Origin of the sequence: Nocardioides sp. PD653-B2 (assembly GCF_002117935.1) — a bacterium.
Classification (GTDB): Bacteria; Actinomycetota; Actinomycetes; order Propionibacteriales; family Nocardioidaceae; genus Nocardioides.
Genome location: NZ_BDJE01000025.1, coordinates 112,814 through 167,055, shown reverse-complemented (window position 1 = coordinate 167,055; position 54,242 = coordinate 112,814). Strand labels below are relative to the sequence as shown.

General features: G+C 71.5%; 49 protein-coding genes and 1 tRNA gene (1 of these 50 cut by a window edge). 25 read left to right on the top strand and 25 right to left on the bottom strand.

All coding sequences use genetic code 11. The features are described from left to right. Positions 1–53 precede the first annotated feature (53 nt). Positions 54–590, bottom strand: coding sequence for a CGNR zinc finger domain-containing protein (locus tag PD653B2_RS11470; RefSeq protein ID WP_085872509.1), 537 nt, complete (start codon positions 588–590; stop codon positions 54–56). Between the two features lie 39 nt (positions 591–629). On the opposite strand from PD653B2_RS11470, the gene PD653B2_RS11465 reads away from it, so the two are divergent. Together PD653B2_RS11465 and PD653B2_RS11460 are read left to right on the top strand one after the other, a co-directional pair. After that, positions 630–1,601 carry an EamA family transporter gene (locus PD653B2_RS11465; protein WP_085872508.1) on the top strand — a complete coding sequence of 324 codons (972 nt, stop codon included), beginning with the start codon at positions 630–632 and terminating at the stop codon, positions 1,599–1,601. 54 nt (positions 1,602–1,655) lie between these two features. Further along, a complete protein-coding gene (locus PD653B2_RS11460; RefSeq protein WP_242665248.1) occupies positions 1,656–2,063 on the top strand; it encodes a sigma factor in 408 nt (135 codons plus the stop codon). Positions 2,064–2,069: 6 nt separating this feature from the next. On the opposite strand, the gene PD653B2_RS11455 is transcribed toward PD653B2_RS11460, so the two are convergent. The 4 genes from PD653B2_RS11455 to mce all read right to left on the bottom strand — a co-directional run bounded on the left by PD653B2_RS11455 (position 2,070) and on the right by mce (position 6,483). Beyond that, entirely contained in the window at positions 2,070–3,194 is a 1,125-nt protein-coding gene (locus PD653B2_RS11455) for an AI-2E family transporter (protein WP_085872506.1), read from the bottom strand. Next, positions 3,191–4,468 (bottom strand): hypothetical protein, encoded by a 1,278-nt coding sequence (locus PD653B2_RS11450; protein WP_207559427.1) that lies wholly within the window; start codon positions 4,466–4,468, stop codon positions 3,191–3,193. The genes PD653B2_RS11455 and PD653B2_RS11450 overlap by 4 nt, the downstream gene beginning before the upstream one ends. Before the next feature lie 127 nt (positions 4,469–4,595). Continuing rightward, entirely contained in the window at positions 4,596–5,948 is a 1,353-nt protein-coding gene (ccrA, locus tag PD653B2_RS11445; protein WP_207559428.1) for a crotonyl-CoA carboxylase/reductase, read from the bottom strand. Between the two features lie 79 nt (positions 5,949–6,027). Further along, positions 6,028–6,483 (bottom strand): methylmalonyl-CoA epimerase, encoded by a 456-nt coding sequence (gene mce, locus PD653B2_RS11440; RefSeq protein WP_085872504.1) that lies wholly within the window; start codon positions 6,481–6,483, stop codon positions 6,028–6,030. Between the two features lie 137 nt (positions 6,484–6,620). Here mce and PD653B2_RS11435 point away from each other — a divergent pair, with 137 nt between their 5' ends. From PD653B2_RS11435 to PD653B2_RS11405, 7 genes are all read left to right on the top strand, one after another. After that, complete coding sequence (locus PD653B2_RS11435) at positions 6,621–7,811, top strand: acetyl-CoA C-acetyltransferase (protein WP_085872503.1); 1,191 nt, start codon at positions 6,621–6,623, stop codon at positions 7,809–7,811. Beyond that, positions 7,795–8,763, top strand: a complete 969-nt coding sequence (gene meaB / locus PD653B2_RS11430) for a methylmalonyl Co-A mutase-associated GTPase MeaB (RefSeq protein ID WP_085872502.1) — start codon at positions 7,795–7,797, stop codon at positions 8,761–8,763. Before PD653B2_RS11435 ends, meaB begins: the two co-directional genes overlap by 17 nt. Positions 8,764–8,900: 137 nt before the next feature. Further along, positions 8,901–9,389: a MarR family winged helix-turn-helix transcriptional regulator gene (locus PD653B2_RS11425; protein ID WP_085872501.1), complete on the top strand. Its 489-nt coding sequence runs from the start codon at positions 8,901–8,903 to the stop codon at positions 9,387–9,389. Between the two features lie 74 nt (positions 9,390–9,463). Further along, positions 9,464–11,152: an acyl-CoA mutase large subunit family protein gene (locus PD653B2_RS11420; RefSeq protein WP_085872500.1), complete on the top strand. Its 1,689-nt coding sequence runs from the start codon at positions 9,464–9,466 to the stop codon at positions 11,150–11,152. An 84-nt stretch (positions 11,153–11,236) separates the two neighbouring features. Further along, positions 11,237–12,481 (top strand): acetyl-CoA hydrolase/transferase family protein, encoded by a 1,245-nt coding sequence (locus tag PD653B2_RS11415; protein WP_085872499.1) that lies wholly within the window; start codon positions 11,237–11,239, stop codon positions 12,479–12,481. Then, complete coding sequence (locus tag PD653B2_RS11410; protein ID WP_085872498.1) at positions 12,478–13,416, top strand: co-chaperone YbbN; 939 nt, start codon at positions 12,478–12,480, stop codon at positions 13,414–13,416. The genes PD653B2_RS11415 and PD653B2_RS11410 overlap by 4 nt, the downstream gene beginning before the upstream one ends. A 19-nt stretch (positions 13,417–13,435) precedes the next feature. Continuing rightward, on the top strand, positions 13,436–14,260 hold the full coding sequence (locus PD653B2_RS11405) for a hypothetical protein (RefSeq protein ID WP_085872497.1): 825 nt from the start codon (positions 13,436–13,438) through the stop codon (positions 14,258–14,260). Here the strand turns inward: PD653B2_RS11405 and PD653B2_RS11400 are convergent. Continuing rightward, positions 14,219–15,106: a LysR family transcriptional regulator gene (locus PD653B2_RS11400; protein WP_085872496.1), complete on the bottom strand. Its 888-nt coding sequence runs from the start codon at positions 15,104–15,106 to the stop codon at positions 14,219–14,221. The two genes, PD653B2_RS11405 and PD653B2_RS11400, sit on opposite strands and share 42 nt — an antisense overlap. A 72-nt stretch (positions 15,107–15,178) precedes the next feature. Here PD653B2_RS11400 and PD653B2_RS11395 point away from each other — a divergent pair, with 72 nt between their 5' ends. Further along, a complete protein-coding gene (locus tag PD653B2_RS11395; RefSeq protein WP_085872495.1) occupies positions 15,179–16,150 on the top strand; it encodes an EamA family transporter in 972 nt (323 codons plus the stop codon). A gap of 319 nt (positions 16,151–16,469) precedes the next feature. Here PD653B2_RS11395 and PD653B2_RS11390 read toward each other — a convergent pair whose 3' ends face one another. The 7 genes from PD653B2_RS11390 to PD653B2_RS11360 form a co-directional block, all read right to left on the bottom strand. Beyond that, positions 16,470–17,225: a hypothetical protein gene (locus PD653B2_RS11390; protein WP_085872494.1), complete on the bottom strand. Its 756-nt coding sequence runs from the start codon at positions 17,223–17,225 to the stop codon at positions 16,470–16,472. Between the two features lie 484 nt (positions 17,226–17,709). After that, complete coding sequence (locus tag PD653B2_RS11385; protein WP_085872493.1) at positions 17,710–18,480, bottom strand: NUDIX hydrolase; 771 nt, start codon at positions 18,478–18,480, stop codon at positions 17,710–17,712. A 13-nt stretch (positions 18,481–18,493) separates the two neighbouring features. After that, the gene (glgB, locus tag PD653B2_RS11380) at positions 18,494–20,725 is read right to left on the bottom strand and encodes a 1,4-alpha-glucan branching protein GlgB (RefSeq protein WP_085872492.1); all 2,232 of its coding nucleotides are present in this window, start codon (positions 20,723–20,725) and stop codon (positions 18,494–18,496) included. Continuing rightward, positions 20,722–22,164: a maltokinase N-terminal cap-like domain-containing protein gene (locus tag PD653B2_RS11375; RefSeq protein WP_085872491.1), complete on the bottom strand. Its 1,443-nt coding sequence runs from the start codon at positions 22,162–22,164 to the stop codon at positions 20,722–20,724. The genes glgB and PD653B2_RS11375 overlap by 4 nt, the downstream gene beginning before the upstream one ends. Further along, positions 22,161–23,900 (bottom strand): maltose alpha-D-glucosyltransferase, encoded by a 1,740-nt coding sequence (gene treS / locus PD653B2_RS11370; RefSeq protein WP_085872490.1) that lies wholly within the window; start codon positions 23,898–23,900, stop codon positions 22,161–22,163. The genes PD653B2_RS11375 and treS overlap by 4 nt, the downstream gene beginning before the upstream one ends. Continuing rightward, on the bottom strand, positions 23,897–25,894 hold the full coding sequence (locus PD653B2_RS11365) for an alpha-1,4-glucan--maltose-1-phosphate maltosyltransferase (RefSeq protein WP_085872489.1): 1,998 nt from the start codon (positions 25,892–25,894) through the stop codon (positions 23,897–23,899). The genes treS and PD653B2_RS11365 overlap by 4 nt, the downstream gene beginning before the upstream one ends. Positions 25,895–26,248: 354 nt before the next feature. Next, complete coding sequence (locus PD653B2_RS11360; RefSeq protein ID WP_085872488.1) at positions 26,249–29,680, bottom strand: M36 family metallopeptidase; 3,432 nt, start codon at positions 29,678–29,680, stop codon at positions 26,249–26,251. Positions 29,681–29,803: 123 nt separating this feature from the next. On the opposite strand from PD653B2_RS11360, the gene glgP reads away from it, so the two are divergent. After that, the gene (glgP, locus tag PD653B2_RS11355) at positions 29,804–32,398 is read left to right on the top strand and encodes an alpha-glucan family phosphorylase (protein WP_085872487.1); all 2,595 of its coding nucleotides are present in this window, start codon (positions 29,804–29,806) and stop codon (positions 32,396–32,398) included. 6 nt (positions 32,399–32,404) lie between these two features. Here glgP and PD653B2_RS11350 read toward each other — a convergent pair whose 3' ends face one another. Then, positions 32,405–32,887, bottom strand: coding sequence for an RNA polymerase sigma factor (locus tag PD653B2_RS11350; RefSeq protein WP_133059024.1), 483 nt, complete (start codon positions 32,885–32,887; stop codon positions 32,405–32,407). 48 nt (positions 32,888–32,935) lie between these two features. Continuing rightward, a complete protein-coding gene (glgX, locus tag PD653B2_RS11345; RefSeq protein ID WP_085872485.1) occupies positions 32,936–35,101 on the bottom strand; it encodes a glycogen debranching protein GlgX in 2,166 nt (721 codons plus the stop codon). Between the two features lie 85 nt (positions 35,102–35,186). On the opposite strand from glgX, the gene PD653B2_RS11340 reads away from it, so the two are divergent. The 4 genes from PD653B2_RS11340 (at position 35,187) to PD653B2_RS11325 (ending at position 38,315) form a co-directional block, all read left to right on the top strand. After that, positions 35,187–35,966: an enoyl-CoA hydratase/isomerase family protein gene (locus tag PD653B2_RS11340; protein WP_085872484.1), complete on the top strand. Its 780-nt coding sequence runs from the start codon at positions 35,187–35,189 to the stop codon at positions 35,964–35,966. 88 nt (positions 35,967–36,054) lie between these two features. Further along, positions 36,055–36,387, top strand: a complete 333-nt coding sequence (locus PD653B2_RS11335; RefSeq protein WP_085872483.1) for a hypothetical protein — start codon at positions 36,055–36,057, stop codon at positions 36,385–36,387. A gap of 152 nt (positions 36,388–36,539) precedes the next feature. Next, positions 36,540–37,346, top strand: a complete 807-nt coding sequence (locus PD653B2_RS11330; RefSeq protein ID WP_085872482.1) for an electron transfer flavoprotein subunit beta/FixA family protein — start codon at positions 36,540–36,542, stop codon at positions 37,344–37,346. 15 nt (positions 37,347–37,361) lie between these two features. Continuing rightward, positions 37,362–38,315, top strand: coding sequence for an electron transfer flavoprotein subunit alpha/FixB family protein (locus PD653B2_RS11325; RefSeq protein ID WP_085872481.1), 954 nt, complete (start codon positions 37,362–37,364; stop codon positions 38,313–38,315). A gap of 195 nt (positions 38,316–38,510) precedes the next feature. Here the strand turns inward: PD653B2_RS11325 and PD653B2_RS11320 are convergent, their stop codons facing one another. Both PD653B2_RS11320 and PD653B2_RS11315 read right to left on the bottom strand, forming a co-directional pair. Continuing rightward, a complete protein-coding gene (locus tag PD653B2_RS11320) occupies positions 38,511–38,984 on the bottom strand; it encodes a DNA polymerase ligase N-terminal domain-containing protein (protein ID WP_089503943.1) in 474 nt (157 codons plus the stop codon). A 10-nt stretch (positions 38,985–38,994) separates the two neighbouring features. Next, the gene (locus tag PD653B2_RS11315; RefSeq protein ID WP_085872479.1) at positions 38,995–40,470 is read right to left on the bottom strand and encodes a lysyl oxidase family protein; all 1,476 of its coding nucleotides are present in this window, start codon (positions 40,468–40,470) and stop codon (positions 38,995–38,997) included. 130 nt (positions 40,471–40,600) lie between these two features. On the opposite strand from PD653B2_RS11315, the gene PD653B2_RS11310 reads away from it, so the two are divergent. From PD653B2_RS11310 to PD653B2_RS11290, 6 genes are all read left to right on the top strand, one after another. Next, positions 40,601–41,851: a glutamate-5-semialdehyde dehydrogenase gene (locus PD653B2_RS11310; RefSeq protein ID WP_085872478.1), complete on the top strand. Its 1,251-nt coding sequence runs from the start codon at positions 40,601–40,603 to the stop codon at positions 41,849–41,851. A 19-nt stretch (positions 41,852–41,870) separates the two neighbouring features. Further along, positions 41,871–42,014 carry a hypothetical protein gene (locus PD653B2_RS25335; RefSeq protein WP_207559429.1) on the top strand — a complete coding sequence of 48 codons (144 nt, stop codon included), beginning with the start codon at positions 41,871–41,873 and terminating at the stop codon, positions 42,012–42,014. 11 nt (positions 42,015–42,025) lie between these two features. After that, positions 42,026–42,631, top strand: a complete 606-nt coding sequence (nadD, locus tag PD653B2_RS11305; RefSeq protein ID WP_278247489.1) for a nicotinate-nucleotide adenylyltransferase — start codon at positions 42,026–42,028, stop codon at positions 42,629–42,631. Next, the gene (gene rsfS, locus PD653B2_RS11300; RefSeq protein ID WP_085872476.1) at positions 42,631–43,008 is read left to right on the top strand and encodes a ribosome silencing factor; all 378 of its coding nucleotides are present in this window, start codon (positions 42,631–42,633) and stop codon (positions 43,006–43,008) included. The genes nadD and rsfS overlap by 1 nt, the downstream gene beginning before the upstream one ends. Beyond that, positions 42,998–43,633: a histidine phosphatase family protein gene (locus tag PD653B2_RS11295; protein ID WP_085872475.1), complete on the top strand. Its 636-nt coding sequence runs from the start codon at positions 42,998–43,000 to the stop codon at positions 43,631–43,633. Before rsfS ends, PD653B2_RS11295 begins: the two co-directional genes overlap by 11 nt. A 78-nt stretch (positions 43,634–43,711) precedes the next feature. After that, positions 43,712–43,784 (top strand) — tRNA-Ala (locus PD653B2_RS11290). Positions 43,785–44,122: 338 nt separating this feature from the next. On the opposite strand, the gene PD653B2_RS11285 is transcribed toward PD653B2_RS11290, so the two are convergent. Further along, complete coding sequence (locus tag PD653B2_RS11285) at positions 44,123–44,407, bottom strand: hypothetical protein (RefSeq protein ID WP_133059025.1); 285 nt, start codon at positions 44,405–44,407, stop codon at positions 44,123–44,125. Positions 44,408–44,451: 44 nt separating this feature from the next. Next, on the bottom strand, positions 44,452–45,009 hold the full coding sequence (locus PD653B2_RS11280; RefSeq protein ID WP_207559430.1) for a TOPRIM nucleotidyl transferase/hydrolase domain-containing protein: 558 nt from the start codon (positions 45,007–45,009) through the stop codon (positions 44,452–44,454). 107 nt (positions 45,010–45,116) lie between these two features. On the opposite strand from PD653B2_RS11280, the gene PD653B2_RS11275 reads away from it, so the two are divergent. Continuing rightward, positions 45,117–46,127: a GNAT family N-acetyltransferase gene (locus tag PD653B2_RS11275; protein WP_085872472.1), complete on the top strand. Its 1,011-nt coding sequence runs from the start codon at positions 45,117–45,119 to the stop codon at positions 46,125–46,127. A 45-nt stretch (positions 46,128–46,172) separates the two neighbouring features. Here PD653B2_RS11275 and PD653B2_RS11270 read toward each other — a convergent pair whose 3' ends face one another. The 5 genes from PD653B2_RS11270 to PD653B2_RS11250 are packed head-to-tail and all read right to left on the bottom strand — an operon-like array spanning position 46,173 to position 50,564. Further along, positions 46,173–46,745 (bottom strand): isochorismatase family protein, encoded by a 573-nt coding sequence (locus PD653B2_RS11270; RefSeq protein WP_085872471.1) that lies wholly within the window; start codon positions 46,743–46,745, stop codon positions 46,173–46,175. After that, on the bottom strand, positions 46,745–48,136 hold the full coding sequence (locus PD653B2_RS11265; RefSeq protein ID WP_207559431.1) for an MFS transporter: 1,392 nt from the start codon (positions 48,134–48,136) through the stop codon (positions 46,745–46,747). The genes PD653B2_RS11270 and PD653B2_RS11265 overlap by 1 nt, the downstream gene beginning before the upstream one ends. After that, positions 48,133–48,573: a MarR family winged helix-turn-helix transcriptional regulator gene (locus tag PD653B2_RS11260; RefSeq protein WP_085872470.1), complete on the bottom strand. Its 441-nt coding sequence runs from the start codon at positions 48,571–48,573 to the stop codon at positions 48,133–48,135. The genes PD653B2_RS11265 and PD653B2_RS11260 overlap by 4 nt, the downstream gene beginning before the upstream one ends. A 30-nt stretch (positions 48,574–48,603) precedes the next feature. Beyond that, positions 48,604–50,079 carry an MFS transporter gene (locus PD653B2_RS11255; RefSeq protein ID WP_085872469.1) on the bottom strand — a complete coding sequence of 492 codons (1,476 nt, stop codon included), beginning with the start codon at positions 50,077–50,079 and terminating at the stop codon, positions 48,604–48,606. Continuing rightward, the gene (locus PD653B2_RS11250; RefSeq protein WP_165763436.1) at positions 50,076–50,564 is read right to left on the bottom strand and encodes a MarR family winged helix-turn-helix transcriptional regulator; all 489 of its coding nucleotides are present in this window, start codon (positions 50,562–50,564) and stop codon (positions 50,076–50,078) included. The genes PD653B2_RS11255 and PD653B2_RS11250 overlap by 4 nt, the downstream gene beginning before the upstream one ends. A 120-nt stretch (positions 50,565–50,684) precedes the next feature. Here PD653B2_RS11250 and PD653B2_RS11245 point away from each other — a divergent pair, with 120 nt between their 5' ends. Further along, complete coding sequence (locus tag PD653B2_RS11245) at positions 50,685–51,362, top strand: HAD family hydrolase (RefSeq protein ID WP_085872467.1); 678 nt, start codon at positions 50,685–50,687, stop codon at positions 51,360–51,362. 13 nt (positions 51,363–51,375) lie between these two features. On the opposite strand, the gene PD653B2_RS11240 is transcribed toward PD653B2_RS11245, so the two are convergent. Further along, on the bottom strand, positions 51,376–52,839 hold the full coding sequence (locus PD653B2_RS11240; RefSeq protein WP_089503941.1) for a flavin-containing monooxygenase: 1,464 nt from the start codon (positions 52,837–52,839) through the stop codon (positions 51,376–51,378). A 49-nt stretch (positions 52,840–52,888) separates the two neighbouring features. On the opposite strand from PD653B2_RS11240, the gene PD653B2_RS11235 reads away from it, so the two are divergent. Together PD653B2_RS11235 and phoA are read left to right on the top strand one after the other, a co-directional pair. Beyond that, positions 52,889–53,866, top strand: coding sequence for an AraC family transcriptional regulator (locus PD653B2_RS11235; protein WP_085872465.1), 978 nt, complete (start codon positions 52,889–52,891; stop codon positions 53,864–53,866). Between the two features lie 79 nt (positions 53,867–53,945). After that, a protein-coding gene (gene phoA, locus PD653B2_RS11230; protein WP_085872464.1) for an alkaline phosphatase crosses the window boundary here: on the top strand, positions 53,946–54,242 show its 5' portion. It continues 1,389 nt past the right edge of the window; 297 of the gene's 1,686 nt are visible here — the first part of the coding sequence; it begins with the start codon at positions 53,946–53,948; its stop codon lies beyond the right edge, outside the window.

Sequence of the window (54,242 nt, the reverse complement as noted above, 5' to 3'; positions counted from 1 at the left end):
GCCTTCCTCAACCACCGACCGACGGGGGTTTCGAGACAGGACTTCGTCCTACTTCAACCAGCGGACTGGCGCGCGCGGTAGGCGGCGACCGCGTTGCGGTTGCCGCAGGTGGTGGAGCAGAAGCGGCGGGAGCGGTTGCGGGAGAGGTCGAGGACGACGCCGTTGCAGGTGTCGTCGGCGCAGACGCCGAGACGCGACATCTCGTCGGAGCGGATCACGTCGATCATCGCCATCGCGGTCTCGACGAGGATCCGGGTGGGGAAGTCGCGCTCGGGCTCGACGGCGTGGAGGTGCCAGTCCCAGACGTCGTGGCGCACGAGCTGGGGGACCGCAGCGGTGTCGGCGAGCATCGCGTTGACCAAGGCGACCGCGTCGTCGCGCGAGGCGGTGAGCAGCTCGTAGAGAGCCGGCCGGATCGCCCGGACCCGGTCGAGCTCGGCGCGGTCGCCGTCGCGGCGTCCGGTGTAGTCGAACTCGGCGTAGAACGCGTCGAGGTCCTCCACGCTCTCCAGGGTGTCCGGCGCGAGCGCGGAGTTCGCGAGCGTCACCGCCGCCTGGAGGGACACCTCGGTGTCATGAGTGAAGACCACGTTGACAGGTTACACGGCCAGCGCCTAGTGTCACTAGTCATGGCGACGATGGCTCATGACGAGGTGGCTCCGGTCGCCAGCGGCTCGCGGCTGGCGAGCGGCCTCGGGTTCGCGATCATCTCGGCCACGTCGTTCGGCATGTCCGGCGCCCTGGCCCGCCAGCTGCTCGACTCCGGCTGGAGCGCGGGTGCGATCGTGCTGATCCGCGTCGGCATCGCCGCGCTGGTCGTCGTCCCCTTCGGACTGGTCTCCCTGCGCGGACGCTGGAGCCTGCTGCGCCGCAACGCCGGCCTGGTCCTCGTGTACGGCACACTCGCCGTCGCCGGCGCCCAGTTCTGCTACTTCTCCGCCGTCGCCCACATGCAGGTCGGGCCGGCGCTGCTCATCGAGTACACCGCCCCTGCCGCGGTCGTCGTCTGGCTCTGGCTGCGCCACGGCCAGCGGCCCGGTCCGGTCACGCTCGTCGGCGCCGGTCTGGCGGCGCTCGGGCTGGTGCTGGTCCTCGACCTGCTCTCGGGTGCCGACCTCAGCGTCGCGGGGGTGCTGTGGGCACTGGCCGCGATGGTCGGCGCGGCGACGTACTTCGTCATCTCCGCCGACGAGGACAACGGCCTGCCGCCGATGGTGCTCGCCGCCGCCGGGCTCGTGGTGGGGGCGCTGGTCCTCGGCGTGCTCGGCCTCGTCAGCCCGCTGCCGATGCGCGCGAGCAGCGACGCCGTCACGTACGCCGGCACCACGGTCGACTGGTGGGTGCCACTGGTCGTGCTCGGCGTGGTCACCGCGGCGATTCCGTACACGAGCGGCATTGCCGCCGGTCGCCGGCTCGGCTCCCGGCTGGCGTCGTTCGTCGCGCTGCTCGAGGTGGTCGCGGGCGTGGTGTTCGCCTGGCTGCTCCTCGACGAGCTGCCCCGGGCCGTCCAGCTGCTCGGTGGCCTGCTGATCCTGGCCGGCGTGGTGTTCGTGAAGCTCGGCGAGCGGTCCACCGCCGAGATGCCGGCCGAGATCCCCTAGGAACCGCTGCAACAGAACGGCCGTCCCACGCGTGTGTCCGACATGGAGGTGGGGGTGACCGACGAGCGCGCCACCGTCGACTACCCGTCGTTCGACGAGTGGGTCGAGGCGCGGGTGGCCGCGCTGCTGCGGTGCGCCTACCTGGTCACCGGCTCCCAGCACGCCGCCGAGGACGCCGTGCAGTCGGCGCTCACCCGGGCCTGCGAGGGGTGGAGCCGGGTGCGCCGGACGACCGACCCCGACGCGTACGTGCGCCGGATGGTCGTCAACGCACACGTCTCGGCCTGGCGGCGCAGCGGGCGCCGGGAGCTGGTGGTGGCGGAGGTGCGCGACACCGAGACGGCGGACCACGCGGCCGACATCGCCACCGGCGACGCGGTCTGGCGGGTCTGCGCGATGCTCCCGCCCCAGCAGCGGGCGGCCGTGGTGCTGCGCGTCTACTTCATCGGGCCGCTCGGCTGAGCGGCGTCAACGCTGGTCCTGCCGCCTGACCCACACCTCGCGGGTGAGCATCAGGATCGAGGCCGCGGTCGGGATCGCGAGCAGTGCGCCGACGACACCGAAGAGCGCCGCGCCGATGAGGGCCGCGATCACCGTGACCGCGCCCGGCACGTCGACGGACTTCGACATCACCCGCGGGTAGATCACGTAGTTCTCGAGCTGCTGGTAGATGACGTAGAAGATCGCGCAGGCCAGGCCGATCCTCCAGTCCTCGGCGAAGCCGATCGCGGTGACGATGACGGCGCCGAGGGTCGCGCCGATCATCGGGATCACGTCGAGGAGCGCGACCACGAAGGCGAGCGCGACGGCGTACTCGCTCAGGCCGACGGCGAACAGGAAGACCAGCGACGAGATGCCGGCGCACATCGCGACGATGAACGCGCCGGAGACGTAGCCGCCGACGCTGCGGACCACCCGGTTGCCGAGGCGGCTGACGCGGTCGCGGCGCGACGCCGGCGCCAGGCGGTAGAGCGCCGACTTGGTGTTCTCCAGGGAGGCGAGGAAGTAGAGCGTCAGCACGACGACGATGAAGCCGTTGAACAGCGCACCGAGGACGGCCAGGCCGACGCCCAGTGCCCCGCCGAAGAGCGCACCGGCGAAGTCGCCGGCGGTCACGTAGTCCCGGATCTTCGCGATGATGTCGTACTCGTCGTCGAGCCGCTGGACCTGGGGGTTGCGCTGGAGCTGGTCGAGCCAGGTCGGGACGTTCTCGGTGAGAGACCTGACCTGGTCGGCGATGACCGGCACGATCGCGACCAGGAACAGCGCGAGTGCGCCCAGCACGATGACGATCACGGTCAGGACGGCGTACGACCGGCGCATGCCGTGGCGCTCGAAGAAGCGGACGGCGGGATCGAGGCCCGCCGCCAGGAACAGCGAGACCACGATCAGCATCAGGGTCGAGCCGATGGCCTCGATCTGCATCGCGAACCAGATCGCGACCAGCACGCCCAGCCCGCCGATGAAGCCGACGTAGAACGGCGCGTGGTGGTCGAGCGGAGGACCGGGCTCGCCGAGGTAGTCCTCGTCGACGGGGTTGTCTGTGTCGTCGGCCTTCGAGCCGGAGTCCTCGAGCGCCGGGGCGTCCGTCACTCGTCGTCCTCGCCGAAACCGGCGACGACGTCGCGCAGGGAGGCGAGCTGGGCGGTGATCGCGTCGCGGCGCTTGGCCATCCGGTCGACCTCGGCCCGGATGGCGGCGAGCTCGCGCTCGGCGTCGGCCACGCCCGTGGAGCTGATCGAGTCGGCCTGGGTGCGGGCCGAGGCCACGATCTGCTCGGCCTCGCGACGGGCCCGGCTGAGCAGCGCCTCGGCCTCGGTGGTGGCCTGGCTGCGGTGCTGGTTGGCCTGGGCGGTGGCCTCGCGGGCCCGCGTCTCGGCGGCGGTCGCGCGCTCCTCGGCCTCCTCGACCAGGCGGCGGGTCTCGGCGGTGGCGCTGGCGTGGTGGTCGGTCGCCTCGCGGGCGAGCCGCTCCTTCTCGACCGCGAGCGTACGGCGGGCCTCCTGGACCTCGCGGTCGGCGGCGGCGCGCTGCTGCTCGGCCTCCCGGGTGGCGGCGGTGCGGAGCTCGTTGGTCTCCTGCGTCGCGGCGAGCCGCATCTGGTCGGCCTCGCGCTTGGCGGAGGCGACCAGGTCGGTGGCCTCGGCGCGGGCGTGCGCGCGCTCCTGCTCGGCGTCGGCCATCAGGCGGTTGCGGTTCTCGTCGAGCTCCTTGAGCTGGACCAGGCGCATGTCCTCGGCCTCGCGGGCGGCGTCGGCGCGGATCGCCTTGGCATCGCGCGCCGCCTGCTCGCGGATCTCGGCGGCGTCGCGCTCGGCGGTCTGGCGGACCTCGGCCGCCTCCTCCTCGGCGAGCCGCAGCATCGCGCTCGCACGGCCGCCGAGACCGGCGTACGACGGGGTCTTGCTCTCGGCGAGCTCCTCGCGGGCCTGGGCGAGCTGCTCCTCGAGCTCGAGGACGTGCCGCTCCGACTCGGTGAGGCTGCTGCTGAGCCCGGCCTTCTCGGTGGTCAGCTGGCGCACGCGGGCGTCGACGGCATCCTTGTCGTAGCCGCCCTTGCGGACGACGGGGAAGCCGGCGGGTGAGGCCATCGGGCCGCTCGACTGGGGGCGCGGTGGGGTGGCGGCCGGCGGGAGGACGGGCTTCTGGGCCCGCGGGGCTGCGGGGGCAGGCGCCTGCGTCTGGGCCGGTGCGGGAGCGGCCACGGCGGGCTGCTGCTGGGTCTTCTCGACCTTCGGCTCGGCAGCGGGCTGCGGTGCCGAGGCCGGCGGGACGACCGGGATCACCTGCGTCGCTTCTTCGTCCACGACCGGCTCGGTCTCCTCCGGGTCCTTGTCGTCGAAGATGGACAGTCCCTGGTCGCTCATCGCGGCGGTACCCCTTCTCGGCTCTCGGCTGATCGTCGGGACCAGTGTTGCCGATCGACCCGAAACAGCCCACCCCGGCCTCCGACTAATTATCGGAGACCGGGGTGGTCGAGGACTCGAGCGCGGATCAGACGCCGCGGAAGCGGTTGATCGCGTCGATGTGCTGGGCGCGCATCTCCTCGTCGCGGACCCCGAGGCCCTCCTCGGGGGCCAGGCAGAGCACGCCGACCTTGCCCTGGTGGGCGTTCTGGTGGACGTCGAGCGCCGCCTGCCCGACCTCGTCGAGGGAGTAGGTGCGCGACAGGGTGGGGTGGATCTTGCCCTTGGCGATCAGGCGGTTGGCCTCCCACGACTCGCGGTAGTTGGCGAAGTGCGAGGAGATGATCCTCTTGAGGTTCATCCACAGGTAGCGGTTGTCGTACTCGTGCATGTAGCCGCTGGTGGAGGCGCAGGTGGTGATGGTGCCGCCCTTGCGGGTGACGTAGACCGACGCGCCGAAGGTCTCGCGGCCCGGGTGCTCGAAGACGATGTCGATGTCCTCACCGCCGGTGAGGTCGCGGATCATGCCACCGAACCGACGCCACTCCTTGGGGTCCTGGGTGTGCGGGTCCTTCCAGAACTTCAGGTCGGCCTCGGAGCGGTTGATGATCATCTCCGCACCCATCGAGCGGGCGATCGCGGCCTTCTCCTCGTTGGAGACCACGCACACCGGGTTGGCGCCGCCGTTGAGGGCGTACTGCGTGGCGAAGCCGCCCAGGCCGCCGGACGCACCCCAGATCAGCACGTTGTCGCCCTGCTTCATGTCGCCGCCGTTCTTGGAGACGAGCTGGCGGTAGGCCGTGCAGTTGACCAGGCCGGGGGAGGCGGCCTCCTCCCAGGTGAGGTGAGCGGGCTTGGGCATCAGCTGGTTGGCCTTGACCAGGGCGATGTGCGCGAGGCCGCCGAAGTTGGTCTCGAAGCCCCAGATCCGCTGCTCCGGGTCGAGCATCGTGTCGTTGTGGCCGTCGGGCGACTCGAGCTCGACCGAGAGGCAGTGTGCGACGACCTCGGTGCCCGGGGCCCACTTCGTGACGCCGGCGCCGGTCGCGAGCACGACGCCCGCGAGGTCGGACCCCACCACGTGGTAGGGCAGGTCGTGGCGCTTGGCGAGCGGCGAGAGCCGGCCGTAGCGCTCGAGGAAGCCGAAGGTCGAGACCGGCTCGAAGATCGAGGTCCACACGGTGTTGTAGTTGATCGCCGAGGCCATCACCGCGACGTACGCCTCGCCGGGGCCGAGCTCGGGCAGCGCCACGTCCTCGACGTGGAGGGACTTGCGGGGGTCCTTGTCGCGGGTCTCCAGCCCCTCGAAGATGTCGACCTCGTCCTTGTGCACCGTCACGGCGCGGTAGGACTCGGGGATCTCGAGGTTGGCGAAGTCGTCGGCGGAGATGCTCTGTGGGTCTGCTGAGGCGGCCATGATCGCGTCGAGGATGTGCTGCACGTCGGCTCCTGGTGTCGGGGTCGTTGGACGGGAGATTACCCACGAGTAACCGGTCGGGACACCCCGTGTGACGCGTCCCTCAGTGGGGCGCGGCGGCCGGCTCCACCAGCTCGACCAGCACGCCGCCGGCGTCCTTGGGGTGGATGAAGTTGATCCGCGAGTCCGAGGTGCCCCGCCGCGGCTCGTCGTACAGCAGGCGGACGCCGCGCTCGCGCAGGATCGCGCTGACCGCGTCGACGTCGGTGACCCGGTAGGCCATCTGCTGGATGCCCGGGCCGGAGCGGTCGAGGAACTTCGCGATCGTCGAGTCCTCGTCGAGCGGGGCGAGCAGCTGGATGTGGGACCCGGAGTCGCCGACGGCCATCATCGCCTCGCGGACGCCCTGCTCCTCGTTGGTCTCCTGGTGTGCCAGCCGCATCCCGTAGGTCTCCTCGTAGAACGCGATCGCCACGTCGAGGTCGGGCACCGCGATGCCCACGTGGTCGATCGCGGTGAACAGCTGCTCCGGGATGCCAGACGTCGGGGGAGTACTCATGGGGCACATCGTCGTACGGCGTCGGTCCCACCGCGACCCGGTGTGACATGTTCCACCCTCACGGCCCGGGTGACCGGCACGTGACCCGTGGGTAAGGTCGGCAGAGAACCACCTCGACCACCTTCTGGAGGCACGTCATGTCCGGTTCCGTCATCGTCGCGGGGGCGCGCACCCCCATCGGTCGCCTGCTCGGGGGACTCAAGGACCTCTCCGCCGCCGACCTCGGTGGCGTCGCCATCAAGGGCGCTCTCGAGAAGGCCGGCGTGACCGGCGACCAGGTCGACTACCTGATCATGGGCCAGGTCATCCTGGCGGGCGCCGGCCAGAACCCCGCCCGGGCCGCGGGCATCGCGGCCGGGCTGCCGATGAGCATGCCGTCGATGACCATCAACAAGGTGTGCCTCTCCGGCCTCAACGCGATCGCGATGGCCGACCAGCTGATCCGCGCCGGCGAGGTCGACATCGTCGTGGCGGGTGGCATGGAGTCGATGACCAACGCCCCGCACCTGCTGCCCAAGTCGCGCGAGGGCTTCAAGTTCGGCGACGTGAAGCTCGTCGACTCGATGGCGTACGACGCGCTCTACGACCAGGCCACCCAGCAGGCGATGGGCGGGCTGACCGAGCAGGCCAACGCCGAGGGCATCAAGCTCACCCGCGAGGAGCAGGACGAGTTCGCGGCGGCGTCGCACCAGAAGGCCGCGGCCGCCTGGAAGAACGGCGTCTTCGACGACGAGGTCGTGCCGGTCTCGATCCCGCAGCGCAAGGGCGACCCGGTCGTCATCTCCGCCGACGAGGGCGTGCGCGGTGACACCACCGCCGAGTCGCTCGGCAAGCTGCGCCCGGCGTTCAGCAAGGAGGGCACCATCACGGCCGGCTCCTCCTCCCAGATCTCCGACGGCGCCTGCGCGGTCGTGGTGATGAGCAAGGCCAAGGCCGAGGAGCTCGGGCTCGAATGGCTGGCCGAGATCGGCGCCCACGGCATGGTCGCCGGCCCCGACTCGACGCTCCAGATGCAGCCCGCCAACGCGACCGCCAAGGCGTGCGCCAAGGAGGGCATCGCGCCCACCGACCTCGACCTGGTCGAGTTCAACGAGGCCTTCGCCGCGGTCGGCATCGAGTCGGCCCGCTCGCTGGGCCTCGACCCCGAGAAGGTCAACGTCAACGGCGGCGCGATCGCGCTCGGCCACCCGGTCGGCATGTCCGGCGCCCGCGTGGTCCTGCACCTCGCGCTCGAGCTGAAGCGTCGCGGTGGCGGCGTCGGCGCGGCCGCCCTGTGCGGCGGCGGTGGGCAGGGCGACGCCCTGATCGTGCGTGTCCCGAAGAGCTGACGCGTCGTCGGTTCCCGACCTCGTCGAGCGCGCCCGCGCCGGCGAGGCCCGGGCCGTCGCGCGCCTGATCTCGCTCGTCGAGGACGAGTCGCCGCTGCTGCGCGAGGTGATGGCCGCGCTCGCGCCGCACACCGGCAACGCCCAGGTCATCGGCATCACCGGCTCGCCCGGCGTCGGCAAGTCGACGTCGACCAACGCACTCGTCGCCGAGCTGCGCAAGCAGGGCAAGCGGGTCGGCGTGCTGGCGGTCGACCCGTCCTCGCCGTTCTCCGGCGGCGCGTTGCTGGGTGACCGCGTGCGGATGCAGGACCACGCCACGGATCGGGACGTCTACATCCGCTCGATGGCCTCTCGGGGCCACCTCGGCGGCTTGGCCTGGACGACGCCCCAGGCGCTGCGGGTCCTCGACGCGGCCGGCTGCGACGTGATCCTCATCGAGACGGTCGGCGTGGGTCAGAGCGAGGTCGAGATCGCCGGGCTCGCCGACACCACCATGGTGCTGCTCGCGCCGGGCATGGGTGACGGCATCCAGGCCGCCAAGGCCGGCATCCTCGAGATCGGGGACATCTACGTCGTCAACAAGGCCGACCGCGACGGCGCCGACCAGGTGCGCCGTGACCTGCGGTCGATGCTCGCCCTCGGGCAGGCCCCCGAGGGGTCCTGGAAGCCGCCCATCGTGAAGACCGTCGCCCAGAAGGCGCAGGGCCTCGACGAGGTCGTCGCCGAGATCGACCGGCACCGGGAGTGGCTGGCGTCCAGCGGCGAGCTCGACAAGCGGCGCACTCGCCGGGCCCGCGACGAGATCGAGGCGATCGCGGTCACCGCGCTGCGCCAGCGGTGGGGCGACGTGCACGGCCGCTCGGAGCTCGACGCCCTGGCGGCGGCCGTCGTCGCCGGGACGACCGACCCGTACGCCGCCGCGGACGAGCTGCTGGACACCTACTCCGACTGACATCGACTGACACCGACTGACGACAGGCTGCGGCGCGTGTCTCCCGGCCACGCCGGCGACCTCGAGACGGCGCCCGTGCCGGCCCGGCCGTGGGATGCGACACCGGCCTGGGCGGAGTCCGTCTAGTCTCGCCAGCGATGTCCCTTCCTTTCGATCCCATCGACGAAGCGGCCCGCCAGTGGGGCACCCACTGGGACGGCGTGCCGGCGATGCACGCGGTCACCTCACTGATGCGCGTCCAGCAGCTGGTGATCGGCCGTCTCGACGCGCTGCTCAAACCGCACGGTCTGACGTTCGCGCGCTACGAGGCGCTGGTGCTGCTGGTCTTCTCGTCGCGCGGCTCGCTGCCCCTCGGCAAGATGGGGGAGCGGCTCCAGGTCCACCCGACGTCGGTCACCTCGATCGTGCGCCGGCTCGAGTCGGCCGGACTCGTCTTACGGCGCGCGCACCCCGACGACGGCCGCGCCGTACTGGCCGAGATCACCCCCGCGGGGCGCGAGCTGGTCGAGGCGGCGACCCGGGACCTGGTCGGCGCCGACTTCGCGCTCGGGTCCCTGACGGAGGCCGAGCTGACCACCCTGTCCGCCCTGCTCACGCCGGTGCGCAAGGCGGCTGGGGACTTCTGACCCCGCCCCGGCCGACGTCTTCTCCGGCGGCGGTCAGGCTTGGGGAATTTAGTAGGACGTCCTACTATCTGGGTATGACGGAGAACGCGCGCTCGCGCTGGCAGGACCGCTACGACAAGTCCCGCGTCCGCGAGACCGACTTCACGACACTCAGCGGCGTCGAGCTCGCACCGGCGTACGGCACCGACGACTCGGAGTGGCCGGGCGAGTTCCCGTTCACCCGCGGGCTTTACCCGACGGGCTACCGCGGCCGGGCGTGGACGATCCGCCAGTTCGCCGGGTTCGGCAACGCGCAGCAGACCAACGAGCGGTACCGGATGATCCTCGGGCGCGGCGGCGGCGGCCTCAGCGTCGCCTTCGACATGCCGACCCTGATGGGCCGCGACTCCGACGACCCGATGTCGCTCGGCGAGGTCGGCCACTGCGGCGTCGCCATCGACTCGGCCGCCGACATGGAGATCCTGTTCGACGGGATCGACCTCGGCGACGTCACGACATCGATGACGATCAGCGGCCCCGCCGTGCCGATCTTCTGCATGATGATCGTGGCCGCCGAGCGCGCGGGCGTCGACACCGGCGAGCTCAACGGCACGTTGCAGACCGACATCTTCAAGGAGTACATCGCCCAGAAGGAGTGGCTCTTCACCCCGGAGCCGCACCTGCGCCTGATCGGCGACCTGATGGAGTACTGCGTCGAGAAGATCCCGGCGTACAAGCCGCTCTCGGTCTCCGGCTACCACATCCGCGAGGCCGGCTCGACGGCCGCGCAGGAGCTCGCGTTCACCCTCGCCGACGGTTTCGGGTACGTCGAGCTCGGGCTGTCGCGCGGCCTCGACGTCGATGTCTTCGCGCCCGGCCTGTCGTTCTTCTTCGACGCCCACGTGGACTTCTTCGAGGAGATCGCGAAGTTCCGCGCCGCCCGGCGGATCTGGGCGCGCTGGCTGCGCGACGTCTACGGCGCGAAGACCGAGAAGGCGCAGTGGCTGCGCTTCCACACCCAGACCGCGGGCGTCTCGCTGACCGCCCAGCAGCCCTACAACAACGTCGTCCGCACCGGCATCGAGGCGCTCTCCGCCGTGCTCGGCGGCACCAACTCACTGCACACCAACGCCCTCGACGAGACCCTCGCGCTGCCGAGCGAGCAGGCCGCCGAGATCGCGCTGCGCACCCAGCAGGTGATCATGGAGGAGACCGGCGTCGTCAACGTCGCGGACCCGCTCGGCGGTTCCTGGTACGTCGAGGCCCTCACCGACGAGATCGAGGCCGAGGCCCTCGAGATCTTCGACAAGATCCTCGCGATGGGCGGCTCGACGCTGACCTCGGCCCAGCCCGAGAAGCTCGCGGAGGCGGTCGGCCGCGGCGAGTGGCTGATGACGCGAGGCCTGCTACGCGGCATCGAGGAGGGCTGGTTCATGTCCGAGATCGCCGAGGCCGCGTTCCAGTACCAGGTCGCTCTCGAGAAGGGCCAGAAGCGGATCGTCGGCGTCAACTGCCACGAGGAGTCGGTCACCCACGACCTCGAGATCCTGCGGGTCTCCCACGAGGTCGAGGTCGAGCAGGTCCGCGCGCTCGCCGCCCGCCGCCAGGGCCGCGACGACGCCGCGGTGTCGGCGGCGCTGACCCGTCTCGTCGACGTCGCCCGCACCGACGGCAACATGATCGAGCCGATGCTCGACGCCGTCCGCGTCGAGGCGACGCTCGGCGAGATCTGCGACGTGCTGCGCGCCGAGTGGGGCGAGTACCGCGAGCCTGCCCGGTTCTGATCGGTCCGGACGGGCCTGACCGGCCCCCGAGGTCGGGACCTTCGGCCCCCGCCCGTCGTACGACGGTTCTGGTGCAATGAGGGCGTGGACCTCGAACGCGCCCTCGCCGCGCTGCCCGCTGACCCGCGCATCGTCGTCACCGGCAACCACGCCATCCCGTGGCACACGCTGAAGCTGGTCGACGCCGCGCTCGACGAGTACCGCCTCTGGGTCCTCAACGGCCAGCCCGGGCTGCCCGACCGGGACGGCGTGACGCTCGAGACGTCGTTCGTCGGGGCGGGCATGCGCCGTAGCCCCCGGCTCAGCTACGTGCCGTCCCGGCTGTCGATGGTGCCGACGCTCTTCGCCCGCCAGCTGCCGCCGGACGCCGTCGTGCTGCACACGACCCGGCCCCGCCGCGGCCAGGTCTCCCTCGGGGTCGAGGTGAACGTGCTGCCCGCCGCGCTCGAGGCGGTCCGGCGCAACGGGGGCCTGGTGGTCGCCCAGGTCAACGACCGGATGCCGTGGACGTACGGCGACGCCCTGGTCGACCTGGACCTGGTGGACGTGCTGGTGGAGGCCGACGGCCCGCTGCCGACCGCACCGGTGACGGTGATCGACGAGGCGTCGGCACGGATCGGCCGGCTGGTCGCCGAGCGGGTGCCCGACGGCGCGACCATCCAGGCCGGCATCGGGGCCGTGCCCGACGCGACGATGCGCGGCCTGACCGGGCGCAGCGGACTGCGGGTGTGGACCGAGATGTTCTCCGACAGCGTGCTCGAGCTGGAGAAGGTCGGGGCGCTCGACCGCAACGTCGCGATCTCGGCGTCCTTCCTCTTCGGCTCGCCCGAGCTGCTCGACTGGGTGGACGGCAACGAGCGCGTCGAGATGCTCCGCACCGAGGTCACCAACAGCCCGGCGCTGATCGCCCGCAACCCGTCGATGGTCAGCGTCAACACCGCCCTGCAGGTCGACCTGTTCGGGCAGGCCAACGCGTCGCGCATCAACGCGCGGATCCACTCCGGCTTCGGTGGTCAGACCGACTTCATCGTGGGCGCCATGCACAGCGCCGGCGGCCAGGCGTTCATCGCGCTGCGGTCGTGGCACCCCAAGGCCGACTGCTCGACGGTCGTGCCGCTGGTCGACGAGCCGGTGACGTCGTTCCAGATGAGCGCGATCGTCACCGAGCAGGGGCTGGCCGAGGTCTTCGGGCGTGACCAGCACGAGCAGGCACGCCAGATCATCGAGCACGCGGCGCACCCCAGCGTGCGCGACGAGCTGTGGGAGGAGGCGGTCGCGCTGGGCCTCGGTCCGCGCGCTGTCGGGGGCTCCCTAGGATTGGCCCCATGACGCAGCAGCCGTTCTCCCGCCCGGGCGCCATCGACCTCTCCGGACTCAAGCGACCCGCGCCCACCCCGCCGCCCGCGGGCGGCGGAGCCGCGCCCGCCGGGGGCTCGTCGTACTCGGTGGAGCTGACGGAGGAGAACTTCCAGGCGACCATCGAGGCCTCGATGACGGCGCCGGTGCTGCTGGTCTTCTACTCGCCCACCCGGATGCCCGAGAGCGTGCAGCTCGCCGACGACATCGTGACCCTGTCCGGCGAGTTCGAGGGGCGGTTCCTCGCCGGCCTGGTCGACATCGACGCCGTGCCGGCGATCGCGCAGGCCATGCAGATCCCGTCGGTCCCGCTGGTCATCGCCGTGCTCGACGGCCGCCCCGCGCCGCTCTTCCAGGACGTGCTGCCGATCGACGAGCTGCGCACCGCGCTGACCCAGGTGATGCAGCAGCTGACCACCCAGGGCGTCACCGGCCGCCACCAGCCGCGCTCCGCGGCTCCCGCGGCCGAGGGCGAGGAGGGCGAGGAGCCGGGCTTCGACCCGCGCTACGCCGCCGCCCAGGAGGCGCTCGGCGAGGGCGACATCGACCGCGCGGTCGCCGAGTACCAGAAGCTCGTGGACGCCAACCCGGCCGACGCCGAGGCGGCGGCCGGCCTGGCCATGGCCAAGCTGCTCCAGCGCACCCAGGGCGTCGACCTCAACGAGGCACGCGCGGCCGCGGCCGCCGCCCCCGACGACGTCGACGCCCAGACGATGGTGGCCGACCTGGACATGCTCGGTGGCCACGTCGAGGACGCGTTCATCCGGCTGATCGAGATGGTCCGCCGTACGTCGGGCGACGAGCGCAACCAGGCGCGTGAGCACCTGATCGGGCTCTTCGGCGCCGTCGGCAACGACGACCCGCGGGTGCTCAAGGGCCGGCAGAGCCTGGCATCTGCGCTGTTCTGAGTCGGCGGCCGACTCCGGGATGAGGGTGCTCACGGCGTTCTCGCGAGGCAAGGGCGCGGCACCGAACCTGGACCGGTTCGTGGTGACCGACGACTGGGTCGCGGTCTTCGACGGCGTGACCCCGAAGAGCCCTGACCTCGACGGGGCGACCGCTGCCACTGCCGCGCTCGTGGACGACCTGGTGGCCGCGGTCCGGTCCGCGGCGCCCGACGTCGACCCGGTGGTGCTGGTCGACCGGCTCGCCGAGGTCGCCACCGATCATCAAGGCGAGCACCAGCCGGCCGCCGCCGGAGCGGTCTTCTCGTTGAGGCGTCGGCAGGTGGTCGTGATCACCGACGTGTGGGTGTCGGTCGACGGCGTCGCCAGGTTCTACGGCCACGACTTCGAGACCGTGGTCACCCAGGCGCGCCGGGCGCTCACCGAGGCCGAGCTGGCCGCGGGGCGCAGCGTCGACGAGCTGCGGGCCGAGGATCCCGGTCGGCGTGCGGTGCACGAGCTGCTCGTGGGGGAGTCGGCGCTGCGCAACGTCGACGCCGACGGGCCGTACTTCTACGCCGCGCTCGACGGGCGCCCGGTGCCGCACCGGTTGCTGACGGTGGTCGAGATCCCGGCCGGCGCACGCACCCTGTGTCTGGCTTCGGACGGCTACCCCGTGCTCGAGTCGAGCTGGGAGGAGACCGAGCGGGCCCTGCGGCGCGACCTCGCGGCCGACCCGCTGCGGATCGGCCCGCACGGCGGACCCAAGGCGCTCGCGCCGGGAGCCGAGAACGACGACGACCGGACGTTCGTGCTGGTCGACCTGTCAGCCGGCGAGGGCGTCGAGGACGGCTCGCACCGCGGGTGAGTCGGCCATGCTGCGCCGGTGCACCGCGATCACGTCGCGGGTGGGCTCCGGGTCGTGGGCGGGTACGGCGACCAGCTGGTCGCCGAGCGGCTGACGCCCGAGCCGGGGCACCAGCGCGATGCCGAGGCCGGCGCGGACCAGGGCGAGGTGGGAGTCGAACTCCATCGCCGTGTGCGCGATCCGGGGCAGCCGGCCGGTGTCGGCGTACATCCGGGTCAGCCACTGGCGACAGATGGTGCCCTCGGGGGTGGCGATCCAGGCCTCGTCGACGAGGTCGCGCGGGCTGACGACCGCGTAGCCGGCCAGGGGGTGCTCGACGTGCACGACCACGTCGGCGACGTCGTGGGCGACGACCGTGGCCGTGAGGTGCTCGGGGATCGCGATCGGCACGTCGCCCCAGCGGTGCACGACGCCGAGGTCGCTCTGGCCGGTCGCGACCAGGTCGACGGTGTCCCACGGCTCGCGCTCGGTGAGCGCCAGGGTGAGGTCGGGGTGGGCGTCGCGGAGGTCGCGGACGACCGGCGCGACCAGGCCGCGCATCGCGGTGGAGAACGCCGTGAGCCGGAGGTGTCCGGAGACCGCGCCGGCCCGCTGGTGGAGGCCGGACTCGACCTGCTCGAGGTCGGCCAGCAGGCGGGCGCCCGCATCGACGAGGTGTCGGCCGTGGTCGGTGAGGATCACGCCGCGACCGACCCGTTCGAGCAGCGGCACCCCGGTCTGCTTCTCCAGTCGCTTGACCTGCTGGGAGACCGCACTGGGCGTGAACCCGAGCGCGTCGGCGGCGCCGACGACGGAGCCGTGCGTGGCCACGGCCTGGAGGCTGCTGAGTCCGGCGAGGTCGATCATGAAGCGATGCTACCTAAATCATTGCAGGACAATTCGCTGGTGCTTCACGATCGGAGCGGCGAGGCTGGTCCCATGAACCGACGTGACTCGCTGCTCGCCGCGCTGGTCGCCACGATCTGGGGCTTCAACTTCGTGGTGATCGACTGGGGGATGCACGACGTCCCGCCGCTGCTGTTCGTGGCGATCCGGTTCGTGGTGGTGGTCTTCCCGGCGATCTTGTTCCTCCGCCGCCCGGCCGCGCCCTGGCGGACCGTGGCCGCGGTCGGCGTCTTCATGTCGCTGGGCCAGTTCGGTTTCCTCTACGTCTCGATGGACGCCGGGCTGCCGCCCGGACTGGCGGCGCTGGTGCTGCAGGCCCAGGTGATCTTCACGGTGCTGATCGCGGCCGGTGTGCTCCGCGAGATCCCGACGCCCGCCCAGGTGGCGGGCGTCGTCCTCGGCTCCGTGGGGCTCGCGGTGGTCGCCGTGGGCCGCGGGGGGCACGTCACCGCCGCCGCGCTCGCCCTGTGCCTGCTGGCCGCGCTGTCGTGGGGCATCGGCAACACCGTCGCGCGGGCCTCCGGGGTGAAGGGCGGTCTCTCGCTGACCGTCTGGTCCGCGCTCGTCGTACCGATCCCGCTGGTGGCGCTCTCCGTCGCGCTCGACGGGCCGGGCGTGGTCGGTCACGCGGTGGCGTCGTTCTCGTGGCAGGCCGGCCTCTCGACGCTCTACACGGCGGTGCTCGCCTCGCTCGTGGGGTACGGCGTCTTCAACACGCTGCTCGGCCGCAACCCGTCGTCCTCTGTGGTGCCGTGGGTGCTGCTCGCGCCGGTGGTCGCGATGGCGTCCGCCTGGCTGCTGCTCGACCAGCAGCCGAACTCCGCCGAGATCGTCGGCGGAGTCCTGCTGATCCTGGGCGTGCTGGTGGCGATGCGACCGTCAGGCGGCCGGGCCCTTCGCGCGGACGTCGGCGACGGCGGTCATCGCGTCGCGGAGCTCGGCGAGCCAGTCGCTCTCGTGCTGGCCGACGAGCCGGACGCACCAGGCCAGCGCGTCCGCCCGTGATCGCGCGACCCCGGCGTCGACCAGGGGGTCGAGCACCCGTCGCTGGGTGTCCTCGCGGGACGCCGACGCGCGGCTCGCGCGGGCCTCACCGCCGTCAACGCCGAGTCGGCGCCAGTTTCCCCGGCCAAGCGCTCGAGTCGGCGCCAGTTTCCGGACACGCTGGGAACGGGCGCCGACTCGGCGGGGTCTGACCCGGGGGGCTCACCGGCGGGCGCCCGGGCGGTCCGGGCGGGCAGCGCCTGCCCACACGACGTCAGTGGACATCCCAGCACGAAGGCCAGCAGCGGGGCTCGGTCTGCGTAGCGGCGCATGGCGGCTCTCAGCCTGCTGCGAGCTTGTACAGTCGACCATCGGCAGTGGCTGTCCATACGTAGCGCCCAGTGCATGCGACGTAGCCGGGGAACGGGGCACGGATGGTGCGGACGACTTCGCCGTCTGCGTCGACCGCCCGAAGCCCGGGCGCGTTGCCATACCTGGCGCCGAGGTCCTTCTGCGTGGTCCAGATCCGACCAGCACAACGGGCGACGGCGCTCACGGGGCCGCCGGCAACCCGGATTGTCTGCAGACTTCCGTGCGAGTCGACCGTAACCAGGGAGGCGCCGGACACCCACAAGCGACCTCCCAGGAATGCCGCACCAGCCCCCAACGTGCCGGGCACCCGCACGATGTCGGGGTGCGCGACCTGAGTCCGGAGGTCCATCAGCGATACCCGGCCAGCACTGTCGATCGCCCAGAGCGTGTTTTGCGCGACGGCGAGCATCCGGACCGGTGCAGCGAGCCTGAGGACAGGCGTGGGACTCGGCAGAAGCGCACGCACGTCCCCGTCGCCCGTGCCGACCAGCAGCTGGCTGCCTGCCCTCACCACGGCCAAAGCGAGGCCATCACCCGCTGCGATCGACGTGACTCGCCCTGACCTCGTGTTCACCTCGATCGCGGTGGCGACGACCGCGCCGCCCTCCTGGTGCCAGGTGGGCAACCAGATCCGGGACCTTCCCGGCGCGGATGCGATCTGCGTGCCCAGGGTTCCAGGGACGTCCAGCGCCCGCGCGCCACCGGTCCCGGCCAACCTCGTCACGGCGGCACCACCGTCGCTACCCCGACAGCTGAGAACCGTCACCCGACGCTGACTCGCTGTGAGGCCACAGACCTCACCCGCGCGCGGCGAGTACTGCACCCGGGAGGCACAGACTCGTCAGTCGATGGCGTCCCAAGACTCGCCACTCCCCGGCCGGTCGACGACGCTGCCGCCCGAGCACGACCCAAGTGAAGCCATCAGAAGGGACGCGGTGACCAGCGAGAGCAGCCGGGCCCGGCCGGGAGGAAGCGCAGTTGTGGTGACGAGCGCGGCGCGTCTCATGCAACCTCCTCTTTGCTGCTTCGACGCTCAGGCAAGCGGAACGGTTGCTGTCTCAACTGTCGCGATGCGGCTCGATCTGAGGCTGGAGCAGGCCCGAGAATGGGGCACCCAGTGAGGGGAAACTGGCGCCGACTCGGCGGGGGCTGAGGAGAAACTGGCGCCGACTCGGCGGGGGCTGAGGGGAAACTGGCGCCGACTCGGCTCAGGCGCCGGACTCGGTGTACGCCGGACCGCTGGCGCCACCGGGTCCGGGGAGGTTGGCGAGCGCGGACTCGATCCGGCGTGCGGTGAAGTCCGCACAGAGCTCGCGGGCCTGGTCGAGCGTGCAGAACTCCGCGGAGCGGATCTCGCGGGTCTGCTTCACGATCGAGTCGAGGATCGAGGCGTCGTGGACGCCGCCGTCGAAGACCAGGCAGAGCGCGTCGTCCCAGCCGCTCCAGGGCGGCAGCCAGTCCGTCAGCAGCAGGGGACCGGCGGGCAGCGCCAGCCCGAGCTCCTCCTCGACCTCACGGGAGACGGCCAGCTGCGGTGACTCACCCACCTCGACGACACCGCCGGGCAGGTCCCAGTCCTGCTTGTAGGTCAGCTGGCAGAGCAGCACCCGGTCGGCGCGGTCGCGCAGCAGCATCTGGCTGATCGCCCGCTTGCGCGGCAGGAACGAGTTGAGCAGCGCGCGGAAGCCCTCCGGCTCGTGCACGGGGACGTCGGTCGCCAGCCGTGCGTAGACGATCCGGTCGACCGGCTCGCCGTCCACGGTCACGCCGCGCATCACGCCCTCGCGGCGCAGCCCCGACCAGGTCGCCGTCCGCTGGGTGACCTCGTCGTCGGGGTCGACCAGCGCCTCGACGCGGGCGTGCTCGAGCAGGGCGGCGGCGACCTCGTGTCGTACGACGTCGACGGGCTGCTCGGGCGACCACGAGATCCGGGCAACGCCCACCGCGACCGTGGTCACGAAAGGGTCTGGAGCGGGCACGGGGAAACCTTAGTCAGGCGCGCTTGCGGAACCACACCGTGGCCAGCGGCGGTACGACGATCGTCGCGTGCGCGGGCTGCCCCGACCAGCTGCCCTCCACCGCCTCGACCAGGCCGAAGTTGCCGACTCCCGAGCCGGCGTAGATCTCGGCGTCGGTGTTGAGCACCTCGTCCCACTCGCCGGCCGACGGCAGCCCGAGGCGGTAGTCGTCGTGCGGCACCGCTGCGAAGTTGGAGACGCAGACCAGGTCGGCTGCGCCGCCGCTCCCGCGCCGGATGAACGAGAAGACGTTGCGGCCGGCGTCGTTGGCGTCGATCCACTCGAAGCCGGCGGGCTCGTGGTCGAGCGACCAGATGGCGGGCGAGGCGACGTACGCGGTGTTGAGGTCGCGCACCAGCGACTGCACGCCGCGGTGCTCGGGGTGGTCGAGCAGCCACCAGTCGAGCTCGCGGGACTCCGCCCACTCCGACTCCTGGCCCAGCTCGATGCCCATGAACAGCAGCTGCTTGCCCGGGTGCGCCCACATGAAGCCGAGGTAGGCGCGCAGGTTGGCCAGCTGCTGCCACCGGTCACCCGGCATCTTGCGCAGCAGCGAGCCCTTGCCGTGCACGACCTCGTCGTGGCTGATCGGCAGGACGTAGTTCTCCGACCACTGGTAGACGAGCGAGAACGTCATCTCGCCGTGGTGGTAGGCGCGGTGCACGGGGTCGTTCGCCATGTAGTCGAGCGAGTCGTGCATCCAGCCCATGTTCCACTTGAAGCCGAAGCCGAGCCCGTCGTCGGCGGTCGGCTTCGTGACGCCCGGCCAGGACGTCGACTCCTCGGCGATCGTGGTGATGCCGGGGACCCGCTTGTAGACGGTCGCGTTCATCTCTTGGAGGAACTGCACCGCCTCGAGGTTCTCGTGGCCGCCGTGGATGTTCGGCGACCACTCACCCTCCTCGCGGGCGTAGTCGAGGTAGAGCATCGACGCGACTCCGTCGACCCGGAGGCCGTCGGCGTGGAACTCCTCGAGCCAGTAGATCGCGTTCGCGTAGAGGAAGTTGCGGACCTCCCGGCGCCCGAAGTTGAAGATGTGGGAGCCCCACTCCTTGTGCCAGCCGCGCTGCGGGTTGGGGTCCTCGTAGAGCGGCGTGCCGTCGAAGCGCGCCAGCGCCCACTCGTCGGTCGCGAAGTGGCCCGGCACCCAGTCGAGGATGACGCCGACGCCGGCCTGGTGCAGCCGGTCGACGAGCAGGCGGAAGCCGTCGGGGTCGCCGAAGCGCGCGTCCGGCGCGAAGTACGACGTGACGTGGTAGCCCCACGAGCCGCCGAACGGGTGCTGCATGACCGGCATCAGCTCGACGTGGGTGAAGCCCAGGTCGGCGACGTACGCCGGCAGCTCGTCGGCCAGCTCGGCCCACGACCAGTAGCGGCCGTCGTGGTGCTTCTTCCACGAGCCGAGGTGCAGCTCGTAGACGCTCATCGGCGACGAGACCGGCTGCTTCGACGGCCGGTCGGCGAGCCAGTCGGCGTCGTTCCAGGTGTAGCTCGACTCGAAGACCTTCGACGCGGTGTCGGCGGGCTTCTCGGCCCACGCCGCCATCGGGTCGGCCTTCTCGCGCCACTGGCCGTCGGGTCCGAGGATCGTGTACTTGTACGCCGACCCGCTGCCCGCGCCCGGCACGAACAGCTCCCACACCCCGGACTCGCCGAGCTGGCGCATCGGGTGCTCGCGGCCGTCCCAGTTGTTGAAGTCGGCCTTGAGCCGGATCGCCCGGGCGGACGGCGCCCAGACCGCGAACGACGTGCCGGTCACGGGACCCATGACGCCCGGGTAGTGCTGGACGTGGGCGCCGAGCACCTCCCAGAGCTGCTCGTGGCGGCCCTCGTTGATGAGGTGGAGGTCCACCTCGCCGAGCGTGGGGAGGAAGCGGTAGGGGTCGTCGACGAGGAGCGGGTCGCCGCCGTACGCGACGGAGACGCGGTAGTCGGGGACGTCCGTGAGCGGCAGCACGCCGGCCCAGACGCCCTCGTGCTCGTGGGCGAGCTCGGCCTCCTCGTCGTCGCCCCACCGGATCGAGACGCGGGTCGCGAGCGGCTTGTAGACGCGCACGGTGAGCCCCCCGTCGTAGGGGTGGGGGCCGAGCACGGTGTGGGGGTCTCCGTGCTCGCCGTGGACGAGCCGGTCGAGCTCCTCGGTCGATGCCGGCGCGAGGGCCGGGCTCGTCGCTGGCGTGGGCTTGGGCGTGGGCTTGGGGGTCATGCCGCTCCGATCCTCGCCACGGCCTCGAGTGGGATGGCCACCCAGGTCGGACGGTTGCGCGTCTCGTACACGGTCTCGTACACGGCCTTGTCGGCGACGTACGCATCGAGCAGGATCCGCTGCTCGGTGGACAGGGCACCGCCGTTGTAGGCCTCGAGGAAGTGGTTGCGGTTGCGGTGGGCCCACTCCTCGGCGCGGTAGGCGCGCTGCGCGGCGCCCTCGGGGTGGTCCTCGGCGAACGACCGCTCGACCACGTGGGGCACGTAGTCGAACGAGCGGAGCATCCCGGCGACGTCGCGCCAGGGGGAGTCGGGGAGCAGCCGCTCGGTCAGGGGCTTGGCGGGCTCGCCCTCGAAGTCGACGATCTTCCAGCCGAGGCTGGTGCGCAGGGTCTGGCCGAGGTGCAGGTCGCCGTGGATCTGCTGCACCGCGAGCCGGTCGAGCCCACGCAGCCGCGCGTAGGCCACCCGCAGCGCGTCGGCGTGCGCGGCGAGCTCGGGCACGATCGGCAGGGCGGCGGCCAGTCGGGCGTCCATCGCGTCGGCGAGCTCGGCGCAGGCGGCGGGGCCGCGGGTCTCGGTGGGGAAGTGCTCGGCGAGCACGTCGTGCACCTCACGCAGGGCCTCGCCCAGGCGTGCGGACTCCGACGCGAAGTCGCCGCCGGCCTCGTAGGCGTGGATGTCCGCCTCGGCGAACAGGTTGCGGGCGCTGGAGAGCGCGAGGTCCCAGCCGTCGCTCGCGGTCCGGAGGAACTGCTGGAGCATCGCGAGCTGCATGGTCGTGCCCGCGCCGCCGTCCGCCTCCTCGTCGACCCAGTCCAGCCAGCCGTAGAGCGCCGCGACGTGGTCGGAGCCGACCCGGGTCAGCACCTCGTGGACGCTGATGTCGGGGTTGACCCCGGGCGTGATCTTGCGGAAGACCTTCATCAGCGAGTCGTCGCCGTAGGCCACCGAGGAGTTGGACTGCTCGCCCGAGAAGAGCGTGGAGTGGGCGGTCAGGTCGAGGACGTGGCCGGGCAGCCGGTGGAAGCGCAGCCCGCTCGGCGCGTCGTGCAGGTTGCCGCCGGTCTCGCCCGCGGCCCGGTCGAAGGCCCGCAGCCACGCGTCCATCGCCTCGCGGTCGTGGAGGGCGTCGTAGGCGTGCACCCAGCCGTACGTCGGGTCCTCCCACCAGCCGATGAAGGCGTGGTCGAGGCGGCCCTCGGGGTCGGTGTAGAACGCCATCGGCACCTGGTAGAGCTCGACGCCGCCCGGGTCGTCGTGGTAGCTCACCTCGACGAGGTCGATCACGACGCGAGGTCCGCCCTCCGCCTCGGTCGGCACCTCGCCGACGCGGCGCGCGCCGGAGACCGCGAACGGGCGGCCCTTGCCGCCGAACCAGCGGGTGCGCTCGAAGTAGCGGACGAAGACGTCCAGGTCCGGACTTGCTTCCGGGCTCACAGCAACAACCCCTCCTCAGTTTTCTCGGGGGTCGTCGTCAGACGGAACCAGTAGAAGCCGTAGCCCGCCAGCGTCAGGAGGTACGGCAGCTCGCCGATCTCCGGGAACGGCACCCCGCCGAGCAGCTCGATCGGCCGGCGGCCTTCGTAGCGGCGTAGGTCGAGCTCGACCGGCTGCGGGAACCGCGACAGGTTGTTGACGCAGAGGATCAGGTCCTCGTTGCCCTCGTCGTCGACGTACTCCCGGACATAGGACAGGACGGTGGAGTTCGAACCCCCGAGGTCGTGGAACTCCCCGAGCCCGAAAGCCGGGTGGTTGCGGCGCGCGTGGATCATCCGGCGCGTCCAGTGCAGGAGCGACGACTGGTTCTCGAGCTGTGCTTCGACATTGACCGACTGGTACCCGAAAACCGGGTCCTGGATCACCGGGCGGTCGAGCTTGCCGGGCGTGGCCGACGAGAAGCCGGCGTTGCGGTCGGCGGTCCACTGCATCGGCGTGCGCACGCCGTCACGATCGCCGAGCCAGATGTTGTCGCCCATGCCGATCTCGTCGCCGTAGTAGAGGACGGGGGAGCCGGGCAGGGAGAGGAGCAGCGCGTTGAAGAGCTCCATCTGGTTGGTGTCGTTGTCGAGGAGCGGCGCGAGGCGTCGCCGGATGCCGATGTTGGCCTTCATCCGCGGGTCCTTGGCGTACTCGCCCCACATGTAGTCGCGGTCCTCGTCGGTGACCATCTCGAGGGTGAGCTCGTCGTGGTTGCGCAGGAAGATGCCCCACTGGCAGCCGGACGGGATCGGCGGCGTCTGCTCGAGGATCTCGGAGATCGGGAAGCGCGACTCGCGGCGCACGGCCATGAAGATGCGCGGCATCACCGGGAAGTGGAAGGCCATCTGGCACTCGTCACCCCCGACGGACGGGTCGCCGAAGTACTCGACGACGTCGCTCGGCCATTGGTTGGCCTCGCAGAGCAGCACCCGGCCCGGGTAGTTGTCGTCGACGAACTTGCGGCACATCCGCAGGAACTCGTGGGTCTCGGGGAGGTTCTCGCCGTTCGTGCCCGGACGCTCGTAGAGGTAGGGCACCGCGTCGAGGCGGAACCCGTCGAGGCCCATGTCCAGCCAGAACGACATCGCCTCGATCATGGCCTCGTGGACCTTGGGGTTGTCGAAGTTGAGGTCGGGCTGGTGGGAGAAGAACCGGTGCCAGAAGTACTGCTGGCGGACCGGGTCCCAGGTCCAGTTCGACGGCTCGGTGTCGACGAAGATGATCCGGGCGTCCTGGTAGAGCTCGTCGGTGTCGGACCACACGTAGAAGTCGCCGTACGGCCCGTCCGGGTCGCTCCGCGACTCCTGGAACCACCGGTGCTGGTCGCTGGTGTGGTTCATGACGAAGTCGATGATCACGCGGATGCCGCGCTGGTGGGCCTGGTCGAGGAAGAACTGGAAGTCCTCGACGGTGCCGATCTCGGGCAGCACACCGGTGTAGTCGGCGACGTCGTAGCCGTCGTCGCGCAGCGGGCTCGGGAAGAACGGCGGGATCCAGAGGCAGTCGACACCCAGCCACTGCAGGTAGTCGAGCTTCTCGACCAGCCCGCGGAAGTCGCCGGTGCCGTCCGCGTTGGAGTCGCGGAACGCGCGGACCAGCACCTCGTAGAAGACGGCGGTCTTGAACCAGTCGGGCGTCGAGACGGAGGCCTGGCCCATGTCGACGCCGGAGTCGGAGGTCAGCTCCTCGCTCATCGCGGGCTCCTGACGGTGAGGATGTGCGCGGGCTCGACCGACGGGTCGAGCCGGACGTAGTTGTGCTCGCCCCAGCTCCAGTCGGCGCCGGTGATCTCGTCGTGGACCGAGAACGAGTCGCTGCTGGTGAGCCCGAGCGCCGCCAGGTCGAGGTGGACCATCGTCTCGCGGGTCGCGTGCGGGTCGACGTTGACGACCACGATCACGACGTCGCTCCGCCCGTCAGGGAGGGCGTGCTTCTTGGAGAAGACCAGGATGTTCTCGTCGTCGCTCCCGTGGATCGCGACGTTGCGCAGCAGCTGGAGGGCCGGGTGTGCGCGGCGGATCTCGTTGAGCCGGGTGAGGTACGGCGCGAGGCTGCGGCCCGCGGTCTCGGCGGCGTCCCAGTCCCGGACCCGGATCTGGTACTTCTCCGAGTCGAGGTACTCCTCGCTGCCCGGCTTCACCGCGACGTGCTCGAAGAGCTCGTAGCCGGCGTAGACGCCCCAGCTGGGGGAGCCGGTGGCCGCGATCGCGGCCCGGATCTTGAACGCCGCGGGCCCGCCGTACTGGAGGTAGGCGTGGAGGATGTCGGGCGTGTTCACGAAGAAGTTCGGGCGCATCAGGTGGTCGGTCTCGTGGGACAGCTCGCGGAGGTACTCCTCGATCTCCCACTTCGCGTTGCGCCACGTGAAGTACGTGTAGGACTGGTGGAAACCGATCGCCCCGAGGGCGCGCATCATCGCCGGGCGGGTGAACGCCTCGGCCAGGAACAGCACGTCGGGGTCGGTGCGCCGGATCTCCTTGAGCAGCCACTCCCAGAACGCGAGCGGCTTGGTGTGCGGGTTGTCGACACGGAACACCCGGACGCCGTGCGACATCCAGAGCCGGACGATCCGCAGCACCTCCTTGCAGATGCCGGTCGGGTCGTTGTCGAAGTTGACCGGGTAGATGTCCTGGTACTTCTTGGGCGGGTTCTCGGCGTAGGCGATCGTGCCGTCGGCCCGCGTCGTGAACCACTCGGGGTGCGACGTCACCCACGGGTGGTCGGGCGCGGCCTGGAGCGCGAGGTCGAGCGCGACCTCGAGGCCGAGCTCGCGGGCTCGGCCGACGAAGGCGTCGAAGTCCGCGAACGTGCCGAGGTCGGGGTGGATGGCGTCGTGCCCGCCGTCCTTCGACCCGATCGCCCAGGGCGAGCCGGTGTCGTCGGGGCCGGGGTCGAGGGTGTTGTTCGGGCCCTTGCGGTTGACCTCGCCGATCGGGTGGATCGGCGGCAGGTAGATGACGTCGAACCCCATGGCCGCCACGGCGTCGAGCCGCTCGGCCGCGGTCCTGAAGTTGCCGCTGGTGACCTTGCCGGTCTTCGGGTCGCGGGTGGCGCCCTCGGAGCGCGGGAAGAACTCGTACCAGCTGCTGGCGAGCGCGGCGCGGCGGTCGGCGTACGCCGGGTAGGGACCCTCGACGGTGACCAGCTCGCGGATCGGGTGGGCGGCGAGGACTCGGGTCACCTCGGGGGACTGGAGCACGGCGAGCCGCGCCTCGGGCGGCCGGGTCGTGTCGACGGCGGCGTTGATCGCGCCCTCGAGCACGGTGGTCGCGCCGGAGGCGGCCGGGTCGCGCGGGTCGATCGACGCCAGCACCTTGCCGAGCAGGATGTCTGCCTCGGTGAACATCAGGTCGACGTCGACGCCGGCGGGGATCTTGAGCCCGGCGGCGTGCTGCCAGGTCCCGATCGGGTCCGACCACGCGACGACCTCGAAGCTCCAGGCACCCTCGGCGTCCGGGGTCACCCAGGCCTCGTACAGGTCCGGCACCTCGGCGTGCTCACTCATCCGCACCGGCGGCCGTCGCCGGCCGTCGGGTCCGACGAGCACCACCTCGGCCCCCAGGCTGTCGTGTCCCTCGCGGAACACGTTCGCCGTGACGGGGAAGGGCTCGCCGATGGTCGCCTTGGCGGGCTGACGACCCAGGTCGACCAGCGGCGTGACGTTCATGACGGGGATGCGTCCGACCATTCATCCAACCTAGCGAGAGTGAGGGGACGTGCGCCAAGCGCGTCTGCGCCGACGCCCTCCGCCGTACCCCTCACACCCGAGGGGAAACAAGTGGTGTCCAGCGGTCGGACCAGGGCGACGACCCCTCAGGAGTCGCCGCCCGGTCCGGTCGACGGGTGTGTCTCAGAACACCTGCAGCTCGCGCCGTTCCGTTGGTCGAGGAAGGACGAAGTCCTGTCTCGAAACCCCCGCAGCCGAGGTGGCTACGTCGGTTGCGGGGGTCTCGACACGCCGGTCGCGAGCTCGTTCCTCGCTCGCGCGGCTGCTCGACCTGGCTGCTGCGTCCCGGACTTCGCACGCTCAGTCCGGGGCAGCTCAGAACACCTGCAGCTCCGCCGCGTGCACGATCGTGCCGCGGTCGGACGCCGTGGCGCAGTCGGTGTCGTTGGTCGGGTCGTTGTCCTGCTCACCGGCGTAGCCGGCATAACCGGTGCACTGGTTCTGGAGGACGACGAACCGGATCGCGGCCGCCTTGGTGGTCGGGACCTTGAAGGAGCGCAGCGTCAGGTTCGGCGCCACCGGCCGCGGGCGCAGCGCCGGGAAGGCGTTGGCCTTGGACACGTAGAACCGCTTCCAGACCGCCTTGCCCGACGAGCAGGCCTTCACGCACGCCTCGAGGGCGAACTGGCGCAACGCGGTGAACCGCGAGCCCGAGTCGGGGTCGGACGCGAGCGGGACGTCCGTCGACTCACCCGGGGCCGGGTTGAGCATCGCGCTCACCTGGACCCGCCGGACCTGGTGCACGCCGCCGGCGAGGTCGACCGCGACGAACGGGCGCGACTCGTCGACGTTGGTCGCCGTCACGCCGCCCCAGGCGGTCTTCTCGGTGCCGTCGATGAGCGAGCCGGCGTTGAGGGAGCCCGCGGTGGAGCCGAGGACCTTGGCGCCGGACGCCTTGGCTGCGAGGTTCTTCGGCGCCTTCACCCGGACCCTCGTGTGCTTGCCGGCCTTCACGGTGACGTGGAAGCGCGAGAAGCCGTGGCCCGCGGAGGTGTAGAGCATCTCGTAGCGACCCGGCGTCAGCTGGACCTTGGGGTCGAGCTTCTTGGTCTTCGCGATCAGGTCGGCGACCGGGGTCACCCGGGCCTCGTAGTGACCGACGAAGATCTTGCCGGTCTTGCTGCCGGTGAACGTCACCGTCCCGTTCTTCCCCTTGGGGGAGGCGAAGCTCGGCCGCGGCGCGCTCGAGTCGGCGTTCGGCGTCGTGGCGCCCTTGCCCATGCCGCGGCTCGCGAACGCGCCCCACATGACCTTCAGGTCCTTGCCGCCGAAGCGCATCCGGTCGGCGGCGAGCATCGCGTCCCGCGCGTCGAGCATCGACGTGGCGCCCTGCTGGAGCAGGAAGGAGTCGAAGACGAGCTGGATCCAGCGCCGGTTGCCCGGGCACTTGCTGGCCGGGAGCGGCGACTGGGTCGCCGTGCCCTGCGCGCACCGGAGCTGGAGCGCCTTGTCGGTGTAGGGGTACTTCTTGTTCCACTTCTTCACCAGCGCCTGGCGCACGCTCCACTGCGTGCCGTTCCAGATCTCGCCGTCGGCGTGGACCTCGGGACCGGTGCTGTCGAAGCCGTAGTCCGAGTAGTTGAGCGGGTTGCGGTTGATCGCGTAGTCGCGGATCGCGACGGCCTTGTTGCCGGTGGCGTAGACGCCGACCGCCCACGGGTTGCCGCCGTTGGAGTAGCCGTGGCTGAACATGTACTCGCCGGCCGTGAGGTCACCCCACGACTCGCCCATCGCCCCGCCCTGCTCGGACGTGATGCCCTCGTCGGGGCCACCGATCATCCGGTTGCTGATCGCGTGCGTGTACTCGTGCCCGACGATGCCCATGTCGAGGCCACCGTCGGTGCACGGTGCGTAGAACGCGCCGGCGATCGGCTGGAAGAGGTACTGGTTGGTGATGCCGGGCGTGCCGTCCTGCAGGGTGATCTGGTTGGCGTTGTCACGACCGAGGTACGACGGCTGGCCACCGGTCAGCGCGCCGGCTTGCGCGTTCCCGATCTCCTGGTCTCCGTCGACCCCGCCGCGGCCGAGGTTGTCGAGCTGCATGTTGTAGTTGGCCTCGGTGAAGCCCAGGTAGTACGCGTAGTCGTGCATCCGGTTGTGGGCCACGAAGAGGTTCGTGACCGACGCGTCGATGTCCGCGCCGCCCGGGGTGAGCTGGCTCGGGTCGCAGCCCGAGTTGTTCCAGGCGTCGGTGAACTCGGTCGTGTACTCGCGGGTCGGTGAGACCGGCGCCTGCGCGGTGCCGCCCGGGGTGAGCGGGCTGGCCCACGCCTCGTGGGTGTTGGCGTTGTTGCCGACCGTGGTCAGGGTCGACTCGCCGGTCGACGTGGTGATGTCCCACGGACCCGGGGCGGCCACGTTGCGGAGGGCGCCGGTCGGCAAGGTGCAGCCGGCACCGGCGACCCAGCAGCCGACCACCGAGTTGGTCGGGGTGTCGTCGGCCGAGAAGTCCAGCGTCGGGTTGGCCGTGAAGTAGCGCCACGACGGCGAGAATCCGACGTCACCGGTGCCGGGGCCCTCGGTGTCGCTGGTCGTGACCGCGGCGGCGTAGTTGCCCGGCGGAAGGAACGGCACGGTCGGGCTGTCGAACGGACAGACCTGCATCGAGTAGATGCCGGCCGGGATGGACGCGGCGCTGTACGTCGCGGTCTCGGGGCTGGTCCCGAGGTCGCCGGAGACGAGGAGCTCGCCGGCCGGGTCGAAGATCTTCACGACGACGTCGTTCGAGGTGAGCGCCATCGCGGCGACCGCGACGATCTGCTTCGTGTTGTCGTCGGTGAGCTCGAACTCGTGCTTCGGACCGCAGTCGGTGGCGGTCACCTCGCCGGTGAACGGGAAGGCGTCGCTGCTGTTCTCGGCCTGGTTCTGACGGTGCAGGACCGCACCGGTGACGCCGTCGACCATGACGGTGTAGGCGAACGCCGAGCCCTTCTCCACGTCGAGGACGTTGGTCTCGAAGACCGGGCGGACCGAGCCGTCGGCGAGCGCCAGGGCGCGCGGACGGACCATCTGCTCCTGGGCGAAGCCGGGCACCGTGAGCCGGGTCCAGCCGCCGCTGACCTTCGACGTGATGTCTCCGACGACGTCGCCGTCCAGGGTGCGCCCGACGCCGGCCGCGGCCTTCACGAATGCCTGGACCGGCGAGAGGGTCGCGGCCGGCGGGGTGCCCGTGGTCTTGCTGAGGGAGGAGGAGACGTAGGCGATCTCACCGTTCGCGACACCCACGGTGACCATGCTGCCCAGCGCGGGGGTGAGGCCGCCGAACGTCTGGCGGAACAGCACGGCGTGGGCGTCGCTCCGGGCGAGGAGCTGGTCGTTGACCAGCTCGAGGCCGGCGACGTCGGCGGCGCTCAGGCCGAACACCGCGGCGTTGTCGCTGAGCCAGGCACGGGCGGCGGCGACCGGGTCGCTCGAGGTCGCGGGGGCCAGGACGCCGTCGGCGGGGAGGATCGAGGACGGCGTACCGAACCTGTTCCACCGCACGTCGACCGCGCCGAGCGCGGTGGCGGCCTGGCGCTGGGCGGCGGAGGGGAGTGCCGTGCCGCGGGCGTCGAGGTCGGCGAGGCCGGCGACCGGGTCGCCGAGCAGGTGGGTGGTCTGGTCCGGGGCCGCGGCCCCCGAGGAGGGAGCCCTGGTGGGGCTCGTGGCGAGGGCAGGGAGCTGCGCGAGCCAGGGGACCAAGGTGGCGGTCAGGAGGGCCAGCGCGACGGCGCGGTAGCGGCCGCGGCGCACGGGGGGACGGGTCATGCCCGGCTCAACGCCCGGCGGCGTCGTTCGTTATGTGAACTCCGATAGCCGATCTGCGCAGTGTCGACAGCGGGTTCACCCGAACGGGTTGGATCGTTCAAAGAATCACGCTACGGTCCTGAGATGCGCGCGATTCGACGATTCACCGTCCGGCCTGTCCTGCCCCCTGCGCTCGCCGCGCTGGGCGATCTCGCCGGCAATCTCCGCTGGTCGTGGAACCCCGAGGCGCAGGACATCTTCGAGGCCGTCGACCCGCGGCTCTGGGAGTCCACGGGCCGCGACCCGGTGAAGCTGCTCGGCGCCGTCGGACGGGCCCGGCTCGAGGAGCTGGCCCGCGACGAGGCGTTCCTGGCGCAGCTCGGCGCCGCCCGCGCCGACCTCGAGCAGTACCTGACGGGCGACCGTTGGTACCAGCGCCGCATCGCCTCCGGCGCCGAGGGTCCGAAAGCGATCGGGTACTTCTCCCCGGAGTTCGGCATCACCGCGGTGCTGCCGCAGTACTCCGGCGGTCTCGGCATCCTGGCCGGCGACCACCTCAAGGCCGCGAGCGACCTCGGTGTCCCGATCATCGGCGTCGGCCTGCTCTACAAGCACGGCTACTTCAAGCAGTCGCTCTCCCGCGAGGGATGGCAGCAGGAGACCTACCCGGTCCTCGACCCCGACGGCCTGCCGATCTCCCTGCTCCGCGAGGAGAGCGGCGAGCGCGCGACGATCAGCATCGCGCTGCCCGACGGCCCCGACCTGCTGGCCCGGATCTGGGTCGCCAGCGTCGGCCGGGTGCCGCTCCTGATGCTCGACACCGACGTCGAGGGCAACCCCGACCACTACCGCGAGGTGACCGACCGGCTGTACGGCGGCACCAGCGAGCACCGCCTGCGTCAGGAGCTGCTCCTGGGCGTCGGCGGCGTCCGGGCGCTGCGGGTGTTCTCCCGCATCACCGGCCACCAGGAGCCCGAGGTGTTCCACACCAACGAGGGCCACGCCGGCTTCCTCGGCCTGGAGCGGATCCGCGAGCTGACCGTCGCCGAGGGCGGCCCGAAGCTGGACTTCGACACGGCGCTCGAGGTCGGCCGCGCCTCGACGGTCTTCACGACCCACACCCCGGTGCCGGCCGGCATCGACCGGTTCCCGCTCGAGCTGGTGGAGCAGTACTTCAGCGCCACGGGCGCCACTCCCGGCGTCCCGCTGGACCGGATCCTGGCGCTCGGCAGCGAGGACTACGAGGGCGGCGACCCGGCGGTCTTCAACATGGCGGTGATGGGCTTCCGGCTCGCGCAGCGCGCCAACGGCGTCTCGAAGCTGCACGGCCACGTCAGCCGCGGCATGTTCAGCGGCCTCTGGCCGGCCTTCGACGAGGCCGAGGTGCCGATCGGGTCGATCACCAACGGCGTGCACGCCCCCACCTGGGTCGCCCGCGAGGTGATCGAGCTCGCCGTCGGCCACGGTGCCGACGCCGACTCCGACGACGCCGAGGGCTTCTGGGCCGCGGTCGACAAGATCCCGTCCGCCGACATCTGGGCGACCAAGCGCGCCCTGCGCGAACGCCTGGTGCTCGACGCCCGCAAGCGGCTGGCCCGCTCGTGCGAGCAGCGCGGCGCGGCGAAGGCGGAGCTCGGCTGGATCGACACCGCCCTGGACCCCGACATCCTGACGATCGGCTTCGCGCGCCGCGCGGCGTCGTACAAGCGACTGACGCTGCTGCTGAGCGACCCCGACCGGCTGAAGCGCCTGCTGCTGCACCCCGAACGGCCGATCCAGCTGATCATGGCCGGCAAGGCGCACCCCGCCGACGACGGGGGCAAGAAGCTGATCCAGGAGATCGTCCGGCTCGCCGACGACCCGGAGGTGCGGCACCGCATCGCCTACCTGCCCAACTACGACATCGCGATGGCGCAGCCGCTCTACCCCGGCTGCGACGTGTGGCTCAACAACCCGCTGCGTCCCTACGAGGCCTGCGGCACGTCCGGCATGAAGGCCGCGCTCAACGGCGGTCTCAACCTCTCCATCCTCGACGGCTGGTGGGACGAGTGGTACGACGGCGACAACGGCTGGGCGATCCCGTCCGCCGACGGCGTCGAGGACCCCGACCACCGTGACGACCTCGAGGCCACCGCGCTCTACGACCTGATCGAGAACGACGTCGCGCCCCGCTTCTACGACGTCGACGGCGACGGCGTGCCCACGCGCTGGCTGGAGATGACCCGCCACACGCTCAAGTCGCTGGGCCCGAAGGTGCTCGCCACCCGGATGGTGAGCGACTACGTGAAGCAGCTCTACACCCCGGCGGCCACCACTGCCCGCCAGCTGAACTCCGACTACGCCGGGGCGGCCGTGCTCGCCGCCTGGAAGAAGAAGGTCCGCGCCGGGTGGAGCGGCGTCCGCGTCGAGCACGTCGAGAGCAGCGGCGTCGGTGACGCCCCGGAGGTGGGTGACGTGATGAGCGTGCGCGCCTTCGTCGCGCTCGGCGACCTCTCGCCCGAGGACGTCGACGTGCAGCTCGTGCACGGGAAGAGCAACGGCGACGACGTGCTGATCGACACCGCGATCGAGTCGCTGCACCTGGTCGAGTCCTACGAGGGCGGGCGGCACCGCTTCGACGGCGACATCGTCCTCGACCACAGCGGCGCCTTCGGCTACACCGTCCGCGTCATCCCGCGCAACGACCTGCTGGCCTCGACCGCCGAGCTCGGCATCGTCGCGCTGCCGTCCCAGACCTGACGCCGCTCAGCGGTCGCCCACGGCGGCCTCGACGGCCTCGGTGAGGTCGCCGGGGTCGAGCGTGGGGGTGAGCTGGGCTCCGTCGCGCCGTACCTCCACCTGGCCGAGGCACCAGTCGACCAGGTGGAAGGTCATCCGACCGGCCCCGGTGTGCCAGGCCCAGGCCTCGTCGCGGCGGTCGACGGTCTCGGCCCCGGACGGGACGGCGGGGTCGGTCGCCACGGTGTCGGACGACACCGTGCGCACCCGGCGACCGAGCCGGCGGCCGTGGGAGAGGTGCTCGTTGAGCATCACCTGGCGCAGGTACGCCGCCGGTGCGCTCATGTCGGCCACCCGCTCCGCGTGCCGGACGCACCGCAGGAGGGTCGACTGGAGCAGGTCCTCGGCGTCGTTCGGGTCACCGGTGAGCATGATGGCCAGGCGCAGCAGAGCCGGCGCATACGTCTCGACGACGTCGGCGTACGACCGGGCCCCGGCGATCTCGCTCACCTCCACCCTCCCTAGAACGCCGGGGTGGACCGCTGCGTTGCAGTCCCGTCAGACCTGCCGGATGACGACGACCGTACGGCGCCCGATCGAGAGCCGGTCGCCGGCCTTGATGACCGTGCCGACCGGGAGCTTGAAGTCCGTGGAGAGCACGACCTCGCCGGTCTGCACCCAGTCGTTCTCGGGCAGCTCGATGCGCTGGGGCAGCCAGTCGGAGTTGAACCAGAGCATGAAGGACTTGTCGACCTGCTGCTGGCCCTGGGGTCCCGGCTCGCGCAGGGGAGCGCCGGAGACGAACATCCCGATCGCGCGCAGGTCGTGGTCGTGCCAGTCGTCGGGGGTCATCTCCCGGCCGGTCGGGTGCAGCCAGGCCAGGTCCTTCGGTCCGCCGCGGATGGTGGGCCGGCCCTCGAACCAGTGCCGTTGGCGCAGCGCCGGGTGCTCGCGGCGCAGCCGCAGCGCGGTCTTGACGGTCTCGTAGACGTCGAGCCACGCGTCGTCGGGCCGCCAGTCGACCCACGAGGTCTCGTTGTCCTGGGCGTAGGCGTTGTTGTTGCCGCGCTGGGTGCGGCCGCGCTCGTCGCCGGCGGTGATCATCGGGACGCCGTTCGAGAGGCAGAGGGTCGCCATGATGTTGGCGGCCTGCCGACGTCGTACGGCGACCAGCGCCAGGTCGTTGGTCTCGCCCTCGAGCCCGAGGTTCCACGAGCGGTTGTTGTCGGTGCCGTCGCGGTTGTCCTCGCCGTTGGCCTCGTTGTGCTTGTGCTCGTAGGTGACCAGGTCGCGCACGGTGAAACCGTCGTGGGCGGTGACGAAGTTGATCGAGTTGTACGCCGAGCGTCCGTCGTCGGCGTACAGGTCCGACGACCCCGCGAGCCGCGTCGCGACCGTCCGGATGCCCGACGAGTGGTTGCGCCAGAAGTCGCGGATCGTGTCGCGGTACTGGTCGTTCCACTCCACCCAGGGCGGGGGCATCCGGCCCACGAGGTAGCCGTCCATGGACGCGTCCCACGGCTCGGCGATCAGCTTCACGTGTCGCAGCACCGGGTCCTGGCCGATCGCGACCAGCAGCCGGCAGTTCATGTCGATGTCGTAGCCGGTCCGGGTGAGCGCGGACATCAGGTCGAAGCGGAAGCCGTCGATGTGCATCTCGGTCACCCAGTAGCGCAGCGAGTCGAGGATCAGCCGCAGCGCCAGGGGGTCGTTGGAGTCGACGGTGTTGCCGCACCCGGTGACGTCCCAGTAGGTGTCGTCGAAGACGGGGAGTCCGGTCACCGGGTCGGGCTTCGGGAGCACGCGCTTGTAGAACCCGCGGTCGTCGAGCCCGCGGAAGGAGAGGGTCGGTCCGGTCGAGCCGCCCTCGGCGGTGTGGTTGTAGACCACGTCGAGGATCACCTCGATGCCGGCCGCGTGCAGGCTCTTGACCATCTGCTTGAACTCGGTGACCTGCTGGCCGCGGTCACCGGACGACGAGTAGCCGGCGTCGGGGGAGAAGTAGCTGATCGTGTTGTAGCCCCAGTAGTTCACCAGGCCGCGCTCGAGCAAGGCCGGCTCGGAGAAGAACTGCTGCACCGGGAGCAGCTCGACCGCGGTCACTCCGAGGTCGCGCAGGTACTCGACGACGGCCGGGCTGCCGAGGCCGGCGTACGTGCCCCGCAGCTCCTCGGGGACCCGGTCGTGGAGCTTCGTGAAGCCCTTGACGTGCAGCTCGTAGACCACCGAGTCGAGCCAGCGCCGCCGGATCGGGGTCTCGCCGTCCCAGTCGAACGCCGGGTCGACGACCACGCTGCGCGCAGTGTGGGGCGCGGAGTCCTGCTCGTCGCGCTGCGTGGGGTCCGCCTGGTCGTAGCCGAAGAGCGCCGGTCCCGGGCTGATGGTGCCGGAGGTCGCCTGCGCGTACGGGTCGAGCAGCAGCTTGTACGGGTTGAACCGGTAGCCGAGCTCGGGGTCCCACGGCCCGTCGACGCGGTAGCCGTAGCGGGTGCCCGGGGCGATGTCGGGCAGCGCGCCGTGCCAGATGCCCAACGACCGCTCGGTCAGCTGGTGGCGGGTCTCGACGCCCTCGTCGTCGAAGAGGCAGAGCCAGCACTCGGTCGCGTTCGGGGCGTAGACCGCGAAGTTCGTCGACTCGGCCGACCAGGTCGCACCGAGTGGGTAGTTGCGGCCCGGCCAGACCTTGGTCTGCTGACCGAGATGGGTCCAGATGCCAGGGCTCACCCGCGCATTCTCCCCGAGGTGGCAACATGCCCGACAAGAAGGTCCCGGACTTGAGAGGTGGCACACAGTGACGATGGGTGGGGCGATGGGTGAATTCGTGAGGCTCGAGGTGGCCGAGGGCGTCGGCACGATCCGGCTGGACCGTCCGAAGATGAACGCACTCAACGTCCAGGTGCAGGAGGAGATCCGCGCCGCGGCGATCGAGGCCACCGAGCGCGACGACGTCAGGGCCGTCGTCGTGTACGGCGGCGAGCGGGTCTTCGCTGCGGGCGCCGACATCAAGGAGATGGCCGACATGTCCTACCCGGACATGGTCAAGCGGTCCGGTGCCCTGCAGTCGTCGTTCGGCGCGGTGGCCCGGATCCCGAAGCCCGTGGTCGCGGCGATCACCGGCTACGCCCTCGGCGGCGGCTGCGAGCTCGCGCTCTGCGCCGACATCCGGATCGCCGCCGACAGCGCCGTGCTCGGCCAGCCGGAGGTCCTGCTCGGCATCATCCCCGGCGCCGGCGGCACCCAGCGGCTGACGCGGCTGGTCGGCCCGAGCAAGGCGAAGGACATCATCTTCACCGGCCGGTTCGTGCAGGCCGACGAGGCGCTCGCCATCGGTCTGGTCGACAAGGTCGTCCCGGCCGAGTCCGTGTACGACGAGGCCCTCACCTGGGCGAAGCAGTTCTCAGGAGCCGCGGCGTTCGCGATCCGTGCGGCGAAGGAGAGCATCGACCGGGGCAGCGAGGTCGATCTCGAGACGGGTCTCGAGATCGAGCGACAGCAGTTCGCGGCGCTGTTCGCGACCGAGGACCGGACCATCGGCATGCGGTCCTTCGTCGAGAACGGTCCGGGCAAGGCGGAGTTCCAGGGGCGCTAGCGCGGGGGGCCCAGACCAGTGGTGTGGGAAGGTTTGCGGCCGGTGGTCGAGCGGGCACTACAACGGCGTGAGGACAGGTGAGACGGACGTGGCTGAGCGCAAGGCGATCACGACGCGACGAGGCTCCAAGGTGCGGGTGCGTCTGGCTCAGCTCGTGTGGCTGGTCGCGGTGCTCTGCGCGCTCTTCCTCGCGGTCGGCGCGCTGTTGATCGCGCTCGACGCCAACGGCAACAACGCGCTGGTGACGTTCGTGAACGACGTCGCCGACGCGGTCGACCTCCAGGTCTTCTCGCGCGGCAACGGCATCTTCAAGTTCCACGGCGGTGACGCCGAGACCAAGAACGCCCTCGCCAACTGGGGTCTCGGAGCGGTCGCCTACCTCGTCGTCGGCCGGATCCTCGAGCGGCTGATCCGGCCCTGACTCTCACAGTGCCGCTGTGACGTAGCCAACCCCGGACCGAGTTTCGAGCGGGGTGACTCGGCGGTAGCCTCACCAGACCACATCCTTGGGGGGTCGCACAGCGACCGTCTCGAATTCAGTGCACAGGAGGGGCCGGCACCGGCCACACCACCATGAACATTGTCGTCTGTGTGAAGTACGTCCCCGACGCCACTGCCGATCGGCAGTTCGAGTCGGACAACACCGTGGACCGCGTGGGCGTCGACGGGCTCCTGTCGGAGCTCGACGAGTACGCCGTGGAGCAGGCCCTCCAGATCAAGGAGAAGGCCGGCGACGACGCCGGGGAGACCGTGGTGACCGCGCTGTGCGTCGGCCCCGAGAAGGCCGTCGACGCGGTGCGCAAGGCGCTGCAGATGGGTGCCGACAAGGGTGTCCACGTGACCGACGAGGCGATCGCGGGGTCCGACTACATCGCGACCTCGCTGGTGCTCGCCAAGGCGATCGAGAAGCTCGGCGCCGAGACCGCGGTCGACCTCGTCGTCTGCGGCATGGCCTCGACCGACGCGTCGGGCAGCGTGGTGCCGGCGATGCTGGCCGAGCGCCTCGGCCTCCCGCAGGTCACGCTGGCCTCGGTCGTCGAGACCCAGGGCGACCAGGTCCGGATCAAGCGCGACGGGGACACCGCGACCGAGGTCATCGGCGGCACCATGCCGCTGGTCCTCTCGGTCACCGACCAGTCCGGCGAGGCCCGCTACCCGTCGTTCAAGGGCATCATGGCCGCGAAGAAGAAGCCGCTCGACGTGTGGTCGCTCAGCGACCTCGGCGTCGACGCCGACCAGGTCGGCCTGTCGGTCGCCTGGAGCGAGGTCGAGGACACCACGGCCCGCCCGCCGCGCACCGCCGGCGAGATCGTCAAGGACGAGGACGGCTCCGGCGCGAAGGCGCTGACCGAGTTCCTCGCCTCCAAGAAGTTCATCTGAGGAGCGCTGTCCACCATGTCTGAAGTTCTGGTTCTGATCGACCACGCCGAGGGCGCGGTCAAGAAGCCGACGTACGAGCTCCTCACCATCGCCAAGCGCCTGGGCGAGCCGTCCGCGGTGTTCATCGGCCCGGCCGACCAGGCCGCCGCCGCGACCGACAAGGTCAAGAAGTACGGCGCCGAGAAGGTCTACGTCGTCGACGACGCGGAGATCAAGGGCTACCTGGTGGCCCCCAAGGCCGAGGTGCTCCAGCAGCTCGCCGAGAAGGCCTCTCCTGCGGCGATCCTGATCCCGTCCTCGGGCGAGGGCAAGGAGATCGCCGCGCGTCTCGCGATCAAGCTCGAGTCGGGCCTGATCACCGACGCCGTCGACGTGCAGGAGGGTCCGGTCACCACGCAGAGCGTGTTCGCCGGCAACTTCACGGTGCAGGCGAAGGTGACCAAGGGCACGCCCATCATCACGGTCAAGCCGAACGCCGCGACGCCCGAGGAGAGCGAGGGTGCGGCTGCCGTCGAGGAGTTCTCCCCGACGATCTCCGACGCCGCCAAGACGGCTCAGATCGTGGCCTCGCAGCCGCGCCAGGCGACCGGTCGCCCCGAGCTCACCGAGGCCGCGATCGTGGTCTCCGGGGGTCGTGGCACCGGCGGCAACTTCGAGCCCATCGAGGGCCTCGCCGACGCCCTCGGCGCAGCGGTCGGCGCCTCCCGGGCTGCGGTCGACTCGGGCTGGATGCCGCACAGCTTCCAGGTCGGGCAGACCGGCAAGACCGTGTCGCCGCAGCTCTACGTCGCCAACGGCATCTCCGGCGCGATCCAGCACCGGGCCGGCATGCAGACCTCGAAGACGATCGTCGCGGTCAACAAGGACGACGAGGCCCCGATCTTCGAGCTGGTCGACTTCGGGGTCGTGGGTGACCTCCACACGGTCCTCCCCGCCGCCACCGAGCAGATCAAGGAGCGCAAGGGCTGACCTGCCGCTCCTCCGTCGACCCGTCCCGAGCTCCTCGGGGCGGGTCGACGGCATTTCCGGTGGTTGAGGAAGGACGACGTCCCGTCTCGAAACCTCCGCAGCCGACCGGTGACCTGGACCGAACGGCGTGGCCTGTCGTCTCGCCGGGTTTCGAGACGGTTGCTGCGCAACCTCCTCAACCACCGGTGCGGCGCCTCAGGGCTCGAGGTCCTCGTTGGCGCGCTCGGTGAGGACCGACCGGTCCTCGAGGGCGAGGTCGCGCTCCCGGTCGGCGCCGTCGTCGTCGATCTTCACGAGGATCCAGTTCTTCGGGTCACCGCTCATCCGGGTGCGGGTGAGCGCGAAGCCGCCGGTGAGCTTCTCCCCGTGCAGGACGAACCGGAGGTGGCCGCGCTCCAGGGCCTCCGCGGCCGGGAGCGGCCGGCCCTGCCGCACGGTGACGTTCTCGTAGGTGCCGGTGTCCCAGACGATCACCGTCCCGGGCCCGCCGCCCGCGCCGCGGCCCTCGTACGTCGCGTGCGACATCTCGTGGTCGCCCACGCGTACGGCGAGCCGCTTGTCGGCCGGGTCGAGCGACGGACCCTTCGGCACCGCCCACGACGCGAGGACCCCGTCGACCTCCAGGCGGAGGTCGAAGTGCAGGGTCGTCGCGTCGTGGCGCTGGACCACGAAGAGGGGATCAGCCGGTGCCGCCGTACTGCTCCTCCTCGATGATGCCGACCTGCGGCACGGTGACCTTGCGGTGGTCGGGCTTGCCGCTGATCTTGATCTGGCGGAGCGCGACGTTGTTGTCGGTGGAGGCCTCGACGAGGTTGCCCTCGGGGTTGGCGACCACGGCGATGTAGTAGGTGCCGTTCGGCAGCCCGCGGAGGTCGAAGGACTGGCCGGCGCGGTACTGCGTGTAGGTGTCACCCCAGCCGGACGCGAGCACCTCGCGGATCGAGAGCGAGCTGTAGTCGCCGCACGACGTCGAGAGGTCCGTGTTCTCCGGGCGCCACGCGGCGTCGGGGACGGTCAGGTCCACGGCGTCGGTGTTGGCGAGGCAGAACGCCTCCTTCTTGGAGCGCACGGCCTCGACCTCGTCCTTGTCCAGCAGCGAGTAGCGCGCGAAGTCCTCGAAGTGCCAGTGCTGGTGCGAGGGCTTCGGGTCCCAGTGCATGTGGCCGACGTCCTGGTAGCCGGTCTGGGTGCCGTCGGCGTCGAAGAAGTACTGGTACGCATCCATCTCGTCCTCGCCGTCGCGGCGGAAGCCGTCGACCACGAGGGGGCTGTTGCCGGCGTTCCACACGGTCGCGGAGAACCGGAGGAAGTTGCCGTTCTCGGCCATGTTGATGCCCCAGGCGGGCAGCGAGCGCAGGTCCGGCACGGGGCCGTCGCCGGCGCGTCCCTGCGGGCCGGTCGGGCGGTGGTCCGCCGGACGCGGGGCGGTCGAGTGCGTCGCGCGGTCCACGCCCTCCCCTCCGGTGTCGTCCGTCACCGTGAGGTCGATGGTGCGGGTCGCCTCCGCCGGCGTGAGCCCGAAGAACGTCGCGTAGTGGGGGGTGATCGTCGCGGTGACGGTGTAGTTGCCGGCGCCGATCTTCAGCGGCCTCTCCTGGGCCAGGATCGGGCTCGCCCAGCCCGTCTGGATGCCCTGGACCGAGCCGAGGCTGTAGGGGTTGTACCAGCAGCCGACGGGATACGGCGACGTCGCGGGGGCGTCGACGCGCACCCGCTCGCTGTACCCGTTGAGGCAGGCCTTCCGGGTCACCGTCTGGGTGTCCTCGCCCTTCTTCTTCGGGTCGATCGTGAGCGTCACGAACCGCTCCAGGCCGGAGAAGTCGGACATCGACGAGTCCGGCAGCGTCACGTCCCCGGTGCCGGAGCTCCAGGTCGCGACGATGCCCTCGTCGTACGACGGGCGGTGCGCCCGGATCTCGAACGGCGTGCCCTCCGCGATGATCCGCAGGCCGAGGTCGGTCCAGGCCTTGTGCCGGTAGGTGTAGGCCGTGGCCTTCGCCGGCGCCCACAGCGAGATCGGGGAGACGGCACGGGCAGCGGTCGCCGGCCCGGACCGGCCGGGCTCCTGAGCGTGCGCGGGGATCGATGCGGCGACCGGGACGGCCAGCGCGAGGGTGGTGACGAGCCCGAGGGCTCGCGAGACTGAACGGGACAAGAGGGGTCCTCCCCGAAGGCATGGAGCGATGATGAGCCTGATGCAGACTACGACGGCGGCAGGCTCGGAAAGGTTGCTTGCCAGACAAGACTCGTGGCGATTCTCGGTCGCCCCCAACTACCCTCGCCCCATGAGCTCCCAGCACGACGTCCTCGCGGTCGCCGAACGCGCCCGCGAGGCCAGCCACGGCCTCGCCCTGGCCACCCGCGCGGAGAAGGACCGGGCGCTGCACGCCATGGCCGACGCACTGCTCGCGCGCGCCGACGAGGTCCTCGCGGCGAACGCCGAGGACGTCGAGCGCGTCGAGGCCGGCGGCACCCCCGCCAACATCGTCGACCGGCTCCGGCTCACCCCCGACCGGCTCGCCGGGATGGCTCAGGGCCTGCGCGACGTCGCCGGCCTGCCCGACCCGGTGGGCGAGGTGGTGCGCGGCAGCACCCTCGCCAACGGCCTCGAGCTGCGCCAGGTGCGGGTGCCCTTCGGTGTCGTCGGGATGATCTACGAGGCGCGTCCCAATGTCACCGCCGACGCGGCCGGCATCTGCCTGAAGTCCGGCAACGCGGTGCTGCTGCGCGGCAGCTCCAGTGCCCGGTCGAGCAACGCCGCGATCGTCTCCGTCCTGCGGGACGCCGTCTCCTCGGCCGGCCTCGAGCCCGACGTCGTCCAGCTCGTCCCCGGCGACACCCACGACAGCGTGAAGGCGCTGATGCGGGCCCGTGGCCACGTCGACGTGCTGATCCCGCGCGGGGGAGCGGGCCTGATCCGGTCCGTCGTCGAGGAGTCCACCGTGCCCGTCATCGAGACCGGCGTCGGCAACTGCCACGTCTACGTCGACCGCGCGGCCGACCTCGACAAGGCCCTGGCGATCGTGCTCAACGCCAAGACCCACCGCACCAGCGTCTGCAACGCCGCCGAGTCGCTGCTCGTGCACGCCGACATCGCCGACGCGTTCCTGCCGCGAGTGGTCAGCGCCTTGCAGGACGCCGGTGTCACCATCCACGGCGACGCCTCCTTCACGCCGTACGACGGCGTGGTCGCGGCGACCGACGAGGACTACGGGCAGGAGTACCTCTCGCTCGACATCTCCGCCGCCGTCGTGCCCGACCTGGACGCCGCCGTCCGCCACATCCGGCGCTACTCGAGCCAGCACACCGAGGCCATCGTGACCGAGGACCTGGCCGCGGCCCGGCGGTTCACCGCCGCCGTCGACTCCGCCGCGGTCCTCGTCAACGCCTCGACGCGCTTCACCGACGGCGGCGAGTTCGGCTTCGGTGCGGAGATCGGGATCAGCACCCAGAAGCTGCACGCCCGCGGCCCGATGGGGCTGCCCGAGATGACCTCGACCAAGTACGTCGTGACCGGCGACGGCCACGTGCGCTGAGGCCGGTAGGGTGTCGCCCATGCCGACCGCGCTCCTGACTGTGCTGCACACCGAGAACCCCAACGTGCCGAACCACTGGCTCGTCGGTGGCATCGCCCTGGTCATCCTGCTCGCCCTGCTGCTGGCTCTCCTCGTCTTCGGTGCGGGACGAGAGCACAGCTGACCACCGAGCTCGTGCCGGGCGCCCGCCGGGTCGGGGTCATGGGCGGCACCTTCGACCCGATCCATCACGGCCACCTCGTCGCCGCGTCGGAGGTGCAGTCGTGGTTCGACCTCGACGAGGTCGTCTTCGTCCCGACCGGTGACCCGTGGCAGAAGTCCGACCGCGACGTCTCGCCGGCCGAGGACCGCTACCTGATGACCGTCATCGCGACGGCCGCCAACCCGCGCTTCAACGTCTCCCGGGTCGACATCGACCGGCACGGTCCGACGTACACGATCGACACGCTGAAGGACCTCGCGGCGCGGTTCCCCGACGCGGAGCTCTACTTCATCACCGGCGCGGACGCGCTCGCCGAGATCTTCACCTGGCGCGACGCCGAAGAGCTCTTCGCCCTCGCGCGCTTCGTCGGCTGCACCAGGCCCGGCTACACCATGGACGAGGCGACGCTCGCGTCGATCCCGTCCGACCGGGTCACCATGGTCGAGATCCCCGCCCTGGCGATCTCGTCCACCGACTGCCGTGACCGCACGAGGCGCGGCGAGCCCGTCTGGTACCTCGTGCCGGACGGCGTCGTCCAGTACATCGCCAAGCACGACCTGTACCCCAAGGACCTGTAGTGACCGCCACAGAGCATGCCATCGAGCTCGTCCACGCCGCCGCTCGCGCGGCGTCCGAGAAGCTCGCCACCAACATCATCGCCATCGACGTGAGCGAACAGCTCGCGATCAGCGACGCGTTCGTGCTCGCCTCGGCCGGCAACGACCGCCAGGTCAAGTCGATCGTCGACGAGATCGAGGACCGGCTCCGGGACATCGGCGCCAAGCCGATCCGTCGCGAGGGTGAGCGTGACGGTCGGTGGGTGCTCATCGACTACGGCGAGATCGTCGTCCACGTGCAGCACGAGGAGGAGCGGCAGTTCTACGCCCTCGAGCGGCTGTGGCGCGACTGCCCGGCGATCGAGCTCCCCGCCGACGTCGTCTCCCATGAGCGCTGACCCGCTCGCCGGAGCCCGTCGCCTGATCCTGCTCCGCCATGGGCAGACCGCCTGGAACGCCGCCCTGCGCGTCCAGGGCCAGCTCGACGCCGAGCTCGACGCGACCGGCCACCGGCAGGCGGCCGACGTCGCGCCGGCGATCGCCGCGCTGGCGCCGGTGGCGCTGTGGTCCTCCGACAGCGTCCGGGCCCGCGACACCGCGGCGTACGTCGCGAAGGAGACCGGCCTCGAGCCGACGTACGACGCCCGCCTGCGCGAGTACTTCCTGGCCGACCGCCAGGGTCTGACCCACGCCGACTACGCCGCCGTCGCGCCGGAGGAGTTCGCGGCGTTCCGGGGTGGCAACTTCGACGTCGTCCCGGGAGGCGAGACCGCCGAGGAGGTCTCCGGCCGGGTCGTCGCCGCCGTGCACGAGCTGCTCGGCTCGATCGGCGCGGGCGAGACCGCGGTCGCCGTGTCGCACGGCGCCGCGATCCGTGACGCCGTCCCGGTGCTGCTCGGCATGCCCCTCACCGAGCGCGCGGTGCTGCACGGCCTCGACAACTGCGCCTGGGTCGAGCTGGACCAGGCCGAGACCGGCGCCCCGCTGCGACTGGTGGCCTACAACCGGGTCGCGGGCTCCTGACGGACCCCGATTTCGCATCGTGCGGGGCAGTTGGCTAGTATTCCGCGAGTTGTTCACCCGCTGCTGCGGGCAGGCAATGGGGCTGTGGCGCAGCTGGTAGCGCACCTGCATGGCATGCAGGGGGTCAGGGGTTCGAGTCCCCTCAGCTCCACACGAGAGAAGGGCCGGTTCACAGCGCACAGCGCTGGGAACCGGCCCTTCGAGCGTGTGGACCGAGCCGAGCCGTCGGTCCCGCATCCCCGGCGCGCAGCGCCCGCTCCGTGCGGTAGCGACGGCTCGGCGATCGCCGCCGGCGTGCCGCAACCCCTGACCGCCTGTCGCGTGGCGACGGCGGCCTGTCGCGCAGCGACGGCTCGGCGATCCCCGCCGGCGTGCCGCAACCCCTGACCGCCTGTCGCGTGGCGACGGCGGCCTGTCGCGCAGCGACGGCTCGGCGATCCCTGCCGGCGTGCTCGACCCGGTCGATCGTCGTGCGGCCGACGCGACGGCTCAGATCAGCCAGAACCGGACGAGGCCCACGAGCAGGAGACCCGCCGCCCCTGCCGCGCACAGCGCGCGAGCCCGGGCCGAGGTGGTGACGTACATCCCGACCGCGCAGCTGACCTGCGCGCACAAGAGCACGACGAAGGGTCCGGCCACCCAGGCTCCGGCCAGCGTCGGCTCTGCCCCAGCCCGCGAGCCGGCTTCGGCGTCATACCCCAGGCGGTAGGCGGCGACGACCAGCACCGCGCCGACCAGGGGCGACAGAAAGACCAGTGGACGTGTCCCGGGCACGGTCCGATGGTGCCAGACGCGGTTGGGCAGGCCGCCCGGCTCACTCACACCCAGGCCAGCAGCGCCGCCAGCGGCGCGGGCACCTGCCCGGGCTCCAATGCCTCGACCAGCAGCGTCGCGTACCGCGCCTTGCGGCCCGACTGGGATCCCATGAAGCGGTGCAGCAGCGCCTCGCGGGTCCACCCGCGCTGGGCGGGCATGCCGGCCAGCAGCTGCAGGGACCGCGCCTCGCCGGCCGCCTCGATGACGTCCTCGACGGCCTTCGTGCCGAGGGCCCGGATCAGCTCGTCCTCCAGGTTCGCGGTGCACGTGAAGAAGCCCAGGCGCTGGAGGCCTCCGGGCTCGAGGGCGGTGGGGAAGCCCGCTGCGGCCAGGCCGCCCCGCACGAAGGCCTCCTCGGGTGCGTCGTACAGCCCGGCGAGGCGGACACCGAGTCCGCGCGGCCCGTAGTGCGAGGCGAAGGTGCGCGTGTTGGTGATCCCGCCCATCGGCACCACATCGATGCCCTCGGCGGCGAGGTCCCTGCCGTGCCGAGCGGCAACCGCGTGCAGGGCCAGCCGGTCGCTGTCGCCCTCGACCAGCACGACCGTCCGAGGTGTCACCACGACACCATTCGGTGGCAGCGGCGCCCGTACGTCAACCCGATTCACCGCCGGCCGCGCGGAAAACCGGTGTCGGCGGCCCGCGCCCCGGCCTAGCCTCGTGGGTCATGGAGATCCACGCGCTCGACGAGACGGCCCTGGCCGACGACGCGCTGATGCGCGAGTTCTACGAGCTGAACCGCCGCAGCGAGCTGCTCGGCCGCCCGGACGCACCCTTCTGGAGCTTCGAGGAGTTCCTCGGTGGGTTCCGCTCGCCCGACAGCGGCGAGCGGCAGGAGCTCTTCGCGGCGTACGACGGCGATCGCATGGTCGGCAACGCCGTGCTGTGGTCGTTCCTGCTCGACAACACCGACAAGGCGTGGTTCCACCTCGACGTGGACGTGCCCGACCGGCGGCGCGGCATCGGCCGCGCGCTGGCCGAGCGGGTCGAGCGGGTCGCGCGCGACGACGGCCGGGCGCTGATCATGGGCGACACCAAGATCCCCGCCGGCCGGCGCGAGGGGCACCCGCACCGGCTGTTCGCCGAGGCCTGCGGCTTCGAGCTCTCCAACGTCGAGGTGGTCCGCCACCTGACGCTCCCCGTCCCCGACGAGCAGATCCAGGGGTGGATCGACGAGGCCGCACCGCGCCACGAGGGCTACACGATCGAGACGTACGTCGACGCGGTGCCCGACGACCTCGTCGCGTCGCTGTGCGTGCTGCTCGGCCAGCTCGCGGTGGACGCTCCGACGGGCGCGGTCGACTTCGAGGAGGAGGCGGTCACGCCGCAGCGGTACGCCGAGCTGGTCGCCACCACGAACGCGATGGGCCGCGCCCGCTACGAGACGCTCGCCCTGACGCCGGACCGGCAGGTGGCCGCGCAGACCACGCTCGCCTTCCCGCTGAAGGAGAGCACCGAGGTCTACCAGTGGGGCACCTTCGTGCACCGGGAGCACCGCGGCCACCAGCTCGGCCTGGCCACCAAGGCGGTCAACCTCCGTGCGGTCCAGGCCGCACGCAGCGACCTCACCCTCGTGACCACCCAGAACGCCGAGACCAACGACTACATGGTCGCCATCAACGAGCGGATGGGGTTCCGTCCGATCGAGGACGCCGCGGAGTTCGTCAAGCGCTTCTGACCCGCCGGCCCGCGCGCTGCCACCCGTCCACCGCCCGGCGGGCGATCAGGGTGCAGCGGGACGGAGCCCGGCCAGGACCTCGGCGGTGGTCGTGGTCTCGCCGAGCCGCGGGAAGACCCGCTCCACGCTGTGGTCGTGGGCCTCGGCGCTCCGGTCGGTCATCGCGTCCGTGACGAGCACGACGTGGTAGCCGTGGTCGTACGCCGAGCGTGCGGTCGACTCGACGCCGGCGCTGGTCGCCACCCCGGTGAGGACCACCTGGGTGACGCCGAGCTCCTGGAGGCGCTCGTGCAGCGACGTCCCGATGAAGGCGCCCCAGCGTTGCTTGGTCACGAGCAGGTCGGCGTCGCTCACCGCGAGCTCGGCGACCAGCTCGGCCCAGCCGGGCGGGCGAGGCGGACGTGACGGACCGGACTGCTGGGCGTCGGTGCGACCCGGCGCGAGGCCGGTGACGTTGGCCAGCACGACCGGCAGCCCGCGGTCGCGGAACGCCGCGGCGAGCGCGGCCGACCGGGCCACCACGTCGCCCATCGGGTGGGCGGTGGGTGTGGTGACGACGCCGTGCTGGAGGTCGACGACCACGAGGGCGGTCCGGGGGTCGAGGGTGGTGAGGGGCATCAGCTCTCCTGGGTGGTGGGTCGGCCGACCGCGCCGAGCGAACGGTCGGCAACGGTGGCGATGAGCATGAGCGCGGAGACGACGACGGCGAAGAACGCCAGGTGGTGCATCCCGGAGGTCGTCGCCCCGTCGTGGAGGAACACCCCGTTGGCGGCGGCCGCCAGGATCGCGCCGAGGTACGTCGCGGTGCGCAGCAGGCCGGCCGACGAGGCGACCCGCTCGGGGTCGGCCTGGTGGTAGACCGCGTTCTGGTTCGCGAGGCTGAGCAGCCCCTGGGGCACCCCGAGGACGAGGGCGATGACGACGAGGAACCATACGGGGGAGTCGCCCGCGACAGCGAGCAGCAGCACGCAGGCGGTCACCTGGAACAGCGCGCCGACCACCAGCTTGCCGCGGATCTCCGGTCGGCGGCCGGTGGTCGCCGAGACCAGGATCGCGGTGCCGAAGACCGGGATCAGGATCAGGCCGGACTGCGACGGCGTGAGGCCGCGCCCGTCCTGCAGCCACTGGGTGAAGCCGTACAGGAAGGTGTAGCTGACGACGGCCGTGAGCAGGCTCCGGGCGTACGTCGCGACCAGCGGTGCGTTGCCGGCCAGCAGGCGCAGGTCGATGAACGGGTCCGACACCCGCAGCTCGACGACGACGAAGGCAGCGCCGACGAGGACGGCGACCACGGCCAGCGGCCACAGCTCGAGCCGGTCCTCCATCAAGAAGAGCAGGCCCGCGACGAGGGTCGCGGTGAAGAGGACGACGCCGCCCACGTCGTAGCGCGGCCGTGGCCCCTCCTCGCGGACGGCCCGGACGGGCTCGGCCCGAGGCAGCCGCCGGCTCCCCAGCCAGAGGCAGGCGAGCGACAGGGGGATGTTGACGGCAAAGGTGCTGCGCCAGCCGCCGACGCCGATCAGGAAGCCGCCGAGGGACGGACCCAGGACCGCGATCGTCTGGGCCGAGACCGCGAGGACGGTGAGGATGGCGGCCGGGCTGTCCTGGCCGGTGCGGCGGGCCTCGCTCCGGATGAGGTACATCGACGCCGGGTAGCCCGCGCAGGTGCCCAGGCCGAGCAGGACCCGGGCGCCGACCAGGGTGCCGAGGTCCTGGGCCACCAGCCCGATCACGCCGGCGATCCCGACCATCGCGGTGGCGACCAGGTAGACGCGGCGCGGACCGAGCACGTCGATCAGCCGGCCGACGACCGGCTGGCCGACGGCGGTCGCCAGGTAGAGCGCGGACACGAGCCACGCGGTCCGCGACGGCGCGGCGCCGAAGGCGCGGCCGATCGGGATGAGCGAGACCGCGATGATCGAGGAGTTGACCGGGTTGAGGATCGACCCCAGCACCATCGGCGCGACCAGGCGCCGGTCGAAGGTGGTCGGAGAGGCTGTCGTGGTCACGAGAGGGTGCGCGCCAGCCGTTCGAGCAGGGGGGCGGCCTGAAGGAGGCGGGCGAGGTCGTCGTCGGAGAAGTCGGACGTCAGCGCGCGGGCGATCTGCTCGCCGCGGGCGGTCCGCTTGTCCTCGGCCCGGCGCCGCCCGGCCGCGGTCGGGACCAGCAGCATCCGCCGCCCGTCGCCCGGGTCCCGGTGCCGCTCGACGAGCTGCTGCGACTCGAGCGCCGCGACGATCGCGCCCATCGACTGGGCGCTGATGTTCTCGGCCCGGGCCAGGTCGGCCGACGTCATCGGCTCCTCGCGGACCAGCTTGGCCAGGGCCTGGCTCTCCGGCTGGCTGAGGCTGCCGGGCACTCGGACCTGGCGCAGCCGGCGCACCAGCAGGCTCAGGCTCTCCTGGAGGGCGAGCGCTACGGACTCGGGGGTGGGAGCATCGGACATACGATCAGTCTAACTGATAAGTCAGACTGACTACATGGTGCTCTCGGCGCGCTCCTTCGGGATGGTGAGCGCGAGAGCCGCGGCGATGAACGCCGCGGCCACGCACATGTCGAACAGCACCCGGTAGGACGTCAGCGTCGGCACCTCGAACCCGCCCAGGTCGATCGTGGCCGCGGCCAGGATGCTGCCGCCGACCGCGCTCGCCAGGGACGTGCCGATGCTGCGGGCCAGGGTGTTCAGGCCGTTGGCGGCGGCGAGCTCGTCGGGAGGCGTGTGCTCGTTGATGAGGGTCGGCATCGCGGCGTACCCGACGCCGATGCCGATGCCGAGCACGACACCGCCCAGCACCACCCACCAGATCGAGTCGGTGAACACGATCCGCACGATCCAGCTGCAGCCGACGACCACGGCGCCGATCGCGAGGGTCTGCGGCGCTCCGCGGAGCCGGATCAGCCGCGCGGCGACCGGGGCGAAGAAGAGCATCATCAGGCCGCTCGGGAGCATCACCAGGCCACTCGTCAGGATCGAGGCGCCGAACCCGTAGCCGGTCGCCTCCGGAGCCTGCACGTAGCCGGCCGTGCCGATCATCGACGCGAACAGCGCGAAGCCGAAGAGGATCGAGGCGACGTTCGTCAGCACGATCGGTCGCCGGCGCAGGGCGACCAGGTCGACCAACGGCTGCCGGATCCGGGTCTGCGACCAGCCGAAGAGGACGAGCAGCACCAGCGACAGGACGAGCAGGCCGATCACCCGGGCCGAGCCCCAACCCCAGGCCGCCGTCTGGGCGAGCGGCAGCAGGAGCGACACGAGGGTGGCGCTGAGCAGGAACGCGCCGACGAGGTCGACCCGACCGCCGCTGCGGTTCGGGGACTCGGGGACCACCAGCAGGACGCTGACGAACGCGATGACGCCGCCCACGGCGGTGACCCAGAAGAGCGCGTGGAAGTCGGCGTGCTCCGCGATCAGGCTCGCGACCGGCAGGGCCAGCGCGCCGCCCACGCCGAGCATGGCGCTGATCAGGGCGATCGCGGAGCCGACCCGCTCGCGAGGGAGCGTGGTGCTGAGCAGGCTGATCCCGAGGGGGATGGTGGCCATCGAGGCGCCCTGGATGGCGCGGCCGACGATCAGCAGGGCGAGGTTGCTGGTGAAGCAGGTGACCAGGGAGCCGATGACGAGTGCGGCGATGGCGACGAGCATCATCCGGCGCTTGCCGAACATGTCGCCGAGCCGGCCGAAGAGAGGCACGGCCACGGCGCCGACCAGGAGCGTCGAGGTCAGCAGCCACTCCACGTTGCCGGTCGACGTGTCGAGGGTGGCGGGCAGCGTCGACAGGACCGGGATCAGCATGGCCTGGGTCAGCGAGACCGACAGTGCGGCGAACCCGACGACCATCAGCTCGAGCCGGGCGCGGGCCGGGGTGGTGTGCGCCGCGACCTCGGCGTCGGTCGCACCCGACGGCGGGTGGAGGCCGTCGTGAGCGGCGGCGTCGGTCTGCTGGTCGGTCATCGGTTCCTCGTGTCGGGGTGGGCGTAGGTGATGGCGGCGACGTGCGCCGCCAGGTCGTCTCGCTGGACGAAACGGCTGAGCAGGCGGACGAAGGTCTCCCGATTGCCCGGCGACCAGTCCACGAGGCCGTCGCGGAGCTTGCCGCGCCGTTCGACCTCGGCGTCGTCGAGGAGCTCGTCGGCCCGCGGCGACAGCCGGACGAGCACGGCGCGTCGGTCGGTCGAGTCCTGCTCGCGGACGACGAGCCCCCGTCGTTCGAGGTCGTCGACGTGCCGCGAGACGGTCGTCGAGTCGAGCCGGAGCTGGACCGCGAGGTCCTTGACGCGCAGCGGCCCGAGCCGCTTCAGCTTGAACAGTGCCTTGACCGGGCCGCGCCCCATGCCGGGCGAGAGCGTCTCGGCGAAGTCGGCGAGGTAGATGTCACCGTGCAGGGTGAGCTCGGTCAAGGCCTCGTGCAGCACGTCTTCGAGTCGCTCGTGCGCCATCGTGGCCTCCCGGACAGATGTGTGTAGCCGTACACATAAACCGTAGGCGAGACGGCCGGTCGTCGCACCCCCGTCGGGTGGCTGACGCATGGTGTTCCTCGCGCGGGGCACCGTCCTGGCATGAGCACCGACCGGCCCTTCGACACCGTGGTCTTCGACATCGACGGCACCCTGCTCGACTCCAACTACCACCACGCGCTGGCGTGGTCACGCGCCTTCGAGCACGTCCTCGACCGGCACGTCCCGGTCGCCGCCGTCCACCGGCGGATCGGGATGGGCGGCGACCGGCTGGTGGCCGCGGTCGCCGGCGACGACGTCGAGGAGCGTCACGGCGACGACGTGCGGGACCGCTGGGAGAAGGAGTACGACCGGATCATCGACGAGACCCGGCTCTTCGAGGGCGCCCGCCGGCTGCTGGCGGCCATCGGGTCGGCCGGCCTGGAGGTCGTCCTGGCCAGCTCCAGCATCCCGAAGCACGCGAAGCACGCGCTCGAGCTGCTGCACGCCGACGAGCACGCCGACGCCTGGACCACCAGCGAGGACGCCGAGGAGTCGAAGCCCGACCCGGACTTGCTCGACGAGGCGCTCGCCCGGGTCGAGGGTGCCCGCGCGGTCATGGTCGGCGACGCGGTCTGGGACGTCGAGGCCGCCGCCCGGCGCGGCATCCCGACGATCGGCCTCCGGGGCGGGGGCTACAGCGGCGCGGAGCTGCTCGACGCCGGGGCCGTCGTCGTCTACGACGACCCCGCCGACCTGCTCGAGCACCTCGAGGAGGCACTCCGGGCGGCCGCCGGCTGACCCGCCGCCGGTCTCAGCCACCGGGCGCGGGGGAGAGCTCCTCGAGCTCGGACCAGTCGACGATGGCGGTGCGCTGCTGGTACTCGACCACCCGGCCCGGCCAGTTCGTGGTGATGCGGGCGCCGTCGTGGTACCAGCTGTCGCAGCCCGCCCACGCGCTGGACGAGAGCCGCTCCTGCATCTCGCGGTCGTAGGCCTCGGCGACGTCGCGTCGTACGGCGACCCGGTGTGCGTCGCCGTCCGCGATCCGGCGGGCGACCTGGGCGATCCAGCCGGCCTGGGCCTCGAGCATGTTCACGATCGAGCTGCCGCCCAGGTTGGTGTTGGGGCCGTAGACGCAGAACAGGTTGGGGAACCCCGGCACCGTGATGCCCAGGTGGGCGCTGGCGCCGTCGGCCCAGACGTCGCGCAGGGCCACGCCGTCGACGCCGTGGACCTCGATCCCGGCGAGGAAGTCGGTGGCGGCGAAGCCGGTGCCCCAGATGAGCACGTCGGCCTCGTGCAGGCGGCCGTCGGCGGTCCGTAGGCCGGTGGGCTCGATGCCGGTGACGCGCTCGCTGACGACGTCGACGTGGTCGCGGTCCAGGGTGCGGTACCAGTCGTTGGAGAAGAGCAGCCGCTTGCAGCCGACCGGGAAGTCGGGCACCAGGCGTCGGCGCAGCGCACGGTCGCGGACCTGGAGCCGCATCTGGAGCCGCCACGCGCCCCGGATGGCGGCCAGCAGTGGGCGCTTGACGGGGGACGTGCCCTCGAGGGCTCCGTTGAGGAGCTCGGTGAGCCGGAACCAGGCCCGGCGCTCGCCCCGCTGGATCCACGGGAAGCGCCGGAACAGCCGGTGGTGGCGCTCGGCGTACTCCTGGTCCGGCTTGGGAACGACGTACGGCGCGGACCGCTGGAAGACCGTCAACGACCGGACCCGGTCGGCGATCGCGGGCACGAACTGGATGGCGCTGGCGCCGGTGCCGACGACCGCGACCCGCCGACCGCTGAGGTCGACGTCGTGGCGCCACCGCGCCGAGTGGAAGACCGGCCCGTCGAAGGTCCCCGGGATCGGGGGCACCACCGGGTGGGAGAGCTGGCCGACCGCCGAGACGACCAGGTCGGCGCTCAGGGTGCCGGTCGAGGTGACGACCCGCCAGCTGCCGACGGCGTCGTCGTAGTCGATCGCGGTCACCTCCGTGCCGGTGCGCACGAGCGCGCTCAGACCCTCGGCGTCCGCGGTCTCGCGGAGGTAGTCGAGGATCTCGGGCTGGGTGCCGTAGCGCCGGCTCCAGTCGAGGTGCGGCGCCCACGACCAGGAGTAGAGCGGGGACGGGACGTCGCAGGCCGCGCCCGGGTAGGTGTTGTCGCGCCAGACCCCGCCGGCCGCCCCGGCGCGCTCGAGCACCGTGATGTCGGCGATGCCCTGCCCGCGCAGGGCGCGGGCGGCGGCGAGGCCGCCGAATCCGGCCCCGATGATGACGACGCGTGGACCCATGCCAGCACGGTAGGCGGTGGGCGCGGCAGGATGATCCATAATTCCGGCCATGCTCCCTCCGCCGGCCGCGCGCGGCTGGGAGTTCCCGCGCGCGGTGGCGGGCGTGGCGCTGCTCGTGGCGTACGCCGGGTCGCGCGGCGTCGACGCCGAGGCGGTGCTGGCCGGGACCGGCCTCGGCATCGCCGACCTGACCGAGCCCGACCGCGAGGTGACCGCGACCCAGGAGCTGCGGGTCGTCCGCAACCTGCAGGGCCACCTCGGTGACGTGGGCGCGGCCGTGGGCCGTCGCTACCACGCCAGCACGTTCGGGATCTTCGGCTACGCGCTGCTCGCGAGCCGGACCGTGCTCGACGCGATGGACGTCGCGCTCCGGTTCCTCGACCTGAGCTTCACCTTCGCGATCCCGCGCGCCGAGATCGTCGGCGCGACCGTCCGGATCACCGTCGACGGCTCCGGGCTGCCGCCCGACGTCCGCGCCTTCCTCCTCGACCGCGACGTGGCGGCGATCCGCACCGTGCTCGACGAGCTGGTGCCGGGCGGCGTGCCCACCACCCGGCGCCGGGCGGCGGACACCGTCGTGCTCGAGCTCGGCGCCGCCGAGCTCGACCGACCGCTCCCGCAGTCGAACCCGCAGACGCTGGCGCTGGCCGAGGCCCTGTGCCGCGACGTCGTCGAGCGCCGGCGCGCGCGCTCGGGGACCTCGCAGGAGGTCCGGGTCCTGGTGACCCAGCAGCTGCGCTCGGGCGCTCCGATGGCCGGCGTCGCCCGCGAGCTCGGGCTCAGTGAGCGGACCCTGCGCCGCCGGCTCGCCGACGAGGGCACGACGTACCAGCGCCTCCTCGACGAGGTGCGCGAGTCGCTCGCGGTCGAGCTGCTCGGCACCGGGCGGCTGACGGTCGAGGACGTCGCGCTGCGGCTCGGGTACGCCGAGGCGTCGCCGTTCATCGTGGCCTTCCACCGCTGGACCGGCACCACGCCGGGCACGCGAGTGGTCGCGCGGACGCCACGTGACGGTCGCCGGAACTGACGCGGACGTTCACCTGGGACTGGTCGGCTCGGGGCGGGTCATCGGGACCCGGATCCCCACTGGAAGGACCTCCTCGAGCATGCACGTACGAATCTCCCGATCGCACCGTCAGCTGGCGATCGGCACCCTGGCGCTCGCCGCGATCGCCACCACCTCCGGTCTCGCCTTCGCCGGCGGCCGCGCAGCCCCCGACCTCTCCGACCACGGCGGGGCCACCCGCAACGACGGCGACCGGACCAGCGCGGTGCGCCACGCGGTCGTCGGCGGCCACGCCCGCAACGTCATCCTCTTCATCGGCGACGGCATGGGCGACTCGGAGATCACGGTGGCCCGCGACTACGCCGAGGGCGCGGCCGGCCGCTTCAAGGGCATCGAC

Bases quoted from the DNA above. Each gene is read 5' to 3' on its own strand.
- PD653B2_RS11395 (WP_085872495.1), top strand. From the start codon at position 15,179: ATGAACCGACGTGACTCGCTGCTCGCCGCGCTGGTCGCCACGATCTGG.
- PD653B2_RS11420 (WP_085872500.1), top strand. From the start codon at position 9,464: ATGACGGAGAACGCGCGCTCGCGCTGGCAGGACCGCTACGACAAGTCC.
- PD653B2_RS11410 (WP_085872498.1), top strand. From the start codon at position 12,478: ATGACGCAGCAGCCGTTCTCCCGCCCGGGCGCCATCGACCTCTCCGGA.
- PD653B2_RS11340 (WP_085872484.1), top strand. From the start codon at position 35,187: ATGGGTGAATTCGTGAGGCTCGAGGTGGCCGAGGGCGTCGGCACGATC.
- PD653B2_RS11235 (WP_085872465.1), top strand. From the start codon at position 52,889: ATGCTCCCTCCGCCGGCCGCGCGCGGCTGGGAGTTCCCGCGCGCGGTG.
- PD653B2_RS11435 (WP_085872503.1), top strand. From the start codon at position 6,621: ATGTCCGGTTCCGTCATCGTCGCGGGGGCGCGCACCCCCATCGGTCGC.
- PD653B2_RS11245 (WP_085872467.1), top strand. From the start codon at position 50,685: ATGAGCACCGACCGGCCCTTCGACACCGTGGTCTTCGACATCGACGGC.
- PD653B2_RS11275 (WP_085872472.1), top strand. From the start codon at position 45,117: ATGGAGATCCACGCGCTCGACGAGACGGCCCTGGCCGACGACGCGCTG.
- PD653B2_RS11310 (WP_085872478.1), top strand. From the start codon at position 40,601: ATGAGCTCCCAGCACGACGTCCTCGCGGTCGCCGAACGCGCCCGCGAG.
- PD653B2_RS11330 (WP_085872482.1), top strand. From the start codon at position 36,540: ATGAACATTGTCGTCTGTGTGAAGTACGTCCCCGACGCCACTGCCGAT.
- PD653B2_RS11250 (WP_165763436.1), bottom strand. From the start codon at position 50,564: ATGGCGCACGAGCGACTCGAAGACGTGCTGCACGAGGCCTTGACCGAG.
- PD653B2_RS11325 (WP_085872481.1), top strand. From the start codon at position 37,362: ATGTCTGAAGTTCTGGTTCTGATCGACCACGCCGAGGGCGCGGTCAAG.
- treS (WP_085872490.1), bottom strand. From the start codon at position 23,900: ATGAGCGAGGAGCTGACCTCCGACTCCGGCGTCGACATGGGCCAGGCC.
- PD653B2_RS11255 (WP_085872469.1), bottom strand. From the start codon at position 50,079: ATGACCGACCAGCAGACCGACGCCGCCGCTCACGACGGCCTCCACCCG.
- PD653B2_RS11400 (WP_085872496.1), bottom strand. From the start codon at position 15,106: ATGATCGACCTCGCCGGACTCAGCAGCCTCCAGGCCGTGGCCACGCAC.
- PD653B2_RS25335 (WP_207559429.1), top strand. From the start codon at position 41,871: ATGCCGACCGCGCTCCTGACTGTGCTGCACACCGAGAACCCCAACGTG.
- PD653B2_RS11450 (WP_207559427.1), bottom strand. From the start codon at position 4,468: ATGAGCGACCAGGGACTGTCCATCTTCGACGACAAGGACCCGGAGGAG.
- PD653B2_RS11465 (WP_085872508.1), top strand. From the start codon at position 630: ATGGCGACGATGGCTCATGACGAGGTGGCTCCGGTCGCCAGCGGCTCG.
- mce (WP_085872504.1), bottom strand. From the start codon at position 6,483: ATGAGTACTCCCCCGACGTCTGGCATCCCGGAGCAGCTGTTCACCGCG.
- PD653B2_RS11425 (WP_085872501.1), top strand. From the start codon at position 8,901: ATGTCCCTTCCTTTCGATCCCATCGACGAAGCGGCCCGCCAGTGGGGC.
- PD653B2_RS11260 (WP_085872470.1), bottom strand. From the start codon at position 48,573: ATGTCCGATGCTCCCACCCCCGAGTCCGTAGCGCTCGCCCTCCAGGAG.
- PD653B2_RS11360 (WP_085872488.1), bottom strand. From the start codon at position 29,680: ATGACCCGTCCCCCCGTGCGCCGCGGCCGCTACCGCGCCGTCGCGCTG.
- PD653B2_RS11405 (WP_085872497.1), top strand. From the start codon at position 13,436: ATGAGGGTGCTCACGGCGTTCTCGCGAGGCAAGGGCGCGGCACCGAAC.
- glgB (WP_085872492.1), bottom strand. From the start codon at position 20,725: ATGACCCCCAAGCCCACGCCCAAGCCCACGCCAGCGACGAGCCCGGCC.
- PD653B2_RS11240 (WP_089503941.1), bottom strand. From the start codon at position 52,839: ATGGGTCCACGCGTCGTCATCATCGGGGCCGGATTCGGCGGCCTCGCC.
- PD653B2_RS11295 (WP_085872475.1), top strand. From the start codon at position 42,998: ATGAGCGCTGACCCGCTCGCCGGAGCCCGTCGCCTGATCCTGCTCCGC.
- glgP (WP_085872487.1), top strand. From the start codon at position 29,804: ATGCGCGCGATTCGACGATTCACCGTCCGGCCTGTCCTGCCCCCTGCG.
- PD653B2_RS11270 (WP_085872471.1), bottom strand. From the start codon at position 46,745: ATGCCCCTCACCACCCTCGACCCCCGGACCGCCCTCGTGGTCGTCGAC.
- PD653B2_RS11365 (WP_085872489.1), bottom strand. From the start codon at position 25,894: ATGGTCGGACGCATCCCCGTCATGAACGTCACGCCGCTGGTCGACCTG.